This is a genomic window from Nostoc sp. ChiQUE01b, from assembly GCF_034531255.1.
In the GTDB taxonomy this organism is placed as follows: domain Bacteria; phylum Cyanobacteriota; class Cyanobacteriia; order Cyanobacteriales; family Nostocaceae; genus Nostoc.
Window position 1 is genome coordinate 1 of record NZ_JAVRBM010000053.1, and the last position, 57,671, is coordinate 57,671.

At 44.6% G+C, this 57,671-nt stretch carries 27 protein-coding genes and 3 pseudogenes; 24 read left to right on the forward strand and 6 right to left on the reverse strand.

Going from position 1 to position 57,671, the window contains the following annotated elements:
• Positions 1-56 precede the first annotated feature (56 nt).
• A pseudogene (locus tag RMY63_RS27715) lies at positions 57-260 on the forward strand (tryptophan synthase subunit beta); the annotation flags it as partial.
• Positions 261-329: 69 nt separating this feature from the next.
• Positions 330-1,466, forward strand: coding sequence for an anthranilate phosphoribosyltransferase (trpD, locus tag RMY63_RS27720; RefSeq protein ID WP_322731777.1), 1,137 nt, complete (start codon positions 330-332; stop codon positions 1,464-1,466).
• 164 nt (positions 1,467-1,630) lie between these two features.
• On the opposite strand, the pseudogene RMY63_RS27725 reads toward trpD, so the two are convergent.
• Together RMY63_RS27725 and RMY63_RS27730 are read right to left on the reverse strand one after the other, a co-directional pair.
• Positions 1,631-2,050, reverse strand: a pseudogene (locus RMY63_RS27725) (ISAs1 family transposase); the annotation flags it as partial.
• 360 nt (positions 2,051-2,410) lie between these two features.
• A complete protein-coding gene (locus tag RMY63_RS27730; protein WP_322731778.1) occupies positions 2,411-3,745 on the reverse strand; it encodes a phthiocerol/phthiodiolone dimycocerosyl transferase family protein in 1,335 nt (444 codons plus the stop codon).
• A 696-nt stretch (positions 3,746-4,441) separates the two neighbouring features.
• On the opposite strand from RMY63_RS27730, the gene RMY63_RS27735 reads away from it, so the two are divergent.
• From RMY63_RS27735 to RMY63_RS27745, 3 genes are all read left to right on the forward strand, one after another.
• Positions 4,442-9,364 (forward strand): CHAT domain-containing protein, encoded by a 4,923-nt coding sequence (locus RMY63_RS27735; RefSeq protein WP_322731779.1) that lies wholly within the window; start codon positions 4,442-4,444, stop codon positions 9,362-9,364.
• Positions 9,365-9,496: 132 nt separating this feature from the next.
• Positions 9,497-10,234: a DUF928 domain-containing protein gene (locus tag RMY63_RS27740; protein WP_322731780.1), complete on the forward strand. Its 738-nt coding sequence runs from the start codon at positions 9,497-9,499 to the stop codon at positions 10,232-10,234.
• Between the two features lie 77 nt (positions 10,235-10,311).
• Positions 10,312-12,531: an adenylate/guanylate cyclase domain-containing protein gene (locus tag RMY63_RS27745; RefSeq protein WP_322731781.1), complete on the forward strand. Its 2,220-nt coding sequence runs from the start codon at positions 10,312-10,314 to the stop codon at positions 12,529-12,531.
• A 35-nt stretch (positions 12,532-12,566) separates the two neighbouring features.
• On the opposite strand, the gene RMY63_RS27750 is transcribed toward RMY63_RS27745, so the two are convergent.
• The 4 genes from RMY63_RS27750 to RMY63_RS27765 all read right to left on the reverse strand — a co-directional run bounded on the left by RMY63_RS27750 (position 12,567) and on the right by RMY63_RS27765 (position 29,639).
• Positions 12,567-17,432 carry a thioester reductase domain-containing protein gene (locus tag RMY63_RS27750; protein ID WP_322731782.1) on the reverse strand — a complete coding sequence of 1,622 codons (4,866 nt, stop codon included), beginning with the start codon at positions 17,430-17,432 and terminating at the stop codon, positions 12,567-12,569.
• Positions 17,429-27,190 carry an SDR family NAD(P)-dependent oxidoreductase gene (locus tag RMY63_RS27755; protein WP_322731783.1) on the reverse strand — a complete coding sequence of 3,254 codons (9,762 nt, stop codon included), beginning with the start codon at positions 27,188-27,190 and terminating at the stop codon, positions 17,429-17,431. The genes RMY63_RS27750 and RMY63_RS27755 overlap by 4 nt, the downstream gene beginning before the upstream one ends.
• 523 nt (positions 27,191-27,713) lie before the next feature.
• Positions 27,714-28,130, reverse strand: coding sequence for an ATP-binding protein (locus tag RMY63_RS27760; protein WP_322731784.1), 417 nt, complete (start codon positions 28,128-28,130; stop codon positions 27,714-27,716).
• Positions 28,131-28,181: 51 nt separating this feature from the next.
• Positions 28,182-29,639: a GAF domain-containing SpoIIE family protein phosphatase gene (locus tag RMY63_RS27765; RefSeq protein WP_322731785.1), complete on the reverse strand. Its 1,458-nt coding sequence runs from the start codon at positions 29,637-29,639 to the stop codon at positions 28,182-28,184.
• A 178-nt stretch (positions 29,640-29,817) separates the two neighbouring features.
• On the opposite strand from RMY63_RS27765, the gene RMY63_RS27770 reads away from it, so the two are divergent.
• The 19 genes and pseudogenes from RMY63_RS27770 to RMY63_RS27860 all read left to right on the forward strand — a co-directional run.
• Positions 29,818-30,006 carry a hypothetical protein gene (locus RMY63_RS27770; RefSeq protein WP_322731786.1) on the forward strand — a complete coding sequence of 63 codons (189 nt, stop codon included), beginning with the start codon at positions 29,818-29,820 and terminating at the stop codon, positions 30,004-30,006.
• Positions 30,007-30,044: 38 nt separating this feature from the next.
• A complete protein-coding gene (locus RMY63_RS27775) occupies positions 30,045-36,494 on the forward strand; it encodes a polyketide synthase (protein WP_322731787.1) in 6,450 nt (2,149 codons plus the stop codon).
• Positions 36,491-39,235, forward strand: a complete 2,745-nt coding sequence (locus RMY63_RS27780; RefSeq protein WP_322731788.1) for a type I polyketide synthase — start codon at positions 36,491-36,493, stop codon at positions 39,233-39,235. Before RMY63_RS27775 ends, RMY63_RS27780 begins: the two co-directional genes overlap by 4 nt.
• 57 nt (positions 39,236-39,292) lie before the next feature.
• Positions 39,293-40,513 (forward strand): hydroxymethylglutaryl-CoA synthase family protein, encoded by a 1,221-nt coding sequence (locus tag RMY63_RS27785; protein ID WP_322731789.1) that lies wholly within the window; start codon positions 39,293-39,295, stop codon positions 40,511-40,513.
• Positions 40,504-41,304 (forward strand): enoyl-CoA hydratase/isomerase family protein, encoded by an 801-nt coding sequence (locus RMY63_RS27790; protein WP_322731790.1) that lies wholly within the window; start codon positions 40,504-40,506, stop codon positions 41,302-41,304. Before RMY63_RS27785 ends, RMY63_RS27790 begins: the two co-directional genes overlap by 10 nt.
• Positions 41,297-42,040 carry a polyketide synthase gene (locus RMY63_RS27795; RefSeq protein WP_322731791.1) on the forward strand — a complete coding sequence of 248 codons (744 nt, stop codon included), beginning with the start codon at positions 41,297-41,299 and terminating at the stop codon, positions 42,038-42,040. The genes RMY63_RS27790 and RMY63_RS27795 overlap by 8 nt, the downstream gene beginning before the upstream one ends.
• Positions 42,041-42,079: 39 nt before the next feature.
• Positions 42,080-42,343 carry a phosphopantetheine-binding protein gene (locus tag RMY63_RS27800; protein WP_322731792.1) on the forward strand — a complete coding sequence of 88 codons (264 nt, stop codon included), beginning with the start codon at positions 42,080-42,082 and terminating at the stop codon, positions 42,341-42,343.
• Positions 42,344-42,469: 126 nt separating this feature from the next.
• Complete coding sequence (locus RMY63_RS27805; RefSeq protein WP_322731793.1) at positions 42,470-43,594, forward strand: radical SAM protein; 1,125 nt, start codon at positions 42,470-42,472, stop codon at positions 43,592-43,594.
• A 17-nt stretch (positions 43,595-43,611) separates the two neighbouring features.
• Entirely contained in the window at positions 43,612-45,813 is a 2,202-nt protein-coding gene (locus tag RMY63_RS27810; protein ID WP_322731794.1) for a type I polyketide synthase, read from the forward strand.
• 62 nt (positions 45,814-45,875) lie between these two features.
• Positions 45,876-48,800 (forward strand): AMP-binding protein, encoded by a 2,925-nt coding sequence (locus tag RMY63_RS27815; protein WP_322731795.1) that lies wholly within the window; start codon positions 45,876-45,878, stop codon positions 48,798-48,800.
• A gap of 301 nt (positions 48,801-49,101) precedes the next feature.
• A complete protein-coding gene (locus RMY63_RS27820) occupies positions 49,102-50,520 on the forward strand; it encodes a lipase family protein (RefSeq protein WP_322731796.1) in 1,419 nt (472 codons plus the stop codon).
• Positions 50,521-50,542: 22 nt separating this feature from the next.
• Positions 50,543-51,697, forward strand: coding sequence for an efflux RND transporter periplasmic adaptor subunit (locus RMY63_RS27825; RefSeq protein WP_322731797.1), 1,155 nt, complete (start codon positions 50,543-50,545; stop codon positions 51,695-51,697).
• An 85-nt stretch (positions 51,698-51,782) separates the two neighbouring features.
• Positions 51,783-52,943 carry an ABC transporter permease DevC gene (gene devC / locus RMY63_RS27830; RefSeq protein WP_322731798.1) on the forward strand — a complete coding sequence of 387 codons (1,161 nt, stop codon included), beginning with the start codon at positions 51,783-51,785 and terminating at the stop codon, positions 52,941-52,943.
• Entirely contained in the window at positions 52,933-54,126 is a 1,194-nt protein-coding gene (gene devC / locus RMY63_RS27835; RefSeq protein WP_322731799.1) for an ABC transporter permease DevC, read from the forward strand. The genes devC (RMY63_RS27830) and devC (RMY63_RS27835) overlap by 11 nt, the downstream gene beginning before the upstream one ends.
• A gap of 32 nt (positions 54,127-54,158) precedes the next feature.
• Positions 54,159-55,511 carry an ATP-binding cassette domain-containing protein gene (locus tag RMY63_RS27840; RefSeq protein ID WP_322731800.1) on the forward strand — a complete coding sequence of 451 codons (1,353 nt, stop codon included), beginning with the start codon at positions 54,159-54,161 and terminating at the stop codon, positions 55,509-55,511.
• A gap of 21 nt (positions 55,512-55,532) precedes the next feature.
• Positions 55,533-55,874, forward strand: coding sequence for an anti-sigma factor antagonist (locus tag RMY63_RS27845; protein WP_322731801.1), 342 nt, complete (start codon positions 55,533-55,535; stop codon positions 55,872-55,874).
• Between the two features lie 28 nt (positions 55,875-55,902).
• The gene (locus RMY63_RS27850; protein WP_322731802.1) at positions 55,903-56,235 is read left to right on the forward strand and encodes a hypothetical protein; all 333 of its coding nucleotides are present in this window, start codon (positions 55,903-55,905) and stop codon (positions 56,233-56,235) included.
• A 665-nt stretch (positions 56,236-56,900) separates the two neighbouring features.
• Positions 56,901-57,119, forward strand: a complete 219-nt coding sequence (locus tag RMY63_RS27855; protein WP_322731808.1) for a Tn7 transposase TnsA N-terminal domain-containing protein — start codon at positions 56,901-56,903, stop codon at positions 57,117-57,119.
• A pseudogene (locus tag RMY63_RS27860) lies at positions 57,118-57,607 on the forward strand (ISKra4 family transposase); the annotation flags it as partial. The gene RMY63_RS27855 and the pseudogene RMY63_RS27860, both read left to right, overlap by 2 nt.
• Positions 57,608-57,671: the final 64 nt, after the last annotated feature.

Here is a 57,671-nt window from a genome sequence, read left to right on the forward strand (position 1 = left end):
CTTCTGCTCTAATGCCAGATTGATGTGTCTTATTTTTCTTTCATGCAACAAAGCCCAGTGTTACCGATAAACAGGCGTTAGATGCATTCCAAAAGCTTTCGCAACTAGAAGGGATTATCCCAGCCTTAGAAACTGCTCATGCGATCGCATATCTCGAAACCCTTTGTCCTCAGTTAGAAGGTAATCCCCGCATCGTCATCAATTGTTCGGGCAGAGGTGACAAAGATGTGCAAACCGTCGCCAAAGTCCTTATTCCTTAATTTTCTGTCATTTGTCATTAGTCATTTGTCCTTCGTGAATGACTAATGCCCCATGCCCAATGACTAATTATGATAGCTGTAACTCAAACTCCACCCGAAAATATTGCCATCCCTTTTGAATTCTACAACTGGCCAGCTTTATTACAACAGTTGCTGAATCGGCAATCGTTGACGGTTCCCCAAGCTGCGGATTTGATGCAAGGTTGGCTCAAAGATGCCATTCCCGATGTTTTATCAGGAGCGATTTTAGCCGCAATCCAAGCTAAAGGCGTATCCGCCGAAGAATTAGTAGGCATGGCCAGTGTCTTACAATCCCAAAGTCTAGGGACTGGGGACTGGGGATTAGGGACTGGGCAGGAGTTTTCCCAATCCCCAGTTCCCCTAATTGACACTTGCGGAACTGGTGGAGATGGCGCTTCAACCTTCAATATTTCCACTGCTGTTGCCTTTGTTGCCGCCGCCGCTGGGGTAAAAGTTGCCAAACATGGCAATCGTTCCGCATCCAGCAAGACTGGTTCGGCTGATGTGTTGGAAGCTTTGGGTATAAATCTCAACGCCACTCCTGAGAAAGTGCAAGCCGCAGTGGGTGAAGTCGGAATCACCTTTTTGTTTGCTCCAGGTTGGCATCCTGCACTTAAAGCGATCGCTACTTTGCGAAAAACTTTGAAGGTGCGGACTGTTTTTAACTTGCTCGGCCCGCTAGTAAATCCCATGCGGCCAACAGGGCAAATTATTGGTGTCAACGATCCGCTTTTATTAGAGGAGATTGTTCAAGCTTTATCCCAATTGGGATGTCAGCAAGCGATCGCACTCCACGGACGCGAACGTTTAGATGAAGCTGGTTTAGCAGATGTCACTGACTTAGCTGTACTCCAAAATAAAAAAGTCCGTTCTCTAACCCTCAATCCTCAAGAACTTGGTTTGAGTTTTGCACCGACTGCGGCGTTATGCGGTGGAGATGTCCAAGAAAATGCGGAAATCTTGAAGGCAGTTCTCCAAGGTAAAGGCACTCAAGCGCAGCAGGATGTAGTCGCTTTAAATACAGCCCTCGCCCTGCAAGTTGGTGAAGCTATTGATGGGGAAAGGGATATTTTAGCAGGTTGTGTTAAGGGTATTACTCTTGCTAAGGAAATTCTGCAAAGTGGCGCTGCTTGGACGAAGTTAGAACAACTTGCTAAATTTTTGCAAATTGTCGTAAATGATTGAAAAAACATAGTTCAAATAGCTTTTTATGTTTTTTGACCATATAAAAATGAAAATGTCAATCCCACCCCTTGGCTCAGTGTAGTAATTTTGAACTTATTTGTGCTTTGGGCGAACCCCAAAACTACCGTGTCAATAGGGTTTGAGATGCGCTTACCCTGACTGTGTTCACTAGCCCAGGCACTTATCAGGTGAAGTGCGCTTTGACCTTGATTGCGGTCATAAGAACCCCTAATTGTTTTTCCATCTATGGGGATAATTTCTCCTCCGATTTTTGTAACCAGGGTTTCTACCCATCTCAAAAAACATCGATTTAACACTTCTGGGTCGATAAACTCAAACACTCGTCGGAAGGTATCATCAGAGGGAATTCCATTTGGTAATGCTAAAAACTCTTCTAACCACTTTTGCTTACTGATGCCATAATTTTCGATGTCTTCCCACCCTTGCGCTCCAGCGATGATTGCTAAAATTGCAATGACTAAAATATCTGTGAATTGATGTTTCTTCGTCCGCTCTACTCTATGGTCTTTGATATCTGAGAAATGTTCAACTAGACTCTGTTGAATACTGCCAATGTCTGCCATGTCTCTTGATTTTGGCTGACGACGAATATTTTTGACACTATCAGCAGATTTAGTTTCAAAGCCCTCTGACATTGACTTGACTCCAGCTTATTTTCCATCGAGCAATTGAATTTATCTCATTCATCTTGCTCTGAAGTCAAGTTCATTTTTTACACAGTCCCTACATACTATCTTCTTTGATTTGTCAAGTTTTCTTTATACCAAATTAGATGAGCTTACCCTGTATCATACCACAAAATATTTATGCAAGAGTTCTAGTGAGGCGTTAATTCCTTTTACTGCCTCAAAATCAGCGAACGCACAGTTATTTATGGGGATATTAATTTTTAATTCCCCGAAGGGGGCATACTGGCAAAAACTTTAATCCGAACAAGCATCAGCTAGGTAGGCAGTAGCATCGTCTGCGAGTGCGACGATCGTTTCCTGACTGAGTGAAGGCTCAGAAAATAGAAAATTCAAAAACATCTTTTTCTGAAACCTTAATGCCTCAACCACAAAAACACCTGGAAACGCCGATGCTGAAGCTACAGCATTAATTTCTTCGAGTTCGAATACCCCATACTGATGAGAAATATTAACTAAACCAAGCTTAGTGACTCCAACGCTAGCCATTACTTGATTTAGGAGTATCCCCCTCGTTGCCACTGCCAGTCCAGATGCTAGCATCATGCTAAATAGATCGTTGCGCTGGATATTCGTAGCGATTTCTTGTTTCACATCGCGTGCTAAATCCCAAAGGGACATACTTGGTTTTAGGGTGTGAAATGTAAAAGTCGATGAAGCTAACGACCCCATCTGCTCATCACTAATTACTGGTTCGACGCGGCGACGCAGATCTGCAAATGACTGACAACTCAAACAGATATCTCGCTTTTTTTCACCTGTAATTTTATTCGCGACTGCAAGCATCATAGCGGCAGACAAAGCACTCTGTTCGCTCGCTTTCTCCTTTCTGTAAACTTCATTGAATCGTTGGGTGAAAGTTTCATCAAGCTGGCGATAAACCACGTTAGCACGACGTAATTCCGGTATTTGATACTGCTCAAAACCTAAAGTTTCGGGACGATGGGCAACATATTGGCTGACAAGCCGCAACAGACAATCGATCGTATTTACTACACCACTGTATCCTTGCATTGAGGGAGGGAAAAGCTCTGGCAATGCAGGCAGCACAGGCAAACGCGCCACTGTTTCAACAGATTCGCCCGCTGCTATCTTTTGACAGTACGTCAAGATATCTGCTTGCAGTCGGATGCAGAATGTGCCATCTGCAGCGCCATGATGTAGGGTAACAATCAAAAAGCTGACTGTTGATTCCTTTGGTTCGCCAACAGGCTGAACCAATACAGCACGCATGAGATATTTGTCGCTTTCAATTTTTTGATTTAGTTCTTGCAAAACAATATTTTGCCACTGATTATCATCTTGGCTATGTATTAGTTGCAACGGGATCGTCACGCCTCCCTCTTCAAAGCGTGGGGAATCGGTAGAACCAACGATCCGACAATTTAGACGTGGGTGGCGACGTTGGGTCAAGTCAATTGCCTGTCTGACAATGGCTGCACTCAAAGGTCCTCTAATACGGTTAATGACGACGTTAATTAATGCGCCCCCAAGCTGATTTGCAATTTCAAACACGCGTTCGTCAGGTGATAATATTCTATTTACATTCAAAGTGGAAGAATTTATCTGCATTATAAATTACTCAAATACAATGTTAATATGTGGGCAATTGAGTGCTTAAATAGTTCAAGCAACGACTGAGAGCGATCGCCCGATTGACCGTTCTCAAAACGCGATCCTCACTTTCGAGCTAAAATCATATTATTGGTTAAATAGTCTTTTATATTTCTGCCTAGAGACCATTTATAAAGTAAATCTTTAGACCACAAGACGACGCAGTATGTATTTGTGAGAGGTTAAGGTCGAGCCTCTTAAAATGATTTGTTCTTTAATAGATAGTTTTGGTTTACGACCTCCTCATATAACAATAATTTTCACTTTTTTCAATTCTAATAAAGCTTGTTTTTCATGATACAATTATTGTGTATTTAAGATTAATTGTTGTAATTGTTCATACTCCAAACTAATCAAAGGCTTTATTTTTTAGGATTATCTTCAATAGAATTCAGTATGTCGTTCATATTTCTGTGTAAAAAAAGCTCTGTAATGCTCTTATATCACAGAATGATACTATTTTATAGATATCTAGTGTTTGGACTTTGGACAAAAAGAAGATAGTTCGCAAGTGTTCTTTCCCCTCTGCTCGCTACGAGGCAAAGTTTGTGTAGCGCACCACTAGAATTATTGCGATCGCACATAGCAATAACACTCAAGATGATGGCTTTTATTTCCAAGTGAATTATCAACTTTAAGCTTGGGGAATTGGCAGTGAACAGAAACAATCAAAAGTCAAAACGAAATAGTACGTTGGCAAGGCAGTACGTTGGCGAGGCAGTTGCCCACTTGTACCCTTCCGGGGAAGCAAGCTACGTACAGCGCCTTGGCCAGCAGAAGCAACTGGTGTTTAAAAGTCAGGATGCTTCATTGCCGATCGTGCTTACCCTATGCTTCTGGTTAGGGAGCATTGCTGCCAAACCCGTACTTGGACAATCCATCGTTCCAGCTAATGATGGGACGGGGACAGTTGTTACTCAAGAGGGAAACCGCATCGATATCCAAGGGGGTAAGCTTTCTGGCGATCGGGCGAACCTATTTCACAGCTTGGAGAAATTTGGACTCAATCAGGAGCAGATTGCCAATTTTCTCATCCCACCCAATATTCATAATATTCTCACACGAGTTGTCGGCGGAGATCCTTCAACCATCAATGGACTGATTCAGGTAACTGGAGGAAATTCCAACTTATTCATCATGAATCCAGCTGGAGTCATCTTTGGACTGAATGCCCAAATTAACCTTCCGGCTGACTTTACAGTAACGACTGCTACAGCCATTGGCTTTGACAATCGCCTTTGGTTTAATGCAGTCGGTAAAAATGATTACTCAAATTTAAATGGTAATCCCTCTAGGTTTGCCTTTGATTTCGCCAATCCTGGGACTATTATCAATGCTAGTAGTTTGTCAGTTTTAGAAAAACACAATCTGACTTTAATCGGTGGCAGTATCATCAATACGGCTACATTGAGCGCACCCAGCGGAAATATCACTCTTGCAGCAGTGCCAGGAACAAACCTGATTCGGATCTCTCAAGCGGGAAACCTGCTGAGTTTAGAACTAGAACTGCCAAGAAATACAACAGACCAACACCTAGCAATTAACCCTCTGGATTTGCCAACCCTGTTAACCCAAGGAGCTAAGGGACTAAATCTTGGTGTGAGAGCTAATTTAGATGCTGGCACAGTGCAGTTAACACGATCTGGTACAACTATCCCAACTGCCGCAGGAACTACGATCGCTTCTGGAACTCTAGATGTTTCCAATACAGGAGTTATGCAGACAGGTGGTACAGTAAACGTCTTGGGCGATCGCGTCGGATTGATTGGTGCTAACATTAATGCCTCTGGCACATCTGGTGGCGGCATCGTCCGGATTGGGGGAGACTACAAAGGTCAAGGTATTTTGCCCAATGCCTCACAGACGTTTGTTAGCAGTGATTCGGTAATTAATGCTAACGCACTGCTAAACGGTGATGGCGGTCAGGCGATCGTTTGGTCAAACGATCGCACTCAGTTCTTTGGTAAGATCGACGCCATCGGCGGGCTTAATGCTGGGAATGGCGGGTTAGTAGAAGTATCTAGCAAGGAATTGCTCTTATTTCAAGGCTTAGTTAATTTGCTCTCGCCTGCGGGTGAAGTCGGCACGCTCCTGCTAGATCCGACTGATATCACCATCAGCAGCGCGATGGATACCGCCAGTATGACCTTCGATAGGGGTATATTTGCTGACACCACCACAACCTCTTCTAATCTCAACTCGACTACGCTACAAAATCAACTAGCTTTGAGTAATGTTACCGTTTCGACAACATCGGGTTTGGCTGGTAAAGGAGATATTACAGTCAGCAATCCGATCTCATGGAGTAGCGGTTCTGACTTGAAATTAGCTGCCGATCGCAATATCAACATCAATGCCAACATCGACACAACGGGTACTGCCAATACAAATCTAACGCTAGAAGCTAATAACAGTATTTTTATCAACTCAAATGCCAAGCTAACAGCCAGTGGTGTGGGGAAGTTGGATGTCACCCTTAATGCAGATCGAGACGGTATCAATGGAGGAGCGATCGCTCTCAAAAACGGTGCTGCGATCGATTCTAATGGAGGCAATATAGTTCTGGGCGGTAGTAGTAACCCCTTAAACGAGCCGGCACAAGGAACAGCAGCAAATCCCATTGGAGTCAGCCTTAATGGAGCTACTCTCAATTCTGGAAGTGGCAATATTTCAATTAAAGGTCAGGGAAACAACGCTGATGCTAGCGAGCAGAAAGGCATTTTGCTGAATAATAGCAGCATCATGGTTGAAAATGGAGATATCAGCTTAACTGGCATAGGCTACGGGAATGGAAACAACAACAACGGGATTCAGCTTAACAATAGCCTGGTGAGTTCTACTGGCACTGGGAGGATTACACTCCAGGGTACTAGTAACGCCAGAGGAGGTAGGGACAACGACGGCATTGAAGTAAACAGTAGCATTATCACGGCGACTAAAACGGGGACAATTACTTTAGAGGGGATTGCCGGAGTCGGGACTGATATTAGTGAGGGGATATATATCGGTGCCAATTCCAAAGTCCGTTCAGCCAATGGAAATATCAGCCTCATGGGTACTGGCGGTAATGGAGGGGGAAATCGTAACTTCGGCATTTTACTGGAAAACGGCGCAGAGGTGGAATCGACGGGAACAGGAAATATAACCTTAGAAGGTGCTAGTAGTAACAGCACAGAAGGAATTAGCATTAAGAACAGTTCGATTAACCCCACTGGAACAGGCAGTGGTACGATCGCCCTCACTGCTGATGAAATGAACTTTCTTGGCTCCACCCAAATCAAAGGTACTGGTATCCTTCAGTTGCAGCCTCGTACTCCTAGCTTAGGCATTACCTTGGGTGGCAACATTAACGATGCCCGTTTAAATCTAAATGCCAGTAAATTAAACACCTGGCAAAATGGCTTTTCTCAAATATCGATCGGGCGAGATAACAGCAGCGGTACTATTACCTTGGCTGGTGATGTGACTTTCAATGACCCGGTTACTTTGCGATCGGCCTTTGGCTCAGGTTCCATCAACACTAGTGGATTTCAACTCACTGGAGCTGACAATGCCACCCTTAACCTACAAGCCAACCAAAACATTACCACTGGAGATGTGGTAAATCAAGGTCGAGAGATTAAAATAACCAGCACCAGTGGCAATATCAATGCGGGAACTGTCAACACTAGTTCTACAACTGGGAATGGGGGAGCGATCGCTCTAGAAAGCGGCGGCGGTGACATCTCCACGGGCAACCTTAACAGTTCAGGAGTTAATGGTGGTGCCATCATCGCCAAAGCTGCGACTAATATTACCACTGGCGCAATTGATTCCAGCAGTAGTTTCGGCAACGGTGGTAATGTCATCCTTGACTCCAGCCGTGACATTCAAGCTACCCAGATTAACGCCCAAGGTGGGAAAAACGGTAGAGGTGGTGACATAGATATCACCGTTAGACAATTTTTCCGAGTAACAGACACCTTCACCGACAGCAACAGCGGTCTGGCTAGCATTTCCAGCCTTGGCGGTAACAGTGGCGGAGACATCACGATCCGGCATGGAGGAGGCAGCTTAAATCCGTTTCAGATTGGCAATGCCTCGGTAAATGGTACAGCCGGTGCGATCGTTGGCGGGAAAATCTCTATTATCCCCCCTCTACCCCCAACTGAGACTCCACTTATTAATTTTAATCTTGTCGATCTCACCAATCCCTTTGCTCTTAGCCAGCAACCAGAAATAACCTTCGCCTCCACACAAGCAACTGACACTAACATGCCAGAACTGGAGGAAGTCTTCACCAAGACCTTTGAGAACCATTTGGGTATCAGCAATGTCCGCATCAAAACCTTAAAAGAAGCCCAAGCTATATTGCGCCGAATTGAACAAGCCACTGGCGTTAAACCTGCCCTGATTTATGTCTTGTTTCAACCCCAAACCGAGCAAGACTCCAAATCTCAACAAGACGAAACTGCCAAGCAACCGGAAGCTATCTGGGAATTCCATTCTCAAAATTTGGAGCAGCGCCGACAGCAAGTACAATCCACTCAGCAACAAGCTCAAGATAACTACCAGCTCGAGCTAGTGATGGTCACTTCCTCTGGAACACCAATCAGACGGCAGATTAAGGGAGCGACACGAGAGCAAGTCCTCAAAAACGCTCAAGAATTCCAAGGAGCTATCACTAACATTCAACGCTCCCCCCCTTATCTGCCTTTGGCTCAAAAGCTTTATAAGTGGCTGCTTGAACCTTTGGAGAAGGATTTACAAGCTCAAAAAATCACGAATCTCAGCTTTTTGATGGACGCAGGTTTACGCTCTCTGCCGATCGCCGCCCTGCATGACGGGCAAGGGTTTATTGTGGAAAGATACAGCGTTGGTCTCATGCCCAGCCTATCACTTACTGATACTCGCTATGCAGATGTGAGAAATCAGCAAGTCTTAGCAATGGGAGCCGATCGCTTCCCCGATCAAAAACCCTTACCAGCAGCATCACTAGAGTTGTCTTTAATCGTCAATCAATTGTGGTCTGGCAAGTCTTTCCTCAACGAAAACTTCACAGTGGAAAAGCTCAAACAAGCCCGCGCTCTACAGACTTTTGGTATTATCCATTTCTCTACCCATGCCAACTTTCAGCCTGGTAATATCAATAAATCCTATATTGAGTTTTGGTATAGCAAATTACTAATTAGCCAATTGCAGGAGTTGAAGTTAAGTCAGCCACCAGTGGAACTATTGGTTTTGAGTGCCTGTCGCACAGCACTAGGGAACCCAGAAGCGGAGTTGGGATTTGCAGGCTTGGCAGTGTTAACAGGAGTGAAATCAGCGATGGGCAGTCTATGGTCTGTCAACGATGAAAGCACAATGGGACTAATGACAAGTTTCTACGAGAAATTGAAAGAAACTCCCATCAAAGCCGAGGCTCTGCGGCAAGCACAGGTAGCGATGCTCAAGGGCCAGGTGCGACTAGAGAAGGGTCGGTTGGTAACAGCGAGTAAGAGTTTTCCTTTACCGCCGGAGTTAGGACAGATAGGAGATAAAGAATTTGCTCATCCTTATTATTGGAGCGGTTTCACGCTCGTCGGCAATCCTTGGTAAGGGACTTCCAGAAAATAAATGATCCAATTTTTTAATTGGAAGCCCCTAATAGAATGCATTTTTCAGATACTTCTGAAAAGACTGATTTACTGCTTCAAATATTTACGTTCAACAGAAGTCCTTACGCGGATCATGAATTTACCAAAATCTTTTCTATTTTTAGCGATCCTTGTCAGCGCACTTTCTCCCACGATTGTCACTTTTGCTAGCTTGCCATCACAGCGACCGGCATCCGACTTGGAGTGGAAAGTCAGTCTCAAATTCCCACCTGTAGATGACCGAGGAGCGCCCTCTCAAACATTGGGTGGAGGAACGCGTGGCTCTTCTTGTATCGATGGGAGCGGAATACCGATAACACCTTTGATGCCGTCAAAAAATAATTTTGGGAAAACGGTTGCAGCCAATCCAACACTATATTGGTACATTCCTCAAAATACTGCCCAATCTGGAGAATTGGCTTTGACAGATGAAGCCGGAAATCAGGTTTATCTGACAACTTTTAAACTGCCTAGTACTCCTGGCATCATTAAACTGGAATTACCAGCAAATGTTTCTCTCCAAATTGGCAAGTACTATCGATGGTACTTCACGATGATTTGCGATTTTCAAGACCGCGCTCAGGATCAATCTGTCAAAGGATCGCTCCAGCGTACCGAAGTAAGCTCATCCCTGAAGAGTCAGCTAGCTGGGGCAGGACTTCTAGAACAGGCAAAAATTTATGCAGAGTCTCAAATTTGGCAGGAAGCACTAAATACCGTTGCTCAATTGCGCCGCGAGAAGCCAACTGAATGGGAAGAACTTTTACAATCAGTCGGTTTAGGGGCGATCGCCAAAGAACCTTTCCTTGACTGCTGCACGAGCGATCGCTAACCTCTGTACAGTTAGATATCGGCAAAGTTAAAACGGCTACTTTGCTAACCTGAGAAATTAATTTTGGTGCAAAAAAGATGATGTGGAGAAAGCTGCTGTGGCAATGGCGCGGTGTTTTGATTACTACTCCTAGTGTGGCTAGTGTGGTCATCTTATTACGCTTTGCTGGTTTAATGCAGCCTTGGGAGTTGGAGGCTTTCGATGGATATATGCGTCTGCGACCCCAAGAAGCACCAGATAACCGGATTGTCATTGTGGGAGTAAATCTTGCAGACATGAAAAAAATTCGTCAGCCAATCGTTCCAGATGGTCTGTATGCTCAATTATTGCAAAAATTAAAAGCCAGGAAACCACGAGCTATTGGTTTAGATATCTACCGCGATTTACCTGTAGAACCAGGACATCAAGAATTAACCAAAGTATTTACATCTACCCCCAATTTAGTCGGGATTCAAAGAGTGGTAGGGGATAACCAACGCGAACCAATTGACCCGCCACCAGCACTCAAAGATAAAGGGCAAGTAGGTGCAAATGATTTGGTTTTGGATGCAGATAAAAAGGTAAGACGGGGTTTGCTCTACTTAACAGATAAAAATGGGGAGACTATTTATAGTTTTGCATTATATTTAGCTTTACTTTATCTTGATGCCGAAGGTATTGCACCCCAAACTTTTGGACAGACAAAAAATTGGCAGTTAGGAAAGACAAGATTTATCCCCTTTGCCGCTAATGATGGTGGCTATGTGCGAGCTGATGACCGTGGCTATCAAATTTTAATTAATTACAGGGGCCCAGCCAGGCGCTTTTCTACAGTCACGATGACAGATATTTTGGAAGACAAGGTACCACCAGAATGGGGACGCGATCGCATTATTTTGATTGGTAACGTCAGCGAGAGTTTTGAGGATTTATTCTTCACTCCCTATAGTAGTGGTTTGTTGACTTCCCCAGAACCTATGCCTGGGGTAGAAATTCATGCAAATATTGCTAGTCAAATTATCAGTGCAGCTACAGCAGGTCGCCCACTAATTAAGAGTTGGTCGCAGCCAGTGGAAATAGGATGGATTTTTCTGTGGTCTTTTGTGGGTGCAAGTCTAACTTGGCAATGGCGATATGCAGGCGGGATAAAATTTTTATCCCTCCAGAAAATAACTAGCCCAATTTTAGCAGCAGGTGTGCTATTGGCTAGTACTTATACAGCCTTTATCGCCAGTTGGTGGATACCTGTAGTACCACCATTATTAGCTCTGTTGGGATCTGCGATCGCTATTACAGTCTACATCGCCCGTACTGCTGGAGAAATTCGTTATACATTTGGGCGTTATTTAAGCAAAGAAGTAGTCACTACCTTATTAGAAAGCCCCAAAGGTTTACAGCTTGGGGGCGAACGGCGCAAAATCACCATACTCGTCTCTGATTTAAGAGGATTTACCAGTATTTCTGAACAATTACCCCCGGAAAAGGTTGTTCAAGTTCTCAATTTTTATTTAGCGTCAATGGCAGATATCATTACCCAGTATCAAGGAACCATTGATGAATTTACAGGTGATGGTATTTTAGTGTTGTTTGGTGCGCCTACTGCCAAAGAAGACGACACTACAAGGGCTATTGCTTGTGCGATCGCTATGCAGTTAGCAATGATGAATATAAATGAAAAGATGCAGCAGTGGAATCTGCCGCCATTACAAATGGGAATAGCTATCAACACCGGCGAAGTTGTTGTTGGAAATATTGGTTCTTATATCCGAACCAAATATGGTGTAGTTGGTAGCCAGGTGAATCTCACCTATCGTATTGAATCCTATACAATTGGAGGGCAGATTGTTATTTCAGAATCGACATTTAGAAAAGTAGAGTCAATTGTTAAAATCTTTGGACAAAAGCAAGTACAAGTAAAAGGAATTAAACTACCGATAAATATTTACGAAGTTAGGGGGATTATTGGAGAATATAATCTCTTTCTAACTCAAGAAGAAGAAAGATTACTACCCTTAGCTGAAGCAATACCAATAGAATATACAATTCTAGATGAAAAGCACATTGAAAAAAACCTTTTTCAAGGCAGTTTAGTTAAACTTTCCATTAAGGGAGCCGAGGTACGTCCCAAGGATATAGAAAAGGATATTATCCCTTCTTTATTCAGTAATATTAAATTAGTTTTATCACCAAATTCTCCGAAAAAATTAAGTGTTGATATTTATGCCAAAGTTTTAGAAAAACCAATAGAAAATGGGGCATTTTATATCTGCTTTACTACTAAAAGTTCTGAGATAAAAGTAATTCTTAGTAAGATTTAAGTAGGTAGGCGTAAATATTTGTCGTTGAGAGAAAGCTAAACTCCAATCAAAAAGCCACTTTTCTTGAAGTAGGCAAAGTAGATATTGAGTAATTCGGTGTTTATTGTTGGATAAATAATATTGGTGTCAGCAAGTCCAGTCAATGTATTTTGGCAATCAAATGCAGGTAGCTGTACGTTCTTTAATAATTGTTCGTCTAACAATGGCAGGAAAGCATGTAAAGCATTTGGAATATTGTGTTCCGCATTGTGTAGCAATTTAGCATACCACTCATGGTAAGAAACTTGCTCTAGCGAATAGCCTAAAGAGCAAACTAAGTCACACCAATTACCCCAAGACAGACAATCGGGAGAAACAAGGTGAAATGCCTTGCCGAAGGAGTCAGGGTTTTGAGAGAGGTGGACGAGCGCTCTGCTACCATAATCAACTGGGGTCAAATCGAGGGGAAATTCTAGATCCGGCACCATACCTAGTTCGATACAGCCTTTAGTCAGGCTGCAAAAGAAGTCATCTACATTGGCGATTCCCGTTTGGCTGTGTCCTGAGATTGCACCTGGTCTGTAGATACATACAGGAAGTCCACGATCGCGTGCTTGCATGACCAGCTTTTCTGCCACCCATTTACTTTGTAAATAACCCCCTTGCAACCCTTGAAATTCTGCCAATTTATCAGATTCTTGAATGTAGTTAGCATTTGCATAAGCAGGAGCCGAAAAGATGCCCAGCGTTGAAACAAAATGTACGGGTTTGACTTTCGTTTGAACTGCTAGACGCAAAATCGCCTGAGTTCCCAGGACATTGGCTGCTTTGAGTTTGGCGTAGGAATAGAGAAAATTGACGACAGCACCATTGTGATAAATGACATCAATTTGATGGCTAAGTTGATGGAATTGGGACTCATTCAAACCTAAGTTGGGTAACGCCAAATCGCCAATGACTGGAATGATGCGAGAGCGAAACTGTTCTTGCCAAAGTCCGTATGCTTGCAAATGGCTTTGGATACGTTGGATGCCCTGTTCTACATCCTGCGTAGGCGCAGCCCGTCGTAGACATCGCACTAAGCAATAAATATTAGCTGTGGTCTGTTGCAGGAGTTCGTCTAATAAATACGCACCGAGAAATCCAGTTGCTCCAGTTAAGAAAATCGCCTGGGGTTGGGCGATAAACTTGAATGCTGTAGTTGGATGAATTGCCGGATCTAAGACAGCTTCTGCTGCCAGATCGATCGCTAAATCAGCAGCTACTCCTGTCTGAGCCATCGCTTCAATTACTTGAGCCACTCCCGCAATTGTTGGGACTTCCAATAATTGATGAATTGGTATGGTTACATGGAAGTTTTCCCGCAACCGAGACAGCAGTTGCACTGCCAACAAAGAATTGCCTCCCAAATCGAAGAAGTTATCGTAGACGCTGAGTGGGGATCTGTGAAGTAAGTTTTGCCACAGGTCAGCTAAGTGTTTCTCTGTTTCGGTGCGGGGTGCAACAAATGTCTGATGCTGTTGTTGGTATTGAACTTGAGACTCCTCAATTTGCTGGAGAATCTGCTCTGGTGTATGCCAATCTGAAGCAATTTTTTGGAATAAGGCGGTGTAATTGGCGGATTGTTGGGGTATTGCGCGATCGCTTTGCGTTAAATTCCCTTCAGATGCCGAATGTTTTGGTTGTTTGTCTAATCGTTCAGAAGCAATAGTGATCGCTCGACAAACATCTGCTGATAACTTATAGCAATAGCTTTCTGCTAAACGTTCCTTGTCAATTGCTACCAACTGTTCTAGAAAATCCCCAATAGGCTGGTTTTTAGAACTGGGCTTGTAAATAATATCGATCTGCTTCAGTCCGCGTGCCAGGGCAATTTTACCTAGAAAATTGAGCATTTGATACTCAACTCCTCTGCCCAACACTCGACAACTGAGTAATAGGGTATCTACCACCAGTGCAGACCCTGTGGTTTGTACCATCATCATTCCCACCAAACCATAATTACCAAAGCGGTCTTTCACATCCACAACATAGCAAGTATGAGTATCTAACAGGCAAAAGGCTTTGATTTCAGCCGACGTTCTGCGTAAGGTGGTGGTGTTAAATTGATTTGTTCGCTGCGTGAGTTGAGCAACACGATCTACCTGGGAGGGCTGCATTTCCATAATATCCACTTGCAGATTGAGGCTATTGAGGAAATCTCGCAACGAAAGAGATTTGCTAGCTGCTTGCTGGCGTTGGCGATTTTGCTGGTAAACAATCGTTCGCTGTCGATCCTCTACAGTGATGTTTAGACGATCGAATGCCCAGATATGAGCCAGGAATTGGGGAATTTCAGTGGTATTTGTTGGCAATTGCAGGGTTAAAACTTCTGGAAAGTGATAGCGGACTTCAGCGCATTCGATGGGGTTGTCATCAATAAAGATGAAGCTATCTAAACTCAGCCCTAGTTCTTGAGACAGCAATTTTAAGTTTTCTGATTTAGTCTGCCAATTAATTCGCCAAGCTGCTAGATGGTGACGCTTCAGCCGCATATCGGAACGTTGGTCTAATACAGCAAAGACATCTGCTTGATTATTTTTGCTGCACAAACATAGCAACATCCCGCGATCGCACTGCTGAATCATAAATTCTTGCAATGCTTGATAGGATGAATCTATGACAATGCCCTCAACTCCATCCTCGCCACAAACACCTTGCCATAAGGTTTGATCGCAGTCTAGGACAATTACTTTATAAGGCGGTCTATGTAGGCAGTGAATTTTTCTCGCCAACATTGTTCCTAACGCTGTGAAGAATGCTGGCGTAAATGGAATATGCCCGATTTCATCGCTATAAGAGTCATAGAAGTTAGTTACTGGGTAGCTTGTTGCTAACTCCTGATAATTAATAATATGCAGTCCACTAATATCGGCAAGTTCTGTTAATAAGTTTGCTTCCACTGATTGCAAAAAAGTTGCTATTTCTGCATCAGCAATTATTGAATGACTTGGCAATAAACAAAGCAAATGGGGAATTTTAGTACGTTCGTAGGATTGACGTAATGCTATAACTAAATCTTGAGCATTGCGCTCAAAAGAATTCTTTTGTTCGTTACTAGATAACTCTTGTGAATCCTGAGACCTAACCCAATCTTCTAACCGTACTAGAATAATATTGACTCCTGTTTCATTTTGTGATAATAGACTATCAGAAGTCAGCAGTTGTTGGAAAACCTGGTTATAGGGTGCAAAGGTTATTTCTGAGGGTAAATTGAGTTGCCGCATCCAGAAATTTAGAGAATCTCTAACCGAATCGGCGGTAAAGGTAGCTGCGATCGCCAGCTTTTGCTTTTGGTATCGACTCCTGGCTAATCTTGCTTTTCTATCAAGGTCTGTTGGTAGTCTAAATTCATTGAGGCGAATATGTTTTGACTCAACCCATTGTTCTAGTATTTTGAATAAAGCGTTACCAAAAGCGTCGATTGTTTCACTTTCAAATATGTCGGTGTTATATGCAATTCCTATTTGTAAATCTGCTCCGACTTCGTAAATGTAGGTATATAAATCTAAATCAGTAGGCCCCCAAATTCCTTCGTCAATCAATGAAAACGTCAGATTGGGTAAATTTGTTAGGTCGCTCGGTAGTTGGCTGTTGACATAGCTTAATCCGGTGCGGAATGTTTGAAAAAAGGGAGTATCTTGTGCAACCCGACTCGACCCCATGACTTCAACGACTTTACCAAAGGGGACATTTTGGTGAGCATAGGCAGATAACAACACCGATCGCACTCGGCTGAGTACTTCGGCAAAAGTGGGATTGCCAGACAAATCTGTACGCAGCAACAAAGGGTAGCCAAAAAAACCAATCAGCGACTCCACTTGGGGATGAACTCGACCAGAGGCGGTAAAGCCAATTAAAATGTCTTCCTGCTGAGAACACAGATAAATCAAAGCCTTAAACGCCGCTACGAAAGTCATAAAGGAAGTAATTCCCATTTGTTCGTGACTTCGTTGTTTGATTGCAGCCCACATAACAGGATCGAGTTTAAAAAACTTTCGCCGACCCTGGAAATTCTGGAGTGGCGGTCGGGGATGGTCGATGGGTAATTTTAATTCAAACGATGCCCCCTCTAGTTGCTGTTTCCAGTAAGCTAGTTCGCTTTTGAGTGCATCATTGTTGAGCCACTGGCGCTGCCATACGGCAAAGTCTCGATATTGGATCGCAGGTTCTAGTAGTGGAGAAGGCTGTCCCTTGTAGAAATGACTATAGACTGTCGCCAGTTCTCGAATCCATAAACCCATCGAGATCATATCACTGACAATGTGGTGAATGACGAGCAAGAGAATATGCTCGCGTGCATTTAAGCGAATGAGTTTAATCCGCCATAAAGGAGCGATCGCCAAATCAAAGGGAGCTTCGGCTGCTTCATCGGCAATTTGCCAAAAAGTTTTTAATTGTTCGGTTGCATCTAAATGCTCAAGATTTAAAATAGATAATTTAAACGGTTCTGATGCAGTGATATTTTGCACGGGATTGCCTTCCCACACCCCAAATGTTGTCCGAAAGACATCGTGGCGACGGAAAATTTCATTAATACTTTTTTCCAGGCAGTTTAAATCTAGATCGCCATTCAACCGCAAGGCTTGAGCAATATTATGAGCAGATTCTACAGCAGCTAACTGGGCTAAAATCCACAGGCGTTCCTGCTGGAAGGATACCGGCACGTTTTGCGTTTGTGAAATCGGAACCAAAGGGATGGAAGCAGCACCGATTTTGTTCTGATGCAGTAACCGGATTAGCTCTACTTTATTGTTAGCTAAAGCATTCCGGAGATCGGGAGTGATAACTCCTTTAGGTGCTTGAATGCGGAGTTGTTCCCCATCAACTAATAATTTCACTCCTTGGTCTGAAAGCTCGGCTAAAAGGGTATTTAGGTTCATAGTATTATTTCTTCCACATCCTCAGTGATTTCAGTTGCCGAATTTTCGTTGAGTCCCTGTAAGGCTAGCTGTTTTAATAACAGGTCTGCTAGTTGGTTGATGCTGGAACCTTCAACAAACTTTTCTAAAGAAAGGTCAATTCCCAGTTCTGTGATGATGCGATTGCGGATTTCGATCGCCATCAAAGAATCTAGTCCGGCTTTGCTCAGTGCTTGATTAGCATCCACTCGATCCACAGAACAACCCAACACTTTGGCAACCTTTTCTTTCAGGTACATGGTTAAAATCTGCAAGCGATCGCCAAAGTCATGAATTTGCAATTGCTGCTGAATTTCCATCGGCGGTGGCGATGTCGATTGAGCAACCCCCATCTGAGAAAACTCTGCCAAATATGCCGGACAAGTCCCAGGTGAGAATTGCTGCATAAATGTCACCCAATTGAGCGGCATCACACTTACTTGAGCAACCTCCCAAGAAAAGCTCTGCTCCAAAGCCTGTAAACCTTGGGATGGCGACATCATTTCTATTCCCCGATCTTGCAGTTGCTTGCCAAGTTGACGCTTTGCTGCTATACCAATATCAGTCCAAGCTCCCCAGTTAATACTCAATCCCGATAACCCCAATTGATGACGATAATGTGCTAAAGCGTCTAAAAAGGCATTGGCAGCGCAGTAGTTAGCTTGACCGGCGGAACCCAAAACAGAAGTAGCAGAAGAAAACAGGATAAAGAAATCGAGCGGCAAGTCTTGAGTTAATGTGTGCAGATTCCAAGCACCTTGGACTTTCGGTGCCATGACTCGATGAAAGCGCTCCCAAGTTTGCTGGAGTAAAACCCCATCATCCCAAACTCCGGCGGCATGGATAATGCCCCCTAGAGGCGGGTGGCTGCGGCTAATTTCTGCCAATACTTCTGCCACTTGTGACTCTACAGATACGTCAGCTTGTATCACGATCGCCGATACACCTTGCGTCTGAAGTTGCTGAATCTGGCGATGGCTCTCTTCGTTTGTTCCCCTGCGCCCCATTAGGACTAAGTGCTTTGCCCCACGTTCTACTAACCAATGGGCAATTAGTAGCCCCAGTCCCCCTAATCCCCCAGTAATTAAGTAGGTACTATCTGCATGGATGGGAATATCTGCTTGATTGGGATTACGGTAAGGAACCAGTCTTGCCACCTGACGCATCCCGTTACGGAATGCAATTTGATTCTCTTCATCCGGTGATAGTAACTCTGCAAACAGGGCATCAAGCGGATTTTGACTTAGCCCATCATTTTCTTGGGCGTCTAAATCCACCAAGCGAAGCTGGAGCTCTGGGTGTTCTCTGATGATCGCTTTTCCCATTCCCCATAGAGGCGATTGAACTAATCCAGCACCACCGGAAACTGCCCCTCTCGTGACTACCCATAACTGGGGCGGTTTTGTACCCATCGTTTTCACTAGGGCTTGCACCAAGTACAGCGTACTGCCACAGCTAATACGGGTTGCGGCTTGCAAATCTTCGACGGTTAAAGTTGGTGCAGTTTCTCCAGTTCCCAGGCTAGACAACTGTACCACTCCTGAAAGATGCGATCGCTTGCTAAGTATTTCCGAAAGCAACTGCTGAAAATGTTCTGGGTTTTGAGTATCGATCCTGAACTCGAACTCGCTCAACATTTCGTATTTCTGTCCGGGAAAAACTAGGATACAGGTATCTCCTCGTTCTAGAAACCGTTGAGCAAGTTGCTGACTTATACCTTGACTATCGGCTAGAATCAGCCAGTTTTGGTGTGTAGCGGGCGATCGCTCCCTTCGGGCTTGAGGTCGCCACTCGATTTGATACAACCAATCTGGCGGAACTTGAGGAGAAACTGTCAATGTTGCCGAAGCGACCCTTTGAACTTGCAGACCTTCAACAACCGCTAGAATCTCACCATCATCTCTAACTAATTGCAAATCGCTAATGAGTGTTTTGCCACTGTTCTCGCTAGGATGTACTCTGCCGATGCTCCATAGTCGGTTGCTGGGGCGATCGCAAAATTGCAATCGCTTGATGGCGATCGGCACATAAGACTCTTTGCTACTATCTTGTGGGAATTTAGCTTGCAAAACCTGAAAACAGGCATCTAATAATGCTGGATGAAACTGATAAGCGTCTGTTTCTAAAACGGATGTTTGGGGTAACTCAATCTCCCCTGTCACTACTTCTGAATTCAACCATAACTGTTTAACTCCCCGAAAACTCGCACCATAATCAACTCCGCGCTGAAGAAACTGTTGGTAATGTTCGGCTTGGTTGTGAGCAGTGTGAGCAGCTACTTCCTTGGGGAGCCATTGCGTTGCAGAAAGTTCCAGTGATGGTTTGAGATTGGACGCGATGACATTTCCAGAAACGTGCAGCATCCAAGAGGGTGAAGAGTCTTCCTCATTTAATTCACAACTAAAAATTTCAAAGGAATATCCTTGTTGTTCCGTTGGCTGAAGAATTAACTGGAGTGTCTTAACTTCATTTTCTGATAGAACTAATGCCCGTTTATATAGGACATTTTCTAAAATTAGATTTTTGGATTTCAAAACCTTAGCTGCTGCCCCTAAAACCATCTCTAGATAGGCAGTTCCTGGCATGATTACTTTGCCGTAAATGCGATGATCGGCTAAAAAAGCGGGGAAATTAGAACTGATTTGCGTCTGAAAACGAATCTCTTTCGAGTCTGCCAAGTGCAATCTAGAACCGAGAAGAGGATGAGAAGATTTGAGATTTGCAGAGGAGATTTGAAAATTTTTGTGGCTGCTGTCTTTGTTTGGTTCAATCCAAAAACGCGATCGCTCAAAAGGATAGTTCGGCAACACCACGCGCCGATGCTGATATCCCCGATGAAACTCCGACCAGTTCACCGATATTCCATGTTCATACAACGCCGCTAAACTGGTCAACATCTGCTGCCAATCCGATTCCTGTGATTTGAGACTTGCCAGCCACAGATGTGCTGATTCTGGGATACACTGACGACCCAAGCTCGCTAAAATCGGCTGTGGCCCTACTTCCAAACAAGCCAAATTTCCTAACGCTAACAGGCTTACCATACTTTTAGCAAATTGCACTGGCTGTAACACGTGCTGCACCCAGTACTCAGGCGTGCTAATCTCCACTCCTGCCAATTGCCCTGTGATATTGGAAATGAATCGAATATTCGGGTTTGGTGTACGGTAGCTCACTTGCTGGGCAATCTGCCCAAACTCTGCCACCATTGGCTGCATCAACGGCGAATGAAAGGCATGGGAAACTTTCAGTAACTTTGTTTGCACTCCTCTTGCTTCTAAGATTGTCACAGCCGATGCGATCGCCGCAGCTGCACCAGAGATTGTGATTTGCCTTGGTGCGTTGATCGCAGCGATTGTCACTTCGGGCAATGAATCGATCGCTGCACAGACTTGCTCCAAATCAGTAAATACGGCTACCATCGCCCCTGTCTGCGGCAAGGCTTGCATCAATTTCCCTCGTGCGGTGATGAGTTTCAATCCATCTTCCAGACTGAATACACCCGCTACAGTTGCAGCAACATATTCGCCCACACTATGACCCATAACAACACTAGGCTTGATACCCCAAGATTGCCATAGCTCAGACAATGCATATTCCAGAGCAAATAAGGCTGGTTGGGTGTACCCAGTTTCATCTAGAAAATGAGGCGCTAAATTTTTTTCCCTTTCCCCTAACTCTGGATACAGCACTTCTAGCAATGGTTGCTCTAATAATGAGTCCAGAATTTCAGCACAGCGTTCTATGGCTTGCTGAAAAACAGGTTGGGTTTGGTAAAGTTCTCGTCCCATACCGATATACTGCGAACCTTGTCCAGCGAACAGGAAAGCTACCCCTGAAGCCTGAGAGCGAGTGCGCTGATTTTCCGCAATAAATGTTGTGAGTTGATGTCTGAGTTGTGCTGGTGAATCGGCAACCAAGGCCAGTCGATAGTCAAAATGCGATCGCCCCACATTGCTCGTATAGCAAATACCCCTCAAAGATACTTCTGAATGAGACTCGAGAAACCCCACATACTGCCGAGCTAATACCCGTAACGCGGTCTCAGTTTTTGCCGAAAGCGTCAACAGCGATTTGACGTGTAAAGCTACTCCCTTGCCCCCCTGCCCCTCTGCCCCCCTACTCTCCCCCGGCGCTTCCTCCAAAATGACATGGACATTCGTACCGCCAACACCCAAAGAAGTTACGCCAGCCCGCCGAGGCGTTTGGTCTGTTTGCCAGTCTGATAGAGTTGTATTTACATAAAATGGACTGTTAGCAAAATCAATCTTGGGATTGGGATATTTAAAATTTAGGCTAGGCGGTAGCAATCGGTGTTTGAGTGCCAAAACTGTTTTAATCAATCCTGCTATGCCTGAAGCTGTATCTAAATGTCCGATGTTAGTCTTTACAGAACCAATGGCGCAAAATTGTTGCTTCTGTGTTTTGGTACGAAATGCTTGGGTTAATGCTGCAATTTCAATCGGATCGCCGAGAGTCGTTCCGGTGCCGTGGGTTTCGATGTAAGTAATGGTTTCTGGATTTATGTCTGCGATCGCTTGCGCTTGGGCAATCATTGCTGCCTGTCTCTGAACGCTGGGAGCCGTATAGCTGATTTTTTGGGAGCCATCGTTATTAATCGCAGAACCCTTAATGACGGCGTAAATATTATCTCCATCCGCGATCGCATCTGTCAATCGTTTCAACATCACAATGCCAACGCCATTCCCCCCAACGGTTCCTTGGGAGTTAGCGTCAAATGCTCGGCAGTGACCATCGGGTGAAAGAATCATTCCTGGCTGATACCGATAACCAGATTTTTGGGGTACTACGATCGCCGCAGCACCAGCCAGAGCCATATCGCATTCTCCCTGAATCAAACTCTGACACGCCTGATGGACGGCAACTAAGGAAGTTGAGCAAGCAGTTTGCACGTTGACGCTGGGCCCTTGCAAGTTGAATTTGTATGAAACCCGCGTGGGGAGAAAATCCGCACCATTGGCGATCGCTAGTTGCGAGTCATCAACGTGTTCTAGTCGCTCCCGATTTGGGTAAAGATTGTGATTCCAGTAGGTTCGACCTGCATAAAGATTCATCCCCATGCCTGCATAAACCCCGATTAATCCTGTATAAGTTGCGGGGTCGTAACCAGCATTTTCGAGTGTTTCCCAAGCACACTCTAGGAATAGGCGATGCTGCGGGTCCATGATTTGGGCTTCTTTGGGAGAGATATCGAAAAATGCAGCATCAAATAAATCAATATCAGATAAGATACCGCTAGCTTTCACATAATTGGCATCATTAAAGGATGAGGGATCGATTCCGGCTGACTCCAGTTCTTCATCACTGAAGAATGAAATCGATTCCACGCCATTACAGCAGTTTTGCCAGAATTCATCGAGTGTTTTGGCTCCTGGAAAACGCCCAGACATGCCGATGATGGCAATTTCTAATTGCTGGGTACTTTTCATCTTACCCAAGCGATGGGATGGCGATAATTGCGATCGCTCCGGCAATGGCATTTGAGCTTGATTCAGAAACTCTGCTAGAGTCTGAATAGTTGGATATTGGAACAAGTCAATCAGTGACAGATGTTGCCCAAATTGTTTTTGTAATTGATCGTGAACCCGAACCAAGGTGAGCGAAGTGCCACCTAGTTCAAAAAAGTTGCGATCGATACTCACTGAAGAAATGCCCAGGACATCTTGCCATATTTGAGCTATCTGGCGTTGAATGTCAGTCTGGGGGAAAACGACTTGCCAAGGTTGGTTGTGCTTCTGATTGCTGCCAATAATTTTGGCAATGTCTATCATACCCGTTTGTGTTAGGGGCATTTTTGCAAGCTGTACAATTTCACAATGGCTAGGAGTCCCAAAGCGATCGCCAACTCTCAAACTTTGCTCCAAACCATGCACCACTGCACCATCCACAGTGGTAACATAAGCGGTTAATTTCTCGACGTTATCGGCTTCTGTCTTTAGATATCGGCGAATATGGGGATTGCTACCATCTAAACCAATAATTAGCTGTGGTTGATGACGCGATAAACCTGCTAGTAAGGAACGCCAACCCTGTTGTTGAGTAATACTTTGATAGCCCAAGCAATGAGCTGCTTCCCGGCTGTGGATGGGGTTTCCTTCGCTCATACCAACATCATCCCACTGGCTCCAGTTAAAGCAGTAAGTATCAGGATGGTAATGGTATTGCTGATACTGACAACAACTATCTAAAAAACTGTTGGCAGCAGCATAAGCACTAAAGGTTGCTCCCCCAAACACGCTATTTACGGAAGAAAAGCCAATGAAAAGGGCATCTGGCCGATTCTGAATTAGTTGAAAAAGCGTCCAAGTGCCCTGAACTTTCGGGCGCAGCATGGTACAAAAACTTTCTAGTGTAGCCACAGCTATCGAGTGATTCTCCATCACCGTCCAGTGGTGTTTGAGGTCGCCTTCACCTGCGAGATGAATAATTCCTGCCAAGGGTTGATTCCATCTCAACTCTGCTTCAGTGACAGCCTGTTGCAAGCAAGTTAGATCGCAGATATCAACAGGTCTGTATAAGAAATCACCACCTGTTGCCATGAGCGATTGATAATTTTTCAATCGTTTGGCGATCGCTGTATTCTGGTCGAGATGCTGCGACCATTCTGTTGCTGGTGGCAAGTTTGTTCTACCAACAATCAGCAATCGCACACCAAATTGCTTAAGTAAATATTGGCAAACGCAAGTCCCAATTCCACCCAATCCGCCTGTTACCAGATAAGTCCGCCCTGGTTTAATTGGTATTTCCTGGGTTGAACTAGCAAGCATATCAACTTTGGCGAGTGACGAGACTAGCCGTTGACCTTGACGATAAGCAATTTCACTATCTGCTTTAGTAACATTTAGTTCTTTAAAAACATAGTTGGCATTTGTTTCGAGTGACCCAATTTCTAAGTCAATATGCCGACAGTGCAACCAAGATAGTTCTAAAGGAATTGTTTTCAGTAATCCGATAAGTGTAGATTTTTCATAAGCGATCGCATCATCGCTGCTAGTTAACTGGACGTTGTTAGAAATGACTTGTAACTGAGTGTCTATATCTAGTAGTTGGTGTTTTTCCTTGGCATTTGCTAAGGCTTGCACTAAAAATAGAATGCTATATAACCCTAAGTATTGGGCATCTTCTAGTTCCTCTAGACTAGAAACTTGACCCATAAACTCGTTATATGTCCACAAATGCAAAATCTGAGTGGGAATATCCGATGCCAAAGACTCTAGCAACTGCCGATAGTGATCGGGATCTTCGGGATTGATAGTAAAGCGATCGCCCCGCTCAGATTTGATAAAATCCGTACCTGCTGCAACGCAGATATAAGGTTGGTTATGGCGTTCGAATTCTGTACACAGGTAATTTCCTAAACCTAAATTATCGAGAAACACGAGGGATTTCTGAGTCGGAAGTTTAACTGGCTCCAGATGCTTGTGACTTAACTGCTTAACACACCAAATTCGGCGATAAAACCAGTCAGGTATTGTGTTGGCATTGCCATTGAGGATATCAAACTGACGGAGGATAGGTTTAAATTCACCTGATTCAAAGCGTTTAACCAGTTGCGATCGCTGGATCTTACCAATGGCCGTTTTCGGAATCACAGCTTTCTCAACTGGAATCACATAGCTGGGATTGATGCCACAACGTTGGACAATTTTTTGGCGAATGGTTTGCATCAACGTCGAAATTTGCATTTCATTCGCGCCACCTGCATGGAAGAAGATAGCTAGCTGTTCTGTAGTTTCTCCATCACGTACAGCCACTGCGGCAGTGTAGGAAACAACTACGCCTGCAATTTCTTCAACAACTGCTTCGATTTCATGACTATAGTAATTCAGGCCATTGACGATAATAACGTCTTTCTCTCTGCCTGTAATTGTTAAACGTCCTTGTCGTAAAAAAGCTAAATCTCCCGTCTTGAACCAGCCATCTTTTGTAAACACCTCCGAATTCAATTCCGGTTGACCAAAATAACCTGATGTGACTGTCAATCCTTTGACTTGCAGTCGCCCGATGGCTTCTTCCTCAACGAGCTGGTCTTGAGCATCAACTATCCGCAGAGAAAATCCGGGAATTGGCGCTCCAACTTCTACGAATGCATCTTCATCCGTGGTTGATTTTCCAGAAAAGTTGTGAGAGTAAGTCACTCCCGAACAAGTTTCAGCCATTCCCCAAGCCGGATGTATTGCCGTAGTCGGGAGTCCGTGCGCTGTCAGCAATTCTAGAAATCTTCTGGCAGTTTTGCCGATAATAGCTTCTGCTCCGTTAAAGATGTATCGCACTGATGATAAATCCCAATCCCCCTGAGAAAGTTCTGCTTCGGCGGCGTTGATTAGCCCATACGCAAAATTCGGTGCAAAGGTCACACTCACGCGATAATCAGACATCCAATCAAGCCATTTCAGGGGTTGTTGCAACACCCAATCGGTGACGGCATGAATTTGTTGACAACCCACATACACATCCCGAATATGGAAATACACTAATCCGGCAACGTGATCGAGTGGCATCCAGTTTAAGGAAACATCTTCTTGGGTAAACCCATTCATCTGGACACTCGCAGCCGACCGACAGATGAGACTGCGATGGCTTTGCATAACTGCTTTCGGCGTACCTGTACTGCCAGAAGTGAGAAACAGTACTGCCAAATCATCGGCTGCCGCAACGTACCAATTAGGATCGGGATGGTAAGATTGCAACTCATCGAGGGTAGCGATCGCCAAATTCTCAACTGGCAAATCTGCCAGGGAACCTCTCAGTTCACGTGCTAATCGCTCGCTAGTCAGCACCAAACTGGGTTCTAGTCTTTGCCAGATTTGAGCTAATTTATTAACGAAATCATGAGAGCGATCATAACTCTGAGGAACGGATAAAGGAATTGGGATAAATCCGCCCAAAATACAGCCCCAGAAAGCAGGAATGAAATCTTGAGGTTGGTCAAATTGAAAGAGAATTCTATCTTGAGGCACAAGCCCTAACTTTCTTAAACCCGCCAAAATCCGTTGAGCTGCGTCTAATAAATCTTTGTAGGATTGGTTTTGGCAAGTATCATCCGGTTGGATGTAAGTAATTCCTTTTGAGATTTGTAACGCTGCCCTTTGGATTAGTTCCACTAAGTTAGTGGTTGCGTCTGTTGCAAGTTGTAAAGGTTCGCCATGACTAATTGCTTTCACTTTTGGATGAGAAATCTGAAATTTTGAACGCTCAAATTGTTGATTTATACTACCGGATTCTAGTTTTTGCCCAGAATCTTCTAATTTAAAATTGAGTTTTGTTGCTTGAGGATTACCTAGCAAATCCCAAACGTGTAATGGTGGTAGTTGTTTCGTCTGGTCTTGTACAATAACTGCGACTTGGTTAATGGAGGGGAGCGATCGCAAAGACGACTCCCATCGATCGACCAAATCCATATCGATCGCCACCAAATCAGTTAGTTGGCGATCGTCAATCAGTCCCTCGCTGGTGAGCGGCAATCTGGATAACCAAACGTAGGATTGAGGCAGGATAGTGTTTGGCGAATGAACCTGCAAATATGCATTTAGTTGTTCCAACGAACATTTTCCTGATGCAACTACGTAGGCAACTAACCACATATCTGCGGTTTCTGTTTCTCGGATTAATACCCGACACTCTTCAATTTCTGGATGAGTTAGGAGCGCAGTTTCCAGTGTTGCTTGGTCTAATAAGTTTGCCTGAAAACCATTGAGGGTATTAATTTTCTCCAACATATATAAGCTCCAAACTAACTTAGACACGTTTGCTGTTGCGGGATGTCTTCACTTCTACAAGCAACCCTATTAGTTGGTGGTTTTATATATCAGGCAACAGCTAATAAGCAATAGGCTTAAAAGTCCTTGGTGTTGGGGTTTGACGATCGGTTGATGTCCTAACCTACCAAGGCAACTGCTATATATGCGTTTTTTGGCTGGTTTTTGATATATTTGTTATTCAAGGTCGCGACCTTGTGAATATTGAGAATACATGAAATTTTTTCGTAGTTACTAACTTCGTGACCATTTGTTACAAGTGACGTTGAAAGAAAATCTGGAAGGATTTGACTTAAAGCTTTGTAAATATTTGCTAGCAAGTTTTAGGAATATTTTTGGATAAAATTCACTCGGTTTGAAGTGCAATGGTGTCGAAAAACAAAACTATGTAGATAAAAATAAATTAACTTGTAACTTCTTTTGTTGTTGTATCTTGTTAAATTCATTGTTCTTTTTCTTATAATTAATATTGCTGCGAACTTACTTAACTGGTTCCCAATCCGTCGTCACGATTTACAATTAAAATATTACAATTTTGGTTTCCGTCTTGTTTGTAGATAAACCGATCTACGCTGTTAAGAGCTAGATAAACTCCCAAACCGCCAATCTGTCGTTGCTGTAGCGACTTGTTCAAATCATTTGGAGTTAACTTCTGAGTAGGATTGAAGGGAACACCAGTATCTTTAATCGCAATGGTCAAGGAGCGATCGTCTAGATCGGCTTTTAAAATCAATAAGCCTTCGCGATCTGCTGCTTTATAGCCGTAATTAATGATGTTTGTAGTGATTTCATCCACTGCCAAACGTAGTCTATAAGAGGTTTTTTTATCCAAACCTGCTAGCATTGCTGCTGCCATCACATATTCTGCGATCGCCTTTAAAGAGTCCAGTGATCCAGGCACAGTTAAAGGTTCCATCTGTTACGGATTGGGGGTGTGTGAAAAAATGAAATTTTAGTCTTTTGCCTTTCTCTGCACAATCAGCATGGTGATGTCATCAAACTGAGGTGCGTTGCTGATGTGAGCGAACAAATCAGTTGTAATACGCTCTAGCAGGGGAGATGGCAAAAGCGCAGATCGATCTAGGAGCGATCGCAGTCGCTTTTCAGTAAAAAACTGACCGCTGGGGCTGCGTGCCTCAGTTACCCCATCGGTATAGCCAATTAAGATATCGCCTGGTTCCAACTGTACTTGTTGAATTTTAAATTTCATATTAGGCATCATCCCTACCGCTGGCCCAGTTGAGTTGAGACTGGCTTTGATACCAGTGTCACCAACAACAAACAGAGTTTCGTGTCCACCATTGATGTAGGTGAGAATGCCAGTTGCCGGATCTAGCACGCCAAAAAACAGCGTGGCAAACATACTCATTTGGGCGTGCTGCTGGGCGATGTAATTATTCGTGAGTGCTACTGCTTTCAGGGGGTTAATTTGGTATAAATTGGTTGCCATCTCTGACTCAAGCAAAATCGATAATTCCGCCTCATTGGCAATAATAGAGAGTCCGCCCAAACTAATTTGTCCCGAAAAAATACGGATTAAGCTCCGAAACAAAGCCATAAATAACGCAGCGCCTACACCTTTGTCGGCGACATCAGCAATAACTAGCCCCAAGTAGTCGCCAGGTAGCATAAAAACGTCGTAGAAGTCGCCAGCTACTTGACGGGCAGGAGAGAAAAACGTGGCAATCTCTAAATTAGGTAGCTGTGGGATTTCGTTGGGTAGAAAATCTCTCTGGATTTGCCGCCCTTTTTCTAATTCGTAGTTGAGCGCTTTGGAATAGGTTTCAATTTTCCCATAGAGCTGGGCATTTTCTAAAACTATAGCGATTTGGTCAGCAGTGAGCTGCATCAGATGGGCAATTTCTAGGCTAAAGTGCCCTGGTTCTTGGTGTAGCAAGGTAAGAATACCTAAGACCTCTTCATTCCTGAGAATGGGAACAGCTAATGCTGAACGTACAGTGTAAGGCTGATTGGGCAACTGCAACCAACGATCGTCGGTCTCAGTGTCTACGATCAATCCTATCTGGCGCTGTCTGTATACCCAACCAGCAAGCCCCTGTGCTAAAACACAACCAATCAGGCGATCGCGCTCCGCTAGTGCTGTCTCCCTTTGCGTAAGGATACTATCGGTGACAGCACCCTGGCGATCGAGTAAAAACAGACTGCCTTTTTGGGCACCAGTCAGCTGACTACAAACATCTAACGTGTCTTGTAAAGTAGCTTTCAACATCTCTTCTTCGGGTGAAGCGCGGATGATTGTTGCTACTGAATGCTCCAGCAGCTTTTTTTGAGCTTGGAAAGCAGCTTTTTCTGTTTTTAATTCAGCTACCTCTCGCCGCAGGGACTTCAGTTCCTCAATTAGCTGTTGATTCTCTGCTATGCAATTCTCTTCATAAGATTGTTGGATCATAAATAGACCTGTCGCTTTGTTATAGGGGTAAGATTTAGCATGGCAATTCCTTAACTGATTGAATGCATCTGCTAATAAGATAGAAATTCCACAAGTTTCCTGCGATAACTATTAAGTTATTTTGATATAAAAGTCATCCCTTAAATAGTTGAGAATTTATAAGATTTGTGCCTGAAGAGTGAAATCTTGGTATTCTAAACAATACCAAGCTTTTCTCGGAGAACACCAAGATTTTCTCGGAGAACACCAAGATTTTTTGGAGAACACCAAAATTTATCAAACTGATGGCTTGATCAGTCTGATAAATCTTCAATGCCTTCATTTACTCGCAGATGTTGGCTTTGGTTGTCAATGTGCTAGAGATTAGCGATCTGAACAATTTCCAGGTATTAGGAGTAGCCATGCATGGAAAAACAGCATACTAGTGAGACGCTAGTAGACGTATTGCGCTACAGAGGTATTCAGCAACCTCAGACGCTAGGCTATACCTTTTTGGTAGATGGTGAATCTGAGGGAAGTAGACTCACGTATGGAGCACTGGATAAAGAGGCAAGAGCGATCGCTACCTACTTGCAAAGATTTGTAAAGCCAGGCGATCGCGTACTCCTGCTCTACCCACCTGGTTTAGAATTTATTACTGCCTTTTTCGGCTGCTTGTATGCTGGTCTGATTGCTATTCCTGCCTATCCCCCTCGGCAAAATCAGTCGATTACTAGGTTGGGTGCGATCGTTTCCGATGCCCAAGCAACTGCGATCCTGACAACAACAGCACTATTGCCAATCGTTAAGAACTACTTTGCAGACAATCCAGAACTAGCATCTCTAAAAGTGTTGGCAAGCGATGCGATTTCTGATGCGATTGCACAGGAATGGCAAGCACCTAATATTGATGGAAATACTTTAGCGTTCCTGCAATACACCTCCGGTTCTACGGGAATGCCTAAAGGAGTGATGGTCAGCCACAGCAATCTACTGCACAATTTAGCCTACATTGACCAAGGTTGGAATCACACAGCTAATAGCGTGATGGTGACATGGATTCCGTTCTTTCACGATATGGGGCTAATTTATGGAATACTCCAACCTTTATACTACGGCTTTCCTAGCTATATCATGGCACCCGTGTCCTTTATTGGGCGTCCGATTCGCTGGCTGCAAGCTATTTCCCGCTATCAGGCAACCCATAGCAGCGCACCCAACTTTGCCTATGAATTATGCCTTCGGAAAATTACCGCAGAACAACGTGCTAGCCTAAATCTTAGTTCTTGGCAGGTTGCTTCCAATGGTGCCGAGCCAGTCAAAGCAGAAACGCTGCAACGGTTTGCCAAAGCATTTGCCTCCTGTAGGTTTCAAGAAACAGCTTTTTGTCCGGCATACGGGCTAGCTGAGGCGACGCTGAAAGTGACTACCGTAGAAGCACAAACTCAGCCAATAATTATCAAGGTAGAGGCAACCGCACTGGCACAAAATCGGATAGTGCTGGCAATAGCAGAGAATTCCAAGGCGCGGCTTTTAGTTGGATGTGGCAATAGCCAGCAGGGGGATACCCAAATTGCGATCGTTCATCCTGAATTATTGAGGCGATGTTCACCAGATGAAGTCGGCGAGATTTGGGTAGCAGGAGCGAGTATTACCCAAGGCTATTGGCAGCAACCTGAGAACACAAAATCCACTTTTGCAGCTTATTTAGCAGATACAGGTGAAGGTCCGTTTCTCCGTACAGGAGATTTAGGCTTTTTACAAGACGGCGAGCTATTTATCGCTGGAAGACTCAAGGATTTAATTATTATTCGAGGACACAATCATTATCCTCAAGACATTGAACTCACAGTTACAAATAGTCATTCGGCTTTGGGAACGCAGGGAGTAGCCGCATTTACTATCGAGGTAGACGGTGAAGAACAACTCGTTGTGGCGTGTGAAGTCGAGCGAACTGCTGTGCGGAAGCTTGATGCAAATAAGGTAATTGGCTCTATCCGACAAGCAGTAACAACACAGCACGAGTTAGAACTGTATGCCGTCTTGCTGTTGAAGCCAGCCAGTATCCCCAAAACTTCCAGTGGGAAGATTCAGCGCTATGCCACCCGCGCAGGATTTTTTGCGGGGGCTTTGGAAGTGGTGGAACAGTGGAGGAAGGCAGGGGAGCAGGGGAGCAGGGGAGCAAGGGAGCAGGGGAGCAGGGGAGCAGGGGAGCAGGGGAGCAGGGGAGCAGGGGAGCAGGGAGAATTGAGAAGTCGCAAGTCAGGAGAAAAGGGGGCGGCGGAAATTCAAGACTGGTTGGTAAATAAGATTTCTCAGCGACAAAACATTGCACCCCAATCTATAGATCCGCGTGAATCGTTTGCTTACTACGGGTTAGATTCGATTGCCGCAGTCAGCCTGTCGGCAGATTTAGAGGATTGGTTAGGTTGTCAGTTGTTGCCTACTTTGGCTTACGATTACCCGACGATCGCAACTCTATCAGCCTATCTCACAGAAACTTTATCCCAACAGCGAGAATCTCCAGAACCCAGACAAAACCTCAAATCCGTCGAGGCGATCGCGATTATTGGTCTTGATTGCCGCTTTCCCGGAGCTAATAACTCAGAAGCCTTTTGGCAATTACTACGAAATGGTAAAAGTGCCATCGACCAAATTCCTGCCGATCGTTGGGATTCTCATCTTTTCTATAACCCCATCCCCGCCCAACCAGGGAAAATGAGTACTCGTTGGGGTGGATTTATCAAGCAAGTTGACCGATTCGATCCCCAGTTTTTTTGCATTTCTCCTCGTGAAGCCGAGCGGATGGACCCGCAGCAAAGGCTGTTATTAGAAGTGAGTTGGCAGGCTTTAGAAAATGCTGGATTAGCAAGCGATCGCTTGGCAGGCAGCAACAGTGGTGTATTTATCGGCATCAGTACCAATGACTATGCTCGATTCCAGTTCGATCGGTTGTCTGATATTGATGTTTATGCCAGCACAGGCAACGCTCTGAGCATTGCTGCTAACCGCCTATCCTATCAGTTCGATTGGCACGGGCCCAGTTGGGCAGTCGATACTGCCTGTTCTTCATCTCTGGTTGCAGTTCACCAGGCTTGTCAAAGTTTACGGTTAGGGGAATGTGACTTGGCTTTGGCAGGTGGTGTTAATTTAATTCTCACCCCCCAAATGACAATTGCCCTCTCCCAAGCAAGATTCATGTCGGGGGATGGTCGCTGTAAAACCTTTGATGCGGATGCAGATGGTTATGTCCGGGGAGAAGGTTGTGGAATCGTAGTGCTGAAGCGTTTTACTGATGCCATCAAAGATGGGGATAATATCCTGGCGCTGATTCGCGGATCGGCAGTCAATCAGGATGGTAACAGCAATGGGTTGACTGCTCCTAGAGGAATTGCCCAACAAGCCGTTATCCATCAGGCGCTTGTTAATGCTGGAGTCGCACCTGCAGCGATTAGCTATGTTGAGGCTCATGGGACAGGTACAGCCTTGGGCGACCCGATTGAAGTTAATTCTTTGCAATCAGTGCTGATGTCAGGTCGTTCCTCAAACCAACCTTGTGCGATCGGTTCAGTAAAGACAAATATTGGTCATTTAGAATCAGCAGCCGGAATTGCAGGGTTAATAAAAGTTGTACTGGCTTTGCAACATCAAGAGATTCCCGGTACGCTTCATCTCCAGCAGCTAAATCCGAAGATTACCATCCAAGACACGCCTTTTTCAATTCCCCGCGAAACTCAGAAGTGGTCTGCTGTTGGAGAGCAACGTTTTGCAGGAGTAAGTTCCTTTGGCTTTGGCGGTACGAATGCCCATGTTGTTCTGGAGGAAGCGCCGGAAGTGAGTAGGGGGGCAGGGGAAGCAGGGGAAGCAGGGGAGCAGGGGGGCAGGGGAGTAAATTTCTACCTCAAATCTGTGCTGACGCTTTCGGCAAAAAGTGAAGTAGCGTTACGGGAATTAGCTCGGCGGTATGTGGCGTTTCTGGAGTTTCATTCAGAAGTATCTCTGGGGGATATTTGTTATACGAGCAATGTCGGGCGATCGCATTTTCACCATCGACTAGCTCTGGTTGCAGAATCCTCTGAGGAATTTTGCGAGGAACTAGCAGCGTTTATTGATGACTCACCGCCTTCTAGAACAGGCGATCGTTGTCAGGGGGTTGCTTTCCTGTTCACTGGCCAAGGTTCGCAATATATCGGTATGGGACGGGAACTTTACAACACGCAACCCGTTTTCCGGCAAGCTATAGAACGCTGTGCTGAAATCTTACAGCCATACTTAAATCAACCTCTGTTAGAGGTTCTATATCCAAGTAGTGAGTTAGAAAACCCAACTCAAGCCTCTATTAATGAAACTGCTTATACTCAACCTGCTTTATTTGCATTGGAATATGCATTGTCCCAGCTATGGCAGTCCTGGGGAATTAAACCGAGTGTGGTGATGGGACACAGTATCGGCGAGTATGTTGCTGCAACTGTTGCAGGAGTGTTCAGTCTGGAAGATGGACTGAAGTTGATTGCTGCACGGGGAAGACTGATGCAAGCGTTACCGTCTGTGGGAGCAATGGTAGCGGTATTTGCCCAGTCGCAAGAAGTATCGAGCATCATCGATGAGTATTCGGATGTGGCGATCGCAGCAATGAACGGCGCACATCTGATCATCTCAGGTGGATATCAATCTATTACATCGGCTGTGGCCAGGTTAGAAGCAAAGGGAGTGAAGACAAAACCACTTGAGGTTTCCCATGCTTTTCATTCGCCGTTGATGCAACCCATGCTGGCGGAGTTTGAGCAAATTGTCCAGCAAGTAAACTACTGTCCGCCAAACCCCGATATTCGCTTTATTTCTAATCTCACAGGTCAACTCGCAAAAGCAGAGATCGCCACGCCTGAATATTGGGTGCAACATGTGATGCAGCCAGTCCGGTTTGCTGATGGAATGGCAACTCTAGCAGAACTAGGAGCGTTAGTGTATTTGGAAGTAGGGCCGCAACCGATTTTGTTGGGGATGGGTCGCCAGTGCTTACCGAGTAACGAGTATGTGTGGCTTGCCAGCCTGAGAAAGGAATCAAATTCACAACAGATGTTGTCCAGTTTGGCAACTTTGTACGAGTCTGGAATATCCGTCGATTGGGTAGGCTTCCATCATGACTCTCAACGTCGTCGGGTAGTGTTGCCCAATTATCCCTTTGAGCGATCGCGTTTCTGGATGGAAACTGCATCTAGTAGCGTGACTGCTAGAGAATCGCTCTGTTCGCCAGCAGAAATCAAGCGTTTGCTCGTGCCCCAGTTGGCTGAATTGACAGCCCAACTTAGTCTCAAACACTATGGGGAAGCTCTAAGTACTTTGGAATCACTGAGTATTCTTTATGTGGTGGCGGCATTCCGGCAGATGGGGTGGAATTTGCAGTTAGGCGATCGCTATTCCATCCCTCAACTAACCAAACTAGGAGTCATTGAGCAACATCAGAAACTCGCTTTGCGCCTGTTGGAAATGCTGGTTGAAGAAGGGATTCTTCAGCGAATTGGTAATCAGTGGGAAGTAACTCGAATTCTGGAGTTTACCACACCAGAAGCGCAACTGCATAAACTGCGATCGCAATATCCCCAAGCAAATGCAGAACTGACACTGCTAGAGCGTTGCGGTTCGCACTTGGCTCAAGTCCTCCAAGGTGAAACTCGCCCACTGGAGTTGCTATTTCCCCAAGGCGATTTGACAGCATTAACCCAGCTTTACCAGGATTCCCCCGGCGCAAATGTGATGAACGCGCTAGTCCAAAAGGCAATCTCAACCGCGATTTCCACCGCTACAGTAAACATTTTGGAAATTGGAGCTGGAACCGGCGGAACAACTGCTTACCTCCTACCTCATCTCCCAGCAGATCGAACTGAATATGTCTTCACAGACTTAGGAACGTGGTTCATTTCCAAGGCTCAAGAGAAATTCCGAGATTACCCATTTGTCCGCTATCAGTGCTTAGACATTGAACAAGACCCCCAATCTCAGGGATTTACTAACCATCAATACGACATCATTGTGGCAGCAAATGTCCTGCACGCAACCGAGGATCTACAGCAAACCTTACGTCATGTTCGCAGCCTATTAGCACCAGGAGGATTATTAGTGTTGCTGGAGGGAACAAGTCCCCGACGCTGGTTAGATTTGGTCTTTGGATTAACGCCAGGGTGGTGGAAATTCTCAGACTACGAGTTGCGACCATTCTACCCTTTGTTAGCAGTGGCCGACTGGCTGGAATTGTTGTCTGATTGTGGGTTTCAAGAGGCTGTGCATCTTGCGCCTGATTGCGAGGCGATCGGCGATTCGTTCCAAGAGGTTGTTATCCTGGCTCAGACCATCAGTACCAATAACCCAGTTAACCACAATCATCTTCCATCGCCTATTGCTGCCATTATCAATACGCCACAATCAACATTTCTCCAATCGCTAGTAACCAAGCCTGTACGAGTGCGAGAGGAGGAATTAGTAGCTCATGTCCGCTCATTAGTAGCCAAAGTTTTAGGCTTAAAGCAACCCCAGTCCATCGGTTTGCAGCAAGGATTCTTTGAATTAGGGATGGATTCATTAACTGCTACGGAGTTGAAAGAGCAATTGCAAAATAGTTTAGGCTGTTCGCTTTCCCCAACCACATTATTTGATTATCCGACGGTAGCAGCATTAGCAAATTATATAGAAACGCAAGTGTTGTCGCTCTTAGAACCACAAGAATCAGCCTCTAACTCAGAGAGTTTAGAACAACAAGCCTCACTGCAACAATCATTAGAAAAGAGAGTGAAATTGTCATCGCCCGACCAATCGCTTGACGAAATTGCAGATTTGCTGGCTGCAAAACTAGCATCAATCAGAGAGGAAAAAATGCTATGACTCGTCCTCCAGAAGGCAGAGATTATGGACAATTGATGCAGAACGCATTACTGGAGCTATCAGCCCTCCAAGCAAAGCTCAATACCCTCGAACATGCTGCAACTGAACCCATTGCAGTCATCGGTATTGGTTGCCGCTTTCCTGGAGGAGTTAACTCTCCAGAGGAGTTATGGCTGTTGTGCAAAAATGGTGGTGATGCGATCGCCGAAGTTCCTGGCGATCGCTGGGATGTAGATGCTTACTACGATCCTGATTTAAGTAGTTATGACAAAACTAACACCCGTTGGGGTGGCTTTTTAGCAAATATCAATCAATTCGATCCTGCCTTTTTCGGAATTTCCGTAAGCGAAGCAGCGAGTATTGACCCCCAGCAACGACTGCTATTGGAAGTAAGTTGGGAGGCATTAGAAAACGCTGGATACGACCCCTTACAATTAGCTGGTTCTCAGACTGGTGTGTTTGTGGGAATTGCCACTTGCGATTATTACAAAGCCATGACCGCAATTCCCACTAGAGCCGGCACGGGTATTGCCAATAGTATGGCGGCAAATCGCCTGTCCTACTTTTTGGATGTGCGAGGCCCTAGCGTCACAATCGACACTGCTTGTTCGTCGTCCCTGGTTGCTATTCATACCGCTTGCCAAAGTCTGCGGCATCGAGAGTCAAATCTCTCATTAGTGGGCGGCGTGAATATTATGTTGTTACCGGAGGTGAATATTACCTTTTCGCAGGCTGGCATGATGTCATCTGATGGACGTTGCAAAAGCTTTGATGCTACAGCCGATGGCTACGTCCGAGGAGAAGGATGTGGGGTAGTTATCCTGAAGCGCCTCTCAGATGCAGTCAAAGATGGCGATCGCATTTTAGCCTTACTGCGGGGAAGCGCCATAAATCATAACGGTCGCAGTGTTGGTCTAACAGCACCAAATGGATTGGCTCAACAAGCAGTGATTCGGCAAGCATTGGCAAATGCCAAGGTAGCACCCCATGAAATTGACTATGTTGAGGCACATGGTACGGGTACTTCAATGGGGGATGCTATCGAGCTACAAGCAATCTTGGCAGTGCTAGGACAGGGGCGAACCCTCGATTTGCCCTGCGGACTCGGTTCTGTGAAAACTAATATTGGCAATCTAGAAGCTGCTGGTGGGATTGCCGCATTCATCAAAACTGTCCTCTGTTTGCAACACGGAGAAATTCCCCCTCATCCCCATTTCAAAACCATCAATCTCCATATTGACATCAAGTCAACACCATTCTTGATTCCTACAATCGATCGTCCGATAGATATCAAGCCTCGGTTTGCTGGCGTTAATTCCTTTGGCTTTGGCGGCACTAATGCTCATGTCGTACTGGAAGCAGCAGAGGAGAGCAGGGGAGCAGGGGGGGCAGGGGGGGCAGGGGAGCACGTCAAATCGCTGTTGACGCTTTCGGCAAAAACTGAGACAGCGTTACGGGAACTTGCAAGTTGTTATGCAGATAGTTTAGAAAACTACACCGCTGAATCGATTCCCGATATCTGTTTCACAACTAATATAGGTCGGTCACATTTTAACCATCGTCATGCCATCATTTCATCAGGCGATTTACCCCATTTAATCTCCCAACTGAGGACATTCGCCACTAGTAAACAGACAACAGGACGGCTACAGCCACAGAATCGCCTGAAGATTGCATTTTTGTTCGCTGGACAAGGTTCGCAATACCTTGGTATGGGATGGGAACTTTACAACAGCCAACCTATTTTCCGTGCTGCCTTAGACGATTGCGATCGCATCTTACGCTCTTATTTGGATCGGCCACTGCTGGAGGTACTGTATCCAAATGGAGAGCAGAAGGAGAGAGCAGAAAACAAAAATTCTCTAGATGAAACTGCCTATGCCCAACCTGCTCTATTTGCCCTGGAGTATGCCTTAGTGAAATTGTGGCAGTCATGGGGCATTGAACCCGATGCGGTGATGGGTCATAGCGTCGGAGAGTATGTAGCTGCTTGCGTGACAGGTGTATTTAGCTTGGAGCAAGGGCTGTACTTGAGCGCTGAACCGGGACGACTGATGGCAACGCAGCCTAGAGAAGGGCAAATGGTGGCGGTGTTTGCAGCTAAGGAGATTGTAGAAGAGGCGATCGCATTGTACCAGGATGCTGTTGCCATTGCTGCCTTTAACGGCCCTACTCAAACTGTGATTGCGGGCGATAGACAAGCGGTTTCAGCAGCGATCGCCCGTCTGGAATCGGATTTCATTATGACTCGCGAACTGAATGTTGCCCACGCGTTTCACTCACCCTTAGTAGACCCCATCCAAAATGCCTTTGAGCAGACTTTGAGGCAAATGCAGTTTCATCCCCCTTGTCTACCGTTTATCTCTCATCTTTCGGGAGAATTCGAGCCAGGGGTACTAGATGCTAACTACTGGCGCTCCCAACTGCGATCGCCCGTGCGTTTCGATGGAGGTATCCAGACCTTAGCAGAGGCAGGGTATGAGATTTTCCTGGAAATTGGGCCAACAGATACTCTGGCAAGTATGGGTAAACGCTGTCTACCTAAAAACACTGGTACTTGGTTATCTTCTTTAAGACAAGGGCACGACAACTGGCGATCGCTCCTCGACAGCCTAGCTACCTTATACAACAAGGGTATAAACATTAATTGGTCAGAATTTCATCGAGATTCTCCCAGACAGCGAGTTGCCTTGCCTACTTATCCTTTCCAGCGCCAACGCTGTTGGATTGACTCCTTTTGAGGGACTCCCAAATAAAAAATATCCCACTGTTCCCAGTCAGCAATTAGCCAACATTCTATGCCTATAGGAATCGAGAAACTCAATCTGTACTCAGGGCAGTTCTATCTAGAGATTGCCGATCTTGCCGAAGCGCGTGGTAAAAACTTCCAACACATTGCTGATAGTTTAATGTGCAAAACGCGATCGGTTTATCCGGTTTATGAAGATGCTATTACTCTGGCGGTGAATGCAGCCAAACAACTCTTATCACCTCAAGACTTGGAAGACATTGAACTACTAATTGTTGGTACAGAATCTGCGGTTGATTGTGGCAAATCCCTGTCCACCTGGGTACATCGGTTTTGTAATTTGTCTCCTAATTGCCGTAACTTCGAGGTGAAACATGCTTGTTACGGTGGCACTGCGGCATTCAAAATGGCTGCTTCGTGGGTAGTTTCAGGAGCGAGACCTGGGAAAAAGGCATTGGTAATTAACACGGACTTCAGCAGCGTCACGCTCAATACTGACCAGGAGTTTATCTGCGGAGGTGGTGCAGTAGCGATGCTCGTTAGCGCCAATCCACAAATTCTCGAAATTGAACTGGATAAGGCGGGTTACTGGACAAAGGAGATTTCTGACTACCTGCGCCCCACTTTCAACACCGAAGTGATCAAAAGTGAAACGAGTCTTTACTCTTATTTAGATGCTTTGGAGGGAGCATTCAGTCACTACGAGCAAATCGTGGGTTCTGTAGACTATGATGCTGATTTCAAAAAACACATTTATCATGCGCCCTTTCCAGCAATGACGTTTCAGGCACATCGCACCATACTCAACCGATTTGAGGCGGTAGGGAAAGCGGCTGCTAAGTTAAGTTTTCAATCAAAAGTTGCAGAGAGTATACACTTTGCTCAACAAATTGGTAGTTCGTATGGGGGTTCCAATTTTATTTGTTTGTTAAGTCTTTTAAATTATGCCAAGGATCTGAGTCCAGGCGATCGCATTTCCCTGTTTGCTTATGGTGGTGGTTGCCAAGCAGAATTCTACAGCGCCACTATTGGAAAGGCTGCAACTGAAATTGTCCGCTCGCTCAACATTGACGAACACCTCAATCAGCGACTTCGTTTATCTGTTGCAGATTATGAAGCTAGTGAATTGACCCGTGAAAAATATAGCGATCGCCGAGACTTTAACTTAGAAAACTATTTAGATGAGCGCTATGAAAAACGCTATCGAGACCGAGGTTTACTTGTGTTAAGCAATGTTGAAAATTACTATAGGCAATATAAATGGAGTTAATAGTAGAGGCCATCCGCTATAAAATCGATTCAGGAGTTGCCCAGATTGCCTTGGTGCAGCCCCAAACAGGTAATGCGCTCAATCCATCCTTAATTAATCAACTTAGTCAAGCGTTACAAGCTGCGATCGCCGATTCATCTTGTCGGGCGATCGTGCTTCGGGCTGAAGGAACTGACTTCTGCAAAGGACTTGATTTGGAATGGATATTACAGCAGGGAGGAAGACCTCAAATAGAACTGTTTCAAGCCTTTATAAATTGTCTGCAATTAATTTGTCATTCCCACTTACCCGTAATCGCCTGCGTTGAAGGTAATGTTACGGGTGGAGGACTGGGTTTAGTTGCGGCTTGCGATCTCGTCATTGCCAACGAGAACACAATATTTATGTTGCCAGAAGTCATCATTGGCATGATTCCGGCTCTGATTGCACCCTTCTTACTGCGTCGTCTGACCATAGCACAGCTTAAGTATTTAACCCTCAGCAGTCGGGGAATTGAAAGCCTAGAAGCCAAGGCCTGTGGGTTAGTGGATGAAGTTGCAACTGAGGGTATGGCTGCCACCTTGAACCGACAATTACAACGGCTGTTTCGTTCTTCTCCAGAAGCGATGGCTGCAAGTAAACAATATTTTGAACAACTCTATGGGTCAGATTTACAGCGACAGACCAATATTGCCCTTAATCAACTTGTTTCATGGTTGGAGCAACCCGATGTCTTAGAAGGAATTCAAAGTTTCACCGAGGGATTCTCGCCACCCTGGTTTCAAAAGTACAGGGGAAAAACCCATGTCTAAAGTTTTGCTCGCCAACCTAGAAGACGGTATCTTCCAACTCAAAATGGATGACCCTGAAAACAAGAATCGCCTGAGTGCAGAACTGTGTGATGAATTGATGGCAGCCCTCACTCATCTAGCGACAGAACCGAACCTCAAAGTCTTGATTTTGAGTGGGCGATGGGATGTCTTCTGCGCGGGAGCAACCTTAGACGTAATTAAACAAGTTGCGAGTGGCAATACAGATGTCAAAGATTTATCACTGCCAGATCGACTGCTGAGTTTTCCAGTACCAATTATTGCAGCTTTGCAGGGTCATGCTGTGGGAGGTGGGCTAGCGTTAGCACTCTATTGTGATATTGCGATCGCATCCGAAAACAGTCGGTACGGAGTTAATTTTACAGATTTGGGATTTACTCCTGGAATGGGTATCTCATCTGTCTTACCTGCAATGGTTGGACATCACTTTGCTAGCGAGATGCTCCTCACCGCCAAGCTCTACAAAGGCAAAGAACTCAAGGGACGAGGTTTATTTAACTACATAGTTCCAACTGAAGAAGTTATGACTTTAGCCTTGGATATGGCACGGAGAATCGCTGAAAAACCCAGACATGTTTTGGAGATGGTAAAAGACACCTTGTCATTACCCCGGCGTCAAGCTCTCCAAGCAGCATTGTCTTGCGAACACCTAATGCACAAAATCTGTTTTGGGGTTCCAGGGACATTAGCACACATCGAAGCGGCCTATTTAGCCTAAATTTTGTTTTTTAATTTTCAATATAGGAGACAAGACATCATGGATCGAGAGCAAATATTGAACGTTGTAATTAAACATATCAAACTCAACGTAGATGGGCTGGAAAATATTGAAATTGATCCGCAAAAAACGATTTTACAATATGGAGCCAGCAGTCTGGACGGTGTAGAGATTGTTTCTGCCTGTATGCGAGAACTCAAAATTAAAATTCCCAGGACAGAAGTTTCTAGCTTTAAGACGATCAATGACTTAGTTGAGTTATTTACTAAGTTTAAAAATGAAGTTCGTGAAGAAGTTAAGTAGAGTGATACAAAATAAATTATCTAGTTAAGAAATGGAACAAGGAACAAGGAAGAGGTAACAGTTAATGAATGCAGCGATTTCAGTCGTGTTGAAAAAAACATAAATATTTATAAAAAAGTGAATATTGTGGAAACTAAATTTGTCGTAACTGATGAGGTTCGAGATCCCTTAATGGATTATTTGGAAGACCCGTTTTTACTTGATTTGTTTAATCAGATCAGAAAAGCAGGTTCTATTAAAGAGATTTCTCTAGACCTAACTCATATCTGTAATTTGCGTTGCCAAGGATGTTATTTTTTCGTCAACGAACTAGATCAAAACAAAGCACCTGAAGATGATGCTGAGTTTGATGCATTTATTGAGCGGGAGAAAGCTAGGGGAACCAATAGCATCACAGTATTGGGGGGAGAACCGAGTTTACAGCTTGATCGCTTGCGAAAGCTGGCTCAACATTTCTGGATAGTTGTTGCGACCAATGGCACGATCCGAATTCCTTATGAAGGGCTGGAAAACATTACAATCAGCGTTTCCGTATGGGGCGATCGCGAAACAGATCGGATGCTGCGGGGCGGAGGCAAGTTAGATGTTGTCAGCAGGGCATTAAAAAATTACCAAGGCGATCGTCGAGCGCTTTGGTACTACACCGTCCCGTCTGGTAATGCACATCAAATAGAGGGTGTTGTTGAGCAATGCGTTGAGAACGGCAATTTTGTCCTATTTAACTATTACGGCGATAAGTCAGGTTTGGGGGGCATTTACGATCATCACCAAGGATTTGCAGCGGTGCGCCAGGAAATTGATCGCATGATTGCCCGCTATCCCGATCGCATCTTGATGACACCTTATATCAACAAAGTACTGTCTACAGGGAATTTGTACGGTGAATCCTGGGGATATGATGTCTGTTCTGGCATCAGTGAGAACATGCCAGAGAATGCGGCTCGGTTTAAAAATGGTAAACCCTACAATTCCCATTTTCGTGCTTACAATCCAGATGCCAAAACAACTCGTGTCTGCTGCGCCAGCAACAATCCTGATTGCTCAACCTGTTGTCAAACCTGGGCCCAAATCGGTTGGATTATGCTCAATATGGAGCAGCACTTGGGATCTAAGCAGGAATTTACTAACTGGCTGACAACAATGTATCTGTTTTATTTGATTGATAGAGCAATTGACTTTGAGGCAGGTATCAAGCTTTTGCCTGAGATCCAGAAGCGAGTCAATTGTGAATCCACTCTGACCTTGAAATGATCGCTAATCAATCTCTTATGCCTCAAGATCCTATTGCTATTATCGGAATTGGTTGTCGCTTTCCTGGTGGTGTCCACAGTCTAGCTGGCTTCTGGAACTTGTTGCGTCATGGCGGGGACGCGATTACAGAAATCCCTGGCGATCGCTGGAACGTTAACAAATTTTATCATCCCGATCCAGTAGAACCAGGCAAAATGTACAGCCGCTGGGGTGGGTTTCTCGACCAGATAGACCAGTTTGATGCGAAATTCTTTGGGATTTCCGGCGCGGAAGCGGCTCGGATTGACCCTCAACAAAAACTCTTGTTAGAAACGACGTGGGAGGCGCTGGAGGATGCTGGCCAAGTGCTGGAACATTTGGCTGGCAGCGATACCGGAGTTTTTATTGGGGTACTTAACCGAGATTACAGTTACATTCAAATTGGAGAGCACAATCGCGATGCGATTAATGCCCATACCATAGTTAGCTCAAACCTCAACTTGGTACCAAATCGCATTTCCTACTGCTTTGACTTCACAGGTCCCAGTCTGCCAGTTGACGCTGGCTGTGCCTCGTCACTAGTTGCCGTTCACCTTGCCTGCTCTAGTCTCAGGAATGGTGAATGTAGCCTTGCTTTAGCAGGTGGGATCAATGTCATATTCAAGCCAGAAATCAGCATCGCCATGAGTAAGGCATTTTTACTGTCTGCTGATGGTCGTTGCAAGAGTTTTGATGCCGCAGCCGATGGTTTTGTTCGGGCTGAAGGGGTAGGAGTTGTTGTCCTGAAGCCACTATCCCATGCCCTAGCTGACGGTGATGCTATTTATGCAACGATCCGCAGCAGTGCTGTGAACCAAAATGGCCGTGGAACCAGTTTTACAGCCCCCGATGGTTTGGCGCAACAAGCAGTCATGCAAAAAGCCTATCAGCAGTCAGGAATCCTTCCTCAGCAGGCGCAGTATGTAGAAACTCAAGGCATGGGTTCGTCAATCAGCGATGAGATTGAAGCCAAAGCGATTGGGGCTGTCATCGGCAGCGATCGCTCTTTGGGCAATGAATGTGCCATTGGATCTGTAAAAACAAATATTGGACACATGGAAGCGGCTGCCGGCATTGGCGGACTCATTAAAGCAGCACTAGCAGTTAGCCATCGTCAGATTCCACCCAATCTGCATTTTCAAACCCCCAATCCCAAAATTCCTTGGGAGGAACTGCGGTTGCGCGTGCCACAATCCTTGGAACCACTAATAAATAAGGATAATCAACCACCGATCGTGAGTGTGAATGGTTTTGGTCTAGGGGGCACGAATGTTCATGTGATTCTGCAAGGTGTAGAATCCTTGCCAATTGACGCTGCGATCGCTAACCAACCACAACTGTTTTTAATGTCGGCTCGTAGTCCAGAGGCTTTGAAAGCCTTTGCTAAAGCTTATATTGAGTTTTTAACCCAGGATTCTAGCGCCGGAATTTCCTTGGCAGACATTTGCTATACAACTAGTCTGCGCCGCAGCCATCACTCCCACCGTTTGGCAATGGTGGTTGATTCTAAGAAACAACTTGCCGAGCATTTAATGGCTTTTCTTGCACAAGAAAGCCGCCCTTATATGTTTTCTGGCTATGTAGAGCAGCAGGGGAGAAGTCCTCAATTCAAAATTGCAAATTCTGCTAGTGAATGCGCTCAAATGCTGAATTCCTTAGCAGAGCGTTATACCCTAGAAGATTCCATTGATTGGAACGCTCTCTATCCCAATGGTGGTTCTTTTGTGCGTTTGCCGTCCTATCCGTGGCAACGACAGCGTTACTGGCAGGAATCAGAAGCCTCACGGCAAGATAGATTAGGAGAATCTAATAATGTTGAAGCCTCTAGTGTGATTGGCTCTAAGATTGCGGAACAAATTGATATTGTAGAGCAATGGTCAGTAGCAGCAAGTAGCGATAGCACCGATTTATTAAGCACTTACATTCAAGCACAAATTATCCAAGCCTTAGAGTGTGAAGCTGTTCAACTTGATGTCCAAAAGCCACTTAGTAGTATGGGCATCGATTCTCTGATGGCTGTCAGTCTCAGAAATCGCATTGTCACCAATTTAAAGATTGAACTGCCAATCGAACAGTTCATCGCTAGTCCTAGCATTGCGGAATTAGCTCAAGCTTGCCACGAACAATTAATTTTGAAAAATTTGATACCAACTATTCAGATTGCTAATTTTGTTGAGGAAATAGAGGAGTTAACACTTTAGCCTCAGTTCGGTATTGAGACGAGTACAAGCAAAAGCAGATCGGGTTTTGGAGAGGGCTAAATATGGTATTCAATGAATTGTTAACATCAGGTTTGTCAATCAAAAATTTAGTAGAGTTGACGCGTTATCGCGCCGAACAACAGCCCGATCGCCTCGCCTATAGTTTTGTGGTGGATGGAGAACAGGAAGTAATTAATCTCACATATCGAGAACTGGATCTATCGGCACGAGCGATCGCGGTGCAACTGCAAACTGTCAGTGCCAAGCATGAGCGTGTCCTGCTTCTCTACCCGCCTGGTCTCGATTTCATTACCGCCTTCTTTGGCTGCTTATATGCTGGTACGATCGCCGTTCCTGCTTATCCGCCTCGACAAAATCAGTCCATCTCCAGACTGATGGCAATCATGGCAGATGCCCAGGCTAGGGTTGCGCTGACTACAACCTCCCTCCTCACTACCATTGCTACTCAATTTACGCATCATCCAGACCTGACTACAAAACAGATTTTAACTACCGACACCATCGCTAATCAGCAAGCAGAGTTATGGCACGAACCCGTAATCGATCCAAACGCGATCGCATTTTTGCAATACACCTCTGGCTCAACCGGGACGCCGAAGGGGGTTATGGTCAGTCATGGCAACTTACTACACAATTTAGAACTGATTCATCAGCTTTTCCAAACTGCTCCCAACTACTTAGGCGTATCCTGGCTGCCGCCTTATCATGATATGGGCTTAATCGGTGGTATCCTCCAACCCCTCTATGTCGGTTCTTCAATAATTTTGATGTCGCCCGTTGCATTTTTGCAGAAGCCCTATCGTTGGTTAGAAGCAATTTCCCGCTATCAAGCGACGATTAGCGGCGCGCCGAATTTTGCCTATGACTTGTGCGTACAGAAGATTCAGCCAGAACAATTAGTGGGTCTCGATCTGAGCAGTTGGAAAGTTGCTTTCAATGGTGCCGAACCAGTTCGTGCCCAGACCCTAGAGCGATTTGCTACCAAGTTTGAGCCTTACGGCTTTCGCCCTGAAGCTTTTTATCCTTGCTATGGGATGGCTGAAGGCACATTGTTGATTGCCGGGGGAATAAAAGAGTGCTACCCAACAGTGTGTAATGTAGAAAGTGCTGCTCTCGAACAAAACCAAGTTGCGCTGTGTGGAGAGCAACAGCAGCATAGTATAAAGATTGTTGGGCAGGGGAGGACAGGGTTAGGTCAAACAATTGCGATCGCCAATCCGCAATCTTTCAAGAGATGTCCAGATGATACAGTTGGAGAGATTTGGGTTACAGGAGCGAGTATTGCTCAAGGATACTGGCAAAAACCCCAAGAGACGCAAGAAACATTCTATGCCTGTTTAGACGATACAGGCGGGGGTTCGTTTCTGCGAACGGGCGACCTGGGATTTATGCATAATGGTGAATTATTTGTTACCGGGCGACTCAAGGATTTAATTGTGATTCGAGGTCGCAACTACTATCCTCAAGACATTGAACTGACGGTGCAGGAAAGTCATTCAGCTCTCCGGCAAGGCTGTGGAGCAGTGTTTGCCATTGAGGTAGAAGGGGAAGAAAGAATCGTCGTTGCTCAAGAAATCGAGCGAACCTACTTAAGAAAGCTCAATGCAGATGAAGTGATCGCGGCAATTCGCCAAGCGGTGTCACAGGTTCATGAGTTATCAGTTTATGCAGTGTTGCTGCTCAAGACTGCCAGCATTCCCAAAACTTCAAGTGGTAAGATTTCCCGTACTGTTTGCCGCAATGGATTTCAAACAGGGAGTTTGGACATAATTGCTGCTGACATCTTGCCCCAATGGGATGGCAGAGATAGCGAATATAAATTCACAGCAGCAGAACTGTTAGCGATCGCTCCCACAGAAAGACAGCAGCAGTTAGAGTCTTACATTCAAGCAAAACTAGCAAGGGGACTGAAAGTTGACTTGGCGAAACTCCATCCCCAACAACCCTTGCATCAGCTAGGCCTCGACTCCTTGACTGCAATCGAGATTAAACATCAAATCGAAGTCGATCTAGAAGTGAATGTTCCTGTGGTCAAGTTTCTCGAAGGTGTGACGATCAGAAATCTCGCTGCTCAAATTCTCAGACAATTGACTGGAGTCAATTCTCAGCAGCAAGGTGAAAAGCTACCCTTCTTCTGTATTCATCCGGTGATGGGTGTCGCTTCCGTTTATTCCGACCTGGCAGAGTTATTGGGTCAAGAGCAACCTTTCTATGGGCTACAATCTGCGGGGATTACTGGCGAAGGCAAATCAAAAGATTGTATAGAAGACATTGCTGCTGAGTACATCCACGGTATCCAACAGGTACAGCCAGAAGGCCCCTATTGTCTAGGAGGTTGGTCTTTTGGTGCGCTAGTGGCATTTGAAATGGCCCAACAGCTACAGCAAGCAGGACAGACCATTGTCTTACTAGTACTGATTGATACTCCCGCCTTTTGCGACAATCGCACTCAGAATTTCTTCCAGATGGCTAAATTTCTGGTGAATTCCGTGCTTCGCAATCTTGGTCCTTATCTGGATGAAACAGTAGACCACTTTCTGACTGCTGTCGAAGAACGACAACTCACCCAACAGATTGGAACTAAGACCTCAAAGCCATTGCATTTTTTGATTGAGCCAGGAAGTATAGCTAAGGTTGTCGCTCACCAGTCCAGGCTGAGTAAGCTTTTTCAACCAGCTGCGCGACGGCTATTCCAAGTCATGCAAGCTAACAACTCAGCCCTCCTCAAATACAAGCCACAGCCTTATCCAGGTAAAGTTACCCTCTTTCGGACGAGCAAACAAACTGGAAAAAATCCCCAAGATGCAACCCTTGGCTGGAGCGATCTAGCAATCGGAGGAGTTGAGATTCATCAAATTCCGGGAAACCATCTGAATTTAGTTCTCCCGCCCCATGTAGAGGTACTTGCCGAAAAGCTAAAAGCTTGTCTCGATCGCGTGCAGGTTCAAAAGATGGAGGTGTTGTAGATTTTGCCTTTTTTAGCAGTCTTCTATTAGCTTGATAATACTATCAGAAGATTTATAAAAATAAATAATAACCAAATTTTCTAATTTTATTACTGATAGTTATAAAACAGCACTAACTGATATTATCCTATCAAGTCCCTATCTATATTCAGAGAATAAAAGTCAAACATAAGTAGAACGACTTCAAAAAACTAAACTATGTAAAGAAAAATGAAATACCTTAAACTCTTTTTCCTTCTGCCTCCAGCCTAGCTGGCTTCTGCCGATTCCAATAATCAATATTCACACCGACCTACTTATTATGAGTATACCTTTAAAGCTTCGCAGTGGTTTTAGCTTTGATGAAGCGATTTTAATGGCTAAGTTCTCCAAACGAAGTTATGAAATATTTCAAGTCGGAGGAGGCTCTGTTGAAGATGCCGAAGTCCAAGATATCTATAATTCTCTGTATAAGAATGAGGGCTGGAAATTAGTTCATAGCTTGCAGAATAATGAAAATAATATCCGAGGTTTCATTTTTAAACGGGAAGGAAGTAATCAATTTGCGGTGATTTTTCGAGGCACTATTGTTACCGATCGCGGTCAAATTGAATTAACGGATATTTTGACCGATCTCAATTGGTCATTAATTAACTATGGTTCTCTACCAGATACGCGAGTCAAAGTAGCACGGGGATTTTTTGAAGGATTTGAAGCCGTCAAAGATGAACTGGCTGCCTTTTTTCAGGTTCTCTTAGGTCAAATTAATGCTCAAGATTTTGAGATATTTCAAACCTTGAATCCTGGTAAACAAATTGCCATTGCCCATGCCATTGCTGCGGCTGGAGGAATCCGATTCGGACTGGCCTTTGAGCGTCGATTAAAAAAACTAATTTCGGAAGTCTTCTCTTATGATGCGATCGGCAACCTGAATCGAGCCTGGAGTTTTGCCTGCGATGAACTCTTGAACTTTGAAGACATCTCTAGAGAAGTGAGTGAATTCTCGAATACTCGCAGGGCTGGCGCTAGCTTGAGTTCTATATCTAAGATGCCTAAAAAGGCCAGCCGGATTGAGGTTTTCGTGGGCGGTCATAGTTTGGGCGGTGGTTTAGCTCAACTCGGTGCTCTATTCTTAAAACGCCGTTTTAGTTCTTTAGGAGAGTCAGCTTTACGAGTCAAAGTATACACCTTTGGATCTGTGAAAGTTGGCAATCAGCATTTTGCCAATTACTACAACGAACAATTAGGAGAAGGATTTAGTTACCGCGTCGAAAATCAACTGGATCTGTTTACCCTGGTACCCTTTAGCCTTCCTTTCCCTTTAAGTATGGTTGCTGGCAATGGCTTGAGAGTGGGGGAACTTTACTTAGGCAATTACGAACATGTGGGAGAAGTTCATCACGTAATCGGACTGGGAAATCACGGTGTCTCTCTGAATTTTGGGGGAGCAGCAGAATTTATGGGAGGTATTCCTTTCCCTCACAGCTTCGATACCTACATTCAACTGCTGCAAGAAGACAAAAAACGGTGGCATCAGTTGTGGCAACCGATTAGAGGAATTCTCAGCATCTTTTTACAAGAAATGCTCCAGGAACAAGAAGCTGGGATTGTGATGACCACCGAAGAACAAATACGGGGAGTTCAAGAACAGACATCTGAAGAAATTCGGAATCTCAAGCAATCTCTAGACGAACTTAAAAGCGAAATTCAGCGATCGGGGCTGAACTTGAAGAACGAATAAGAACTGGTAACTTTTACTACTTATGATGACCCCTACTGTTACTGCTCGCAATCTTAGTATCTTTGCTGGTCTACTTGCCTTAAGTATCGGGGCTGGATACGTTTTCTTGTTTAAAGTATTTAGCCAGTTACCCGCCAACAACGCCTCGTCATCTTTGCTATCGTTGCCCACTGAAAAAACAAAAGTCCTGGCATTGGGGCGGTTGGAACCAGAGGGGCAGATTACCAAGGTTGCAGTTCCAGTGGGGGCGCAGATTGATAAATTAAAAGTTTCTGAGGGTGATTGGGTTAAAGCCGGACAAGTTTTAGCTTATCTCAAAAGCCATCAAGAAGTTCTAGCTAAACGAAATTTGGTTGCTAGCCAGGTAGAGGAGGTGCAAAAACAGATACAAACAGATAGCTCCCTCAATAAAATTGAGATTAGTCAGGCACAAGCACAGATTAGTCAGATTTCTACTCCTCGTTTGCAAGAAATTAGCTCTCAAGAGGCTGCTATTCGCCGATCGCAAGCAGAATTGCAACAGGCAATTCTCATCCGCGATCGCTATGCAAAACTTTATGCTGAAGGTGCAGTTCCTAAAGAAGATTATGAGATTAGGAAGTTACTGGTTGTACAAACCCAGGAGAATTTAAGTCAAGTCAGAGCCAAGTTAGATCAATTAACCACGGCCCGCACAGAGGATATCAAAGTAGCTCAAGAGAACCTCAAACGCTCAGAGATGAATTTAAAGCGAGTCGCTAGCCATAGTGGGTTGACTTCAGCCATCCAAAATTTAAAATTGGCCCAGGCACAGTTAGAGCAAACTATTATCCGTGCGCCCAAAAACGGCCAAGTCCTGAAGATCTACACCCAGGCTGGGGAAGTGATTTCCGATCGCGGGCTTCTCGCTCTGGGCAACACACGTAATATGTATGTAGTGGCAGAGGTTTTTGAAACAGACGTTAAGTTGATTAAGGTCGAACAGCGAGCAACGATTACCAGTCCGGTTTTTTCGGAAAAAATGACTGGCACTGTCACCAAAATTGGTCAACTGGTGTTCAAAAACGACATTATTGGGGACGATCCGACAGCAAAATCAGATGTCCGAGTGGTAGAAGTGAAAATCCGCTTAGATCGAAGCAAACTTGTCTCCGATCTCAGTAATCTGCAAGTAGATGCCGAGATTGATTTAAATTAATTCGCTAAACGTTTTTCAAAAGGGAACAGAGAACTTAGACCTTAACAATTTTTGCAGATGTCTAAATTATCAGGAGTCAGGGAATGTGACTAAACGTCAGCACCGCAAACACTGGAAAGGCCCCCCGTTGGCATGGCGTAACTTAATGCAGAGTAAAGTTCGCTTAGGCGTGGGAGTTTCAGCCATCAGCTTTGCAGTTTCCTTAGTATTTATGCAACTTGGAACCTTTAGCGGAGTGATGAAGGCAGCGACGCTCCTCTACGACAGCCTCGATTTTGACATTGTATTGATTTCATCCAAGTCGCCGGAGTCCACCTATGTTCCACCCTTTTCCCGACGTTATTTGTATCAGGCGGGAGGGATGAATGGCGTTGCTGCTGCCAGACCACTTTATCTGGCATTTGGCTCGTGGCGCAATGTCGAAACAAAGCGAATACGAGCGCTTTTGGTTTTGGGGTTTAATTATCGAGATGCTGTGTTTCGCGTGCCAGAAGTTTATCAGTCTTTACCAGCCCTGCAACGCCAAGATACCTTGTTAATGAATAGCCTCTCACGTTCTGAATTTGGGCCGAGAGAAGTGGGTCTCAAAAGTGAACTGAGCAGGCGACAAGTTGAGATTGTGGGGCTGTTTAGCTTAAATAACAGCATCCGTGCTGATGGTACTGCGATTGTTAGCGATCAAAATTTTATTCGTCTCAATCCGGGGCGATCGCTGGATGATATAAGTCTGGGTTTGCTGAAAGTTGAGCCTGGTGTAAAGGTTGATGAAGTGGTGCAAAACTTACGCCAAATCATGCCAGCAACGATTAAAGTATTCAGTCGTCAGGAAGCTATGTCCAGAGATCGGGAATATTGGATTAAGTCTACTTCGCTCGGTTATATCATTGGTGTTGCTGTGATTATGGCTTTTCTAGTTGCGACTGCCATTGTGTATCAAGTCCTGAGTTCTGATGTCACTGAACGCTTGCATGAGTACGCAACCTTAAAAGCCATTGGATATACTAATCTGCATTTGTTGACGGTGGTTATTCAGCAAGCGATCGTCCTGGCGACGCTGGGGTTTATTCCCGGTTGCCTTCTGGCTTTGGGGATGTACCATGCCATTTTTCTTGCCACAAGACTACCAGTCGCCATGACTGTTAGCCGGATGTTATTCGTGTTTGCTCTGACGATTGTGACATGTAGTGCGTCTGGATTTGTTGTTGCTCGCAAAGTGTTAGTTGCAGATCCCGCTGATGTTTTCTAGGAAAAAGGTTCGAGTTGCCTTCTTTAAGTTGTCCCTTGCTTGGCGCAACCTGCTCCAGCAACGATCGCAGTTTTTCACAGCATTAGCTGCGATCGCGTTTGCGGTTTTTCTCATGTTTTCTCAACTCGGATTTCAGAATGCAATGTTGAATAGTAACGTTGCGTTTATTCAGGTATTCAATGCTGATTTAATCATGCTCAGTCAGCGACGCTATGTTACCGTTATTGACGAAACTTTTAATCGAAATCGATTATATCAAGTTAGACAATTTGAAGGCGTTGCAGCAGCTTATCCACTTTATATGACTCTTGGTAGTTGGAGACGTTTTGGAACTGCTGAGGAAAGGTCTATCCGAGTGTTTGCATTTAATCTAGACGATCCTGTTTTTCTCTTACCTGAGATCCAAGCAGCTGAACTTGCCCTGAAAATGCCCAACACTCTATTGGCCGATAGCAAGTCTCGCAAAGATTATGGTTCTATGCAACCGGGTTTGACAACTGAGCTTTCAGGTGTCCAAGTCAAAGTAATTGGAACCTTTAAACTGGGTGCTGACTTTGTAACTGATGGTAATTTAATTATCAGCGATCTTAATTTTCTGAGAATCTTTGCAACTAGACCTTCTGGCATTGATTCCAAGCTTCGTTCATCGCTCAACGACGTTGATATTGGTCTAATCAAAGTGACTCCAGGAACGAATAGCGATCGCCTAGAAAAGTTTTTGAATCAATCTTTACCATCTGATATAGTTATTTACACAAAACAACATTTTATTGCCAAAGAACTAGATTATTGGACGCAATCATCTGGAATTGGGGCTATTTTTGGACTAGGAACAATCATCGGTTTTGTGGTTGGTATTGTCGTAGTTTACAACATTATCTATAGTAATGTTGCAGATAATCTACCTCAATATGGTACATTGAAAGCCATTGGCCATTCTAATTTTTATCTTGTCAGTATTGTTTTTCTCCAATCTATCATCCTTTCATTTTTTGGTTTTTTTCCGGGTTTTTGCTTAAGCTTTATTTTTTATCAGTTAATTACTACGGCTACAGGGCTGCAATTAGAGATGAATTTTAACGTTATCAGCTTTGTGCTATGTCTAACGGTTTTAATGTGTGTTATTTCTGGATTGATAGCAACCAGAAAGCTGCAAAAGATAGATCCGGCTGATATTTATTAATGAAAATTTTGAATAGATGTTGATTTAAACTGATGTCTACCCAACCAATTATTCAAATCCAAAACATCAATCATTATTATGGAAAGGGTCAATTACGCAAACAAATATTATTTGATATTTCTCTAAAGATTTATCCTGGAGAAATTGTGATTATGTCTGGCCCCTCCGGGTCTGGGAAGACAACACTGCTGACTTTAATTGGGGGATTGCGTTCTGTTCAGGAAGATAGCCTTCAAGTACTAGGACAGGAGTTAAGCGGAGTGAGTAATCGGTTACTGGAAAATGTCCGTAAGCAGATAGGGTTCATTTTCCAAGCTCATAATTTGTTAGGTTCCCTAACCGCAAACCAAAATGTCCAAATGTCTTTGGTGCTGAATGATGCGATCGCAATGGAAGAAGCACAAGAGCGATCGCAAGCAATATTAGAGCAAGTGGGACTGCAAAAGCACATTCATTCTTATCCACACCAGTTATCGGGCGGACAAAAACAACGAGTGGCGATCGCGCGGGCTTTGGTAAACCGACCCCAACTGATTTTGGCAGATGAACCAACAGCAGCGCTAGACAAAGCCAGTGGTCGAGATGTGGTGGAACTAATGCAAAAACTGGCAAAGCAGCAAAATTGTACCATTTTGCTAGTAACCCATGACAACCGAATTTTAGATATTGCCGATCGGATTGTTCATCTAGAAGATGGCCGTTTAGCATCGCCTACAAAGCAAGCAATTCTAGACATTGAGATTACAACGACCTCATTAGTTAAAGCAAAGAAAGAGGAATTGAGCCGCAAGATCCAAGAATTAACCATCCCTCAATTTTTGAGTTTGCTTCAAAAGCTCAAAGAAGAATTTGAACAAGTTTTGCAAGCAATGGATATTCTCAGTGAGCAAATGCTAGAAGCAAATATTGAGGAAGTCATTAGGGCTTTAGCCTTGAAAATCGCCCAAATCATGGCTGCGGATCGAGCTACGATCTTTGTCGTTGATGAGGTAAAAAATCAGCTCTGGGCTAAGGTTGTCCCCAATAAAAACGAAGAAGCATTAGAAATTTTCCTACCGATGAATGGTAGCATTACTGGTTATGTTGCCACAAAGGGTGAAAGTATGAATGTAACTGATGCTCAGAACGATCCTCGGTTCTATCGAGAAATCGATCAAGTCACTGGATATCATACTCGTAATATCCTTTGCTTACCGATGTTCAATAGCACAAATCGAGTGTTTGCAGTGGTGCTTTTAACCAATAAATTAGGAGATACTTCCTTTGATGCTAATGACGAAAGTCAGTTCTGCGAACTAACTACACCCCTAAGCGTCATATTAGAAGGCAGTCTTTCAGTGCTGGAACAATATCGATCCCGAGTGATTCAGAATTTGCAGTTGTAGAATTGATATAAGGAAAAGATTATGGCTTTCAGTGCCACACTAAAAATTAGCAATGATGTCGCTAAAATCACTTTGTCTGGAGAATTGGATGCCATGACTGCACCGATTTTCAAGATAGAGGTAGAGAAAGCAGTAGCTGAGCATCCAAAACACCTCGTGTTGTTGATGCAAGACTTAGAATATATGGCCAGCGGGGGTCTGCGAGTACTCATTTTTGCCAAACAAACAATAGATGCGGCTGCGGATATTTACATAGTTGCTCCGCAGGAAATGGTATTAGAAACACTCAAAAAAACTGGATTTGATCAAAACGTGCTTATAGTCGATGAATATGTCGCTTCGCTCTCAATACTTCTCGGATAAGCATTAAGTAGTACTGAGAATATTGAAAATGAATGGTTCTTTTGTAACTCCTGTTCCTCAGTGGATTGGTTTCTTGGAAGGAAACTTTGAGCGAGTTTTTTTGGCGGGTGGCGGCGGCATAGAAGCGGGGATGGTGCAAGCTGGTATTCGTCCAGCTATCGCAGTCGAGTTCGACCCAAGTAAACCAGAATTAAGTCAGGCGATCACCAAAACCCATCACCGCAACTTTAGCGAGTACGGCTGTAGAGTCGTCCAGCTAACAGTTCAAGAAGAGCGCGGTATTCATAGGTTTTCCCCGCCGCCCCGACTATCTCCACGCCTCCCCGGTGTGTGCCAACTTCAGTCAAGCCCACACAGCTAAGGCGGGAAAAGGCATTGAAACGGCTAATGATCTGACGGCTGCGCTTGCTGTAGCTGAAGCCATCCGACAGTTAAACCCACATTCCGCACGCAAAAGTGGCACACAGAGAAAGCAGTAAGTAAATCAAGAATATGGGTAAAAATTGAGACAATTAATATCCAGGAGCCAAGTGAGTAGCCAGAATCGGGGTAAAAGTCAAAAAATAAATAAAATTAGCACTCCATAAGCTGCCATCATGAAAAGCTAAAAAAGTTGATGGAATGTAGTGTGAAAATGAATTCGCCCTTGAATATTGATCTCTAAAAATCACTCCTATGTACAACTTGGATGACAGAATATGGTTCAAAGTAACTAAAATATGATTCAATTCGCGTTGATAAGTATTTTTAGGAGACTGTAGTGAAGCAACAAAGCCGTCCTTGTATCACATAGGTCACGCTCCCGCAGGTGAGGCTCAAATGAACGAATTAGAGTTTGAAGATTGGTGTAGACAACAGCAACTAGCAACCCACACCATTGATTTGATTACACAGATAAGGAAATCACCACCCTCACGTCGGGTACAAGGACGAAGCAAGAACGTTTGTGGCGTGTACCCTAGTTCAAAAATGGGGGTCACAATTCAATTCGAGAGCCATACAGTGGAATTGTGGGCGATTTACCTGATGGAACACGACCCACAAGTTTTAGAGTTCTACGACCAGCCACCACCATTCAAAATCCAGTATAAAAATCAAGCAGGGCGTAATATAGGTCACTATCATACCCCTGACTTTTTTGTATTACGTCATGATGGTGCTTGCTGGGAGGAGTGGAAAACAGTTAAGGAACTAGAGAAATTAGCACAAAAATATCCTGGGCGTTATCAAAAAACAGCAGTGTGAAAATGAAGCTTTAATCGATTGGGTAAATCAACAACATTTGGCAGATCCATTAACCTGTTTAGGTGATGGACATCCAGGAATTTGGAAAAGAATTCGCCAATTTAATTGTCCTAGAGAAAGACGGGAGATTTTAGATTGGTTTGATCTCGTTGAAAATCTACATAAAGTAGGTGGTTCTCTCAAGCGACTCAAAGCTGCGGAAACTTTTCTTCTGTCTTGGAAAAGTTGATGAAACTCTCGCTCTCATCTCTCCACTTCAAGCTAAAAAAGCTCAAAATTTCTGCCAGTATTTGGAAACTCATCGGCATCGAATTGTCAATTATGAGTATTATCAAGCCGAAGGTATTTGTTCGATTGGTTCTGGTGCTGTCGAGTCTACTATCAAACAGATAGATCGACGATTAAAAATTTCTGGAGCGCAATGGGATGAATATAATGTCCCTCAAGTTCTCAAGCATCGCTGCGCTTATCTTAATGACCAGCTTTAGAACCTGTTTAGTTCGTTTGTTCTAACAAAGTTGACATGCTCCCGAATTGATTTCTTCCTCTATT

Bases quoted from the DNA above. Each gene is read 5' to 3' on its own strand.
- trpD (WP_322731777.1), top strand. From the start codon at position 330: ATGATAGCTGTAACTCAAACTCCACCCGAAAATATTGCCATCCCTTTT.
- RMY63_RS27755 (WP_322731783.1), bottom strand. From the start codon at position 27,190: ATGTTGGAGAAAATTAATACCCTCAATGGTTTTCAGGCAAACTTATTA.
- RMY63_RS27740 (WP_322731780.1), top strand. From the start codon at position 9,497: ATGAATTTACCAAAATCTTTTCTATTTTTAGCGATCCTTGTCAGCGCA.
- RMY63_RS27745 (WP_322731781.1), top strand. From the start codon at position 10,312: ATGATGTGGAGAAAGCTGCTGTGGCAATGGCGCGGTGTTTTGATTACT.
- devC (WP_322731799.1), top strand. From the start codon at position 52,933: ATGTTTTCTAGGAAAAAGGTTCGAGTTGCCTTCTTTAAGTTGTCCCTT.
- RMY63_RS27775 (WP_322731787.1), top strand. From the start codon at position 30,045: ATGGAAAAACAGCATACTAGTGAGACGCTAGTAGACGTATTGCGCTAC.
- RMY63_RS27810 (WP_322731794.1), top strand. From the start codon at position 43,612: ATGCCTCAAGATCCTATTGCTATTATCGGAATTGGTTGTCGCTTTCCT.
- RMY63_RS27815 (WP_322731795.1), top strand. From the start codon at position 45,876: ATGGTATTCAATGAATTGTTAACATCAGGTTTGTCAATCAAAAATTTA.
- RMY63_RS27850 (WP_322731802.1), top strand. From the start codon at position 55,903: ATGAATGGTTCTTTTGTAACTCCTGTTCCTCAGTGGATTGGTTTCTTG.
- RMY63_RS27750 (WP_322731782.1), bottom strand. From the start codon at position 17,432: ATGAACCTAAATACCCTTTTAGCCGAGCTTTCAGACCAAGGAGTGAAA.
- RMY63_RS27785 (WP_322731789.1), top strand. From the start codon at position 39,293: ATGCCTATAGGAATCGAGAAACTCAATCTGTACTCAGGGCAGTTCTAT.
- RMY63_RS27840 (WP_322731800.1), top strand. From the start codon at position 54,159: ATGTCTACCCAACCAATTATTCAAATCCAAAACATCAATCATTATTAT.
- RMY63_RS27795 (WP_322731791.1), top strand. From the start codon at position 41,297: ATGTCTAAAGTTTTGCTCGCCAACCTAGAAGACGGTATCTTCCAACTC.
- RMY63_RS27790 (WP_322731790.1), top strand. From the start codon at position 40,504: ATGGAGTTAATAGTAGAGGCCATCCGCTATAAAATCGATTCAGGAGTT.
- RMY63_RS27800 (WP_322731792.1), top strand. From the start codon at position 42,080: ATGGATCGAGAGCAAATATTGAACGTTGTAATTAAACATATCAAACTC.
- RMY63_RS27780 (WP_322731788.1), top strand. From the start codon at position 36,491: ATGACTCGTCCTCCAGAAGGCAGAGATTATGGACAATTGATGCAGAAC.
- RMY63_RS27820 (WP_322731796.1), top strand. From the start codon at position 49,102: ATGAGTATACCTTTAAAGCTTCGCAGTGGTTTTAGCTTTGATGAAGCG.
- RMY63_RS27825 (WP_322731797.1), top strand. From the start codon at position 50,543: ATGATGACCCCTACTGTTACTGCTCGCAATCTTAGTATCTTTGCTGGT.
- RMY63_RS27845 (WP_322731801.1), top strand. From the start codon at position 55,533: ATGGCTTTCAGTGCCACACTAAAAATTAGCAATGATGTCGCTAAAATC.
- RMY63_RS27765 (WP_322731785.1), bottom strand. From the start codon at position 29,639: ATGATCCAACAATCTTATGAAGAGAATTGCATAGCAGAGAATCAACAG.
- RMY63_RS27855 (WP_322731808.1), top strand. From the start codon at position 56,901: ATGGAACACGACCCACAAGTTTTAGAGTTCTACGACCAGCCACCACCA.
- RMY63_RS27730 (WP_322731778.1), bottom strand. From the start codon at position 3,745: ATGCAGATAAATTCTTCCACTTTGAATGTAAATAGAATATTATCACCT.